This is a genomic window from Stenotrophomonas sp. YJH_SMC_6, from assembly GCF_059371335.1.
This window is the reverse complement of record NZ_JCAFUM010000013.1, coordinates 1-54,986: the sequence shown is the minus strand read 5'-3', so window position 1 is coordinate 54,986 and position 54,986 is coordinate 1. Positions and strand designations below refer to the sequence as shown.

Sequence of the window (54,986 nt, the reverse complement as noted above, 5' to 3'; positions counted from 1 at the left end):
GGTCCACATCTACACGATCGGCTACATGCAGGACGACCCGGGCTACCAGCGGTTCTTCAGCTACATCTCGCTGTTCACCTTCTCGATGCTCACCCTGGTGATGAGCAACAACTTCCTGCAGCTGTTCTTCGGCTGGGAAGCGGTGGGCCTGGTGTCGTACCTGCTGATCGGCTTCTGGTTCAAGCGCCCGACCGCGATCTTCGCCAACATGAAGGCGTTCCTGGTCAACCGCGTCGGTGACTTCGGCTTCCTGCTGGGCATCGCCGGCGTGCTGTGGGTGTTCGGCACCCTGGACTATTCGCAGGTGTTCTCGCAGGCCGGCATGCTGGCTGACCCGCGCGCCCAGCTGCAGATCTGGGACGGCACGATCCTGGGCATGCAGCTGCTGAACGAGCCGGTGATCTGGTCGATCGCCACCGTCATCTGCATCTGCCTGTTCATCGGCGCCATGGGCAAGTCGGCCCAGGTCCCGCTGCACGTGTGGCTGCCGGACTCGATGGAAGGCCCGACCCCGATCTCGGCACTGATCCACGCCGCGACGATGGTGACCGCCGGCATCTTCATGGTCACCCGCATGTCGCCGCTGTTCGAGCTGTCGCAGACGGCGCTGAACTTCGTGCTGTTCATCGGTGCCACCACCGCGTTCTTCACCGGCCTGATCGGCATCGTGCAGAACGACATCAAGCGCGTCGTCGCGTACTCCACGCTGTCGCAGCTGGGCTACATGACCGTCGCCCTGGGCGTGTCGGCCTACTCGGCCGCCGTGTTCCACCTGATGACCCACGCCTTCTTCAAGGCCCTGCTGTTCCTGGGCGCCGGCTCGGTCATCATCGCGATGCACCACGAGCAGGACATGCGCAAGATGGGCGGCCTGCGCAAGTACATGCCGATCACCTTCATCACCATGTGGATCGGTACGCTGGCCCTGGTTGGTACGCCGTTCTTCTCCGGCTTCTACTCGAAGGACACGATCATCGAGGCGGCCGAGATCCACGCCCATATGCAGAACAGCTGGGTGGCCACCTATGGCTACTGGGCGGTGCTGGGTGGCGTGCTGGTGACCAGCTTCTACAGCTTCCGACTGCTGTTCATGACCTTCCACGGCAAGGAGCGTTTCCGCGACGCGCACGACGATCATGGCCACGGCCATGACGATCACCACGCCGCCGATGCCCACCATGGCGATGCCCATGACGACCACGGCCACGGCCACGGTCCGCACGAACCGCATGAAACCCCGTGGGTGGTGACCCTGCCGCTGATCCTGCTGGCCATCCCGTCGATCGCCATCGGTTTCTTCAGCATCGGTCCGATGCTGCACGGCACCGACTGGGCCGGCCACCATGCGCACGAGGCGATCAAGGGCCAGGCACAGACGTTCTTCACCGGCATCGTCGACTTCTACGATCCGGCCAAGAACACCGTCGCGTTCCTGGGTGAAGAGTTCCATGGCCCGGTCGCGTTCGCGCTGCACGGCATGATGCTGCCGCCGTTCTGGCTGACCCTGGCGGGCTTCCTGCTGGCTGCGCTGTTCTACCTGTGGAAGCCGGACCTCTCGGGCAAGGCACGCAAGACCTTCGCCCCGATCGTTTCGGTGCTGGAAAACAAGTACGGCTTCGACAAGCTGTGGATCGATGGCTTTGCCGGTGGCAGCGTCAAGCTGGGCAAGGTCTCGCGCTGGATCGACAGCAACATCGTCGACGGCGTGGTCAATCTCTCGGCACGTGTTGTGGACGTTGCAGCCGGCGTGCTGCGTCGTACCCAATCCGGTTTCCTCTATCACTACGCCTTCGCGATGATCATCGGCCTGATTGCCCTGCTGGGCGTGCTGATGCATTACCTGCGTTGATGACCTGTACGGAATAAGAAGACGTGTCGAACTGGCCTCTACTCAGTGTCCTCATCTGGCTGCCGATCATCGGTGGCGCCCTGATCCTTGCGATCCGTGATGCACAGACTGCCCGCTGGGCGTCGCTGGGCGTCGCGGTGCTCACCTTCGTTGCAAGCCTCTCGCTGCTGAGCGGCTACAACGCGGGCATCGACGGCCTGCAGTTCGTCGAGACCCATGCCTGGATCCCGGCGTACAAGATCGGCTACAACCTGGGCGTGGACGGCATTGCCGTGGCGCTGATCCTGCTGACCACCCTGGTCAGCGTGCTTGCCCTGATCGGCGCCTGGAGCGCCATCGACAAGCGCGTCAACCAGTACGTGGCGGCCTTCCTGATCCTGGAAGGCGTCACCGTCGGCATCTTCGCCGCGACGGATGCGATGCTGTTCTACGTGTTCTTCGAAGCCATGCTGATCCCGATGTTCCTGATCATCGGTGTCTGGGGTGGCCCGCGCCGCATCTACGCAGCACTGAAGTTCTTCCTGTACACCTTCCTCGGCTCGGTGCTGATGCTGGTGGCGCTGATCTACCTGTACATGAAGGGCGGCAGCTTCCAGCTGGCCGACCTGTACGCGCTGCCGCTGTCGGCCAAGGAACAGACCTGGATCTTCTTCGCCTTCCTGATCGCCTTCGCGGTCAAGGTGCCGATGTTCCCGGTCCACACCTGGCTGCCGGACGCCCACGTGGAAGCGCCGACCGCCGGTTCGGTGATCCTGGCCGCCATCGCCCTGAAGATCGGTGGCTACGGCTTCCTGCGCTTCAACCTGCCGATCGTCCCGGACGCGTCGCAGGAATGGGCCTGGCTGGTGATCGCGCTGTCGTTGATCGCGGTGATCTACGTCGGCCTGGTCGCCCTGGTGCAGGACGACATGAAGAAGCTGATCGCCTATTCGTCGATCGCGCACATGGGCTTCGTCACCCTGGGCACCTTCATCGCCCTGTGGCTGGTGCGTGAAGCCGGCAACGCCGATGCTGCCCGCCTGGGTCTGCAGGGCGCCATGGTGCAGATGATCTCGCACGGCTTCGTGTCCGGTGCGATGTTCTCCTGTGTCGGCGTGCTGTACGACCGCATGCACAGCCGCCGCATCGCCGATTACGGCGGCGTGGTCAACGTGATGCCGTGGTTCGCCACCTTCGCCATGCTGTTCTTCATGGCCAATGCGGGCCTGCCGGGCACCAGCGGTTTCGTCGGCGAGTTCATGGTCATCCTGTCGGCCTTCCAGCGTAATCCGTGGATCGCACTGGGCGCGGCCACCACCCTGATCATCGGCGCCGCCTACACCCTGTGGCTGTACAAGCGCATCTTCTTCGGCGAAGTGGCCAACAGCCACGTGGCCGAACTGAAGGACATCAACGGCCGCGAATGGCTGGTGCTGGGCGTGTTCGCCATCGGCGTGCTGGCCCTGGGCATCTACCCCAAGCCGCTGACCGACCTGATGGAGCCCTCGATCGCGAAGCTGGCGATGCAGATCGCATCCAGCAAGCTGCTGTAATTCCAGGATTTGATGATGACCACCTCGCCGCTGCTGCCATTGACCGCCGCTGACCTGCCACCGCTCGCTCCCGAGCTGGTGCTGATCGGCAGCGCCTTCGCCCTGATGATCCTCGACCTGTTCGTCAGCAACCGGAACAAGATCGTCACCCACCTGTTCTCGCTCGCTGCGCTGGCCGTGGTGCTGTTCATGCTGGCCACCGGCGTGGGCGGGCAGGGCGAGGTCTTCCATGGCATGTTCGTGCGCGATACCGCCGCGGACGTGATGAAGACCGGGATCGTGCTGCTCAGCGGCCTGACCCTGGTCTACGGCTGGCGCTACCTGCGTGACCGCAACCTGTTCCAGGGCGAGATCCCGGTGCTGATCCTGTTCGGCACCGCCGGCATGATGATTCTGGTCTCGGCCGGCAGCCTGCTGATGGTCTACCTGGGCCTGGAACTGCTGGCGCTGTGCTCCTACGCACTGGTTGCCAGCAACCGTGAGAACGGTCTGGCCTCGGAAGCGGCGATGAAGTACATCGTGCTGGGTTCGCTGGCCTCGGGCCTGCTGCTGTACGGCATGTCGCTGATCTACGGCGCCACCGGCAGCCTGCACCTGGACGTCATCCGTGACGCCATCCCGCACTCGGAAGAGCGCGTGCTGCTGATCACCGGTGCGGTGTTCATGATCGCCGGCGTCGCCTTCAAGCTGGGTGCCGCACCGTTCCACATGTGGCTGCCGGACGTGTACCAGGGTGCCCCGGCACCGATCGCGCTGTTCATCAGCTCGGCGCCGAAGCTGGCCGCCTTCGGCATGGCCTACCGCCTGCTGGAAATGGGCGTGGGTCCGCTGTCGACTGAACTGCAGCTGCTGATCGCCGGCCTGGCCGCGGTCTCGCTGGTCATCGGCAACCTGATGGCCATCGCGCAGAGCAACCTCAAGCGCATGCTGGCATTCTCCACCGTCTCGCACATCGGCTTCCTGCTGATGGGCATCGCCGGTGGTGGCGCGCAGGGCTATGCCGCCGCGCTGTTCTACGCACTGGCCTACGCCATCATGTCCACCGCCGCCTTCGGCGCGATCATCGCGCTGTCGCGTGCCGGTTTCGAAGCCGAGAACATCGAGGACTTCAAGGGCCTCAATGCCCGCAACCCGTGGATGGCCGGCCTGGTGCTGTGCATCATGGCGTCGCTGGCCGGCATTCCGCCGTTCCTGGGCTTCTGGACCAAGCTGGCGGTGCTGGGCGCGGCCGTCAACGGGGGCCTGCTGTGGCTGGCCATCCTCGGCGTGCTGTGTGCCGTGGTCGGCTGCTTCTACTACCTGCGCGTCATCAAGGTCATGTACTTCGATGAGCCGGTGGGCGAGGCCATGCCGCGCAGCAACGACCGCGTGCTGGGCCTGGTGCTGGGCGTGAACGCGCTGGCGCTGCTGGCGCTGGGCCTGGCCTGGAACCCGATCATGGTCTGGTGCCAGCAGGCATTTGCGCATCTTGCATAAAAGTTGACACAAAGCTGCGCGATTCGTGTAATATGCGCAGCCTGAGTTGTCACTGCAGCGGTTCAGCCAGAACATCGTTGCGGTAGCCCTCCTCGAAAGAGAGCAGGGCAGCAGTTCAAACACTTCCGGTGCGGGGTGGAGCAGTCTGGCAGCTCGTCGGGCTCATAACCCGAAGGTCGCAGGTTCAAATCCTGCCCCCGCTACCAACTTCAGATCGGCGCCAACCGGTTTGATGAATGAGGGAAAGCTTGCATTTTTTGGAGCCAACGCTCATAATTCCGCTTCTGATGCGGGGTGGAGCAGTCTGGCAGCTCGTCGGGCTCATAACCCGAAGGTCGCAGGTTCAAATCCTGCCCCCGCTACCAAGTAAAGAGATCGCCTTCGAAGTCCTGCTTCGAAGGCGTTTTTCTTTGGGCGGCTGCGTCGTTTCTGCGTGATCGGGGTCAGCTCCCTTTTCCGCAGGAAAGGGATCTGACCCCAGGTCCGCACCTTGCACCAGCGCGGTGCAGCCGCTATCATCAGTGGCCTAGCAGTACCCCTGAAGGCGGCCTCCCAGCGGGAGTCCGGACCCGGAAGGAGGGCCGCAACCGGCAGGCACTGCAGGTTGCAACCGGAATCCAGTCACCGGAGTCTTTCCGGAAAAGGGGCCCAGCGGGCCCTTTGTCGTTTCCGGGGCGTCATGTTTTCACGCCGGCCAAGGCCGGCACCCAACCAAGAGATCAAGGCAGGCTGTGAGCGACAAGGCAACCGACATCGCGAATCTGCTCGCCCCGACCGTTGTGTCGCTGGGCCTGGAGCTGCTGGGCGTTGAGTATCTGCCGGCCCCCGGCGGTGCGACCCTGCGCCTTTACATCGACGTGCCGCTGGCTGAACAGCCCGAGCGCATCATCAATGTCGACGACTGTGAGCGGGTCAGCCGCGAAGTGTCGGCGCAGCTGGACGTCGAAGACCCCATCAGCGGCAATTACACGCTGGAAGTGTCCTCGCCGGGCGTGGATCGCCCGCTGTTCAACCTGGAGCAGTTCGCTCGCCACCAGGGCGAATCGGCCAAGGTCACGCTGAAGCTGCCGCAGGACAACCGTCGTCGCCTGCAGGGCCGTATCGAGGCAACCGACGAGGCCGCAGGCACCATCACCTTCATCGTCGACAAGACCGAAGTGGTGGTGTCGGCCGACAACATCGACAAGGCACGGATCATGCCCGACTGGGTGGCGCTGGGGCTGGCCCCGAGCAAGCCGACCGGTCCGGCGCCGAAGCGTCCGAAGCCGAACACGAATTCTTCTTCCAACGAGCCGGCGGCAAAGAAGCCGCGCGCGGAGTGAGCCAATGAGCAAGGAACTGTTGCTGGTAGTCGACGCGGTCGCCAACGAGAAGGGCGTGCCGCGTGAAGTGATCTTCGATGCCATCGAGGCCGCCCTGGCCTCGGCAGCGAAGAAGCGCTATCCCGACGAGGAAGTGCTGACCCGCGTGGTCATCGACCACAAGGATGGCAGCTACGAAACCTTCCGCCGCTGGGAAGTGGTGGCCGACGACGTGGTCATGGAATCGCCGGACCGCCAGATCCGCCTGATGGACGCCGTCGACGAAGCCGAAGGCGTGGACGTCGGCGACTACATCGAAGAGCAGATCGAGAACCCGGACTTCGGCCGCATCGCCGCCCAGGCCGCCAAGCAGGTCATCGTCCAGCGCGTGCGTGAAGCCGAGCGCCAGCAGGTCGTGGATGCGTGGAAGGATCGCGTCGGCGAACTGATCACCGGTGTGGTCAAGCGCGCTGAGCGCGGCAACATCTATGTCGACCTCGGTGGCAATGCCGAAGGCTTCATTCCGAAGGACAAGGGCATTCCGCGCGACGTGCTGCGCGCTGGTGACCGCGTGCGCGGCTACCTGGCCGAAGTCCGTTCGGAACCCCGTGGCCCGCAGCTGTTCATCAGCCGCGCCGCCCCGGAATTCATGATCGAGCTGTTCAAGCTGGAAGTGCCGGAAGTCGGCCAGGGCCTGGTGGAAATCAAGGCCTGCGCCCGTGATCCGGGCGACCGCGCCAAGATCGCCGTGCTCGCCCACGACCAGCGCACCGATCCGATCGGTGCCTGCATCGGCATGCGCGGTTCGCGGGTGCAGGCCGTGTCCAACGAGCTCAATGGCGAGCGCGTGGACATCGTGCTGTGGAACGACAACCCGGCCAACTTCGTCATCAACGCGATGGCGCCGGCCGAAGTGCAGTCGATCATCGTCGATGAAGACAAGCACTCGATGGACCTGGCCGTTGCCGAAGACCGCCTGGCCCAGGCGATCGGCAAGGGCGGCCAGAACGTGCGCCTGGCCAGCCGCCTGACCGGCTGGCAGCTCAACGTGATGACCCAGGACCAGGTCACCGCCAAGTCGGAGGCCGAGCAGGCTTCGGCCCGCCAGCTGTTCATGGACAAGCTGGAAGTGGACGAGGAAATCGCCGGCATCCTGGTCAGCGAAGGCTTCGGCACCGTCGAGGAAATCGCATATGTCCCGGTCGGCGAACTGCTGGCCGTGGAAGGTTTCGACGAAGACATCGTCGAAGAGCTGCGCGCTCGTGCCCGCGATGCGCTGCTCAATGAGGCCCTGGCAGTCGAAGAAGGCCTTGAAGACGGCCAGCCGGCGCAGGACCTGCTGTCCCTGAAGGGCATGGACGAAGCCACCGCATATGCGCTGGCCGGCCACGGCGTGCGTACCAGCGAGGACCTGTCCGACCTGGCCGCCGACGAGGTCATGGACTTCGGCATCGAAGGACTGGATCAGGCGCGCGCCGCTGCGCTGATCCTGGCCGCCCGTGCCGAAGAGATCGCCCGACTGGAACGCGGCGAATGAGCCGGCAATGAACAGGGCCCTGAGCCGCTCAGGGCGTAGAATCCGCGCCACCTCCAGATGCGGGGGGGCGCCCACAAGATCATAGGATCCGAATGTCGCAGCAAACCACCATCCGCAAGCTTGCCGAACTGGTCAACACGCCGGTCGAAAAACTGCTGGAACAGCTGGCCGGTGCCGGCATGAAGTTCAGCGGTCCCGACCAGGTCGTGACCAGCTCCGAGAAGGTGAAGCTCCTGGGCTTCCTTCGTCGTTCGCACGGCAAGCCCGAGCAGGCCCCGGAAGAGAGCGATCAGTCTGCAAAGAAGATCACGCTCAACCGCCGGAAGCAGCAGGAAGTGACGGTCAATTCCGGTCGCAGCAAGACGACCGTGAATGTCGAGGTGCGCCAGAAGCGCACCTACGTCAAGGATGGTGCGCGCGCCATGACGCCGGACGAAGAGCGCGCCGACATCCTGCGCAAGCTGGAAGAGTCGCGCGCCCGCAACCTCGCCGAACAGCAGGCCCTGGCCGAGAAGGATCGTCTGCGCGACGAAGCCATCGTCCGTGCCCGTGAGGAAGAGATTGCGGCCAAGGAACGCGCAGAGGCCGAGAAGAAGGCTGCCGAGGAAGCTGCGGCCGCCGCCAAGGCTGCCGAGGCACTGGCGGCCGCCAAGCCCAAGCGCGCTCCGATCGATGAAACCGCGCCGCGTCCGCCGCGCACGCCGGCCGCCGCTCCGGCTGCTCCGCGCAGTGCGCCGCCGCCGCCGCGCAACGACGACCGCAACAACCGCAGCGCGCCGCGCAACGAGCGTGGCCCGGGCGACCGTTTCGCCGGCCAGATGCACCTGTCGGCTGCCGACCGTGCGCGTCGTGGCAACAGCAACAACAGCAACACCCGTGGTCGGCCGGGCGGCCGTAACCAGGCCGGTGGCCGTCGCGACATGTCGCGCGGTGGCAACAATGCCGGCCCGCACGCCTTCGAGCGTCCGACCGCACCGGTGGTGCGTGAAGTGGCGATCGGCGACACGATCACCGTGGCCGACCTGGCGCAGAAGCTCGCGCTGAAGGGCGGCGAGGTGGTCAAGGCGCTGTTCAAGATGGGCGTGATGGCCACCATCACCCAGTCCATCGACCACGACACCGCCGCGCTGGTGACCGAAGAACTCGGCCACAAGGCGATCCGTGCCAACGACAACGACGCCGAGGACGCACTGCTGGCCTCGACCGGTGAAAACCAGGGCGAAGCCACCCAGCGTCCGCCGGTGGTCACCATCATGGGCCACGTCGACCACGGCAAGACCTCGCTGCTGGATTACATCCGCCGCACCAAGGTCGCCACCGGCGAAGCCGGCGGCATCACCCAGCACATCGGTGCTTACCACGTTGATACGCCGAAGGGCGTGATCAGCTTCCTGGATACCCCGGGCCATGCTGCCTTCACCTCGATGCGTGCCCGCGGCGCCAAGCTGACCGATATCGTGGTGCTGGTCGTGGCCGCCGATGACGGCGTCATGCCGCAGACCAAGGAAGCGATCCAGCACGCCCGTTCGGCGGGTGTGCCGCTGATCGTGGCGATCAACAAGATCGACAAGTCCGACGCCGACCCGATGCGGGTCAAGAACGAACTGCTGTCCGAGCAGGTCGTGGCCGAAGATTTCGGTGGTGACACCCAGATGGTGGAGATCTCGGCCAAGACCGGCCTGGGCATCGACGACCTGCTGGACGCCATCTCGATCCAGGCCGAACTGCTGGAACTGAAGGCCGTCGACGAAGGCCGCGCCTCGGGCGTGGTGATCGAATCGTCGCTGGACAAGGGCCGCGGCCCGGTCGCTACCGTGCTGGTGCAGCAGGGCCGCCTGAAGAAGGGCGACTACCTGGTGTGCGGCATCCAGTACGGCCGCGTGCGTGCACTGTTCGACGAAACCGGCAAGCAGCCGGAATTCGCCGGCCCGTCCATCCCGGTGCAGGTCCTGGGCCTGTCCGGCGTGCCGGAAGCCGGTGACGACTTCGTGGTGGTCGAGGACGAGCGCCTGGCCAAGGACGTTGCCCAGCAGCGTGAGACCAAGCGCCGTGAATCGCGCCTGGTCGCCACCGCCGGCAGCCGCATGGAAGACATCATGGCGACCCTGGGCAAGGGCGAGGGCCAGCAGGTCCTCAACCTGGTCATCAAGGCCGACGTGCAGGGTTCGGTGCAGGCCCTCAGCCAGGCGCTGGTGGCGCTGTCCAACGAAGACATCCGCATCAACGTGATCCACTCCGGCGTGGGCGGCATCACCGAATCGGACGCCAACTCGGCGGCCGCTTCGAAGGCCACCGTCATCGGCTTCAACGTGCGTGCGGATGCTTCGGCCCGTCGCATCATCGAATCCAACGGCGTGGACCTGCGCTACTTCTCGATCATCTATGACGTGATCGATCAGGTGAAGCAGGTGGCCTCCGGTCTGCTGGGCGTGGAGATCCGCGAAGAGATCATCGGTATCGCCGAGGTCCGCGACGTGTTCCGCAGCTCCAAGCTGGGCGCCGTTGCCGGCTCGATGGTCATCGAGGGCGTGGTCAGGCGCAACAAGCCGATCCGCGTGCTGCGCGACAGCGTGGTGATCTTCGAAGGCGAGCTGGAATCGCTGCGTCGCTTCAAGGAGAACGTCGAGGAAGTCCGCAACGGTACCGAGTGCGGTATCGCGGTGAAGGCCTACAACGACGTCAAGCCGGGTGACCAGATCGAGTGCTTCGAGCGTATCGAAGTGCCGCGCACCCTGTAATGCTGCAAGGTGGCCCGACCAACGGTCGGGCCCCACCATGGACCTGTAGCGCCCGACCGTTGGTCGGGCGACAATCGAATCAAAGGTAGCGCCCGACCCTTGGTCGGGCGACAACTGAACCAAGAGCTCCTCGTGCCCAAGACTTTCCATCGAACCGACCGTGTCTCCGCCCAGCTGCGCCGTGAACTCGGCACCCTGGTGCACAACGCCGTGCGCGAGCATGGGTTGCCCTCGGTGAGCGTGTCCGACGTGGAAATCACCCGCGACATGGCCCATGCCAAGGTGTTCGTCACCGCGCTGATGCCGGAACGTTCGGCCGAAGCCGTGGCCGGCCTGAAGGAGCTGGGCTACCGCCTGCGCATGGACCTGGCCCGCGCGATGAAGCTGCGCCACGTGCCGGAGCTGCATTTCCACTACGACGACTCGGTCGACCGTGGTGAGCACATCGACAACCTCCTGCGCGACCTGCCCGATACGCTGGCCGCGGAGAAGCGTCGCGAGAGCGACGAAGAATAACCGCGTGGCGCCGGGCATGCCCGGCGTTGTTGCATTCCGGCTGCGCGATGTCTGATGCAGACCGCGCTGCGGCAGTCGAGCATGGCTCGACTCTACAAAATTCTGCCATGACCCGAATTCAGTTCCGCCGCCTGGATGGCATCCTGCTGCTCGACAAGTCGACCGGCATGAGTTCCAACGCCGCCCTGCAGGTAGCCCGCCGCCTGTTCCGCGCAGAGAAAGGGGGGCACACCGGCAGCCTTGACCCGCTGGCCACCGGCCTGCTGCCGCTGTGCTTCGGCGAGGCAACCAAGATCGCCGGCCTGCTGCTCGGCTCGGCCAAGGCCTACGATGCCGAGATCGTGCTGGGCCAGACCACCGATACCGACGATGCCGAAGGCCAGGTGCTGCTCCAGCGCCCGGTGCCGGCCATCAGTGCCGAAGCGCTGCAGGCCGCACTGGCGGCGCTGACCGGCAACATCCGCCAGCGTGCCCCGATCTATTCGGCGCTGAAGCAGGGCGGTGAGCCGCTGTATGTGAAGGCCCGCCGCGGCGATGTCATCGAAGCGCCCGAACGCGAGGTGCAGGTACATGCCATCGAGGTGCTGGAGCAGCAGCCGGAACGGTTGCGGCTGCGCGTGACCTGCGGCTCCGGCACCTACATCCGCAGCCTGGCCCGCGACCTGGGCGAGGCGCTGGGCTGTGGTGCCCACATCAGCGCACTGCGTCGGCTCTGGGTCGAGCCGTTCCGTGAGCCGGTGATGGTCACCCTGGACCAGCTGCGGGCGATGGTCGAGGCGGGTGACGAGGCGGGCATGGACGCGCTGCTGCTGCCGCTGGCGGCCGGCCTGGCCGAGTACCCGCGGGTCGACCTGGATGCCGACCAGGCCCACCGCTTCTGCGTCGGCCAGCGCCAGCGCGATCTGTCCTGGCCGCGTGGCCTGGTGGCGGTGTTTGGTCCGGACGACGCTGTCCAGGGCCTGGGCCAGGTCGACGAAAGCGGCCTGCTGGCCCCGCAGCGTCGTTTCAACCTCTGACCGGGCCCGGGCGGTTCAGCCCCGGTCCTTGTCCCGGAAGCCCCCGACCGTTACAATTTCGCGGCCGTTTTCCGGCAGCCTGCTTGGCGCAGGTTTCATCCTCGTAGTCCACGGCGAGCCTGGCGGTGCGCGAAGCGCGTTCCTGCCGGCCACGCATCACAGAGAAAAAGAAATGTCGATCGACACCCAGAAGGTCATTGAAGACAACAAGCGCAGCTCGGCTGACACCGGCTCCCCGGAAGTCCAGGTTGCGCTGCTGACCGCCCGCATCGAACTGCTGACCGGCCACTTCAAGACCCACAAGAAGGACCACCACAGCCGCCGCGGCCTGCTGCAGATGGTCAACCGCCGTCGCAGCCTGCTCGACTACCTGAAGAAGAAGGACGTCGAGCGCTACAAGGCCCTGATCGAGAAGCTTGGCCTGCGTCGCTAAGCAACGAATCCCCCGCGGCGCAGCGATGCGCCGCGGTTTTGTTTTGTAGTACCGCAATCCCCGATTCAGGCCGGAACGATCCGGCCACCCGCTGGCGGCAAGGGTCGCCGACGGTCCAAATTCGCAGACAGCATCCCCAAGGACACCCTCCGTGGCAAAAATCACCAAAACCTTCCAGTACGGCAAGCACACCGTCACGCTTGAGACCGGCGAAGTTGCCCGTCAGGCCAGCGGCGCCGTCATCGTCAAGATGGACGACACCGTACTGCTGGTCACCGCCGTCGCCGCCAAGAGCGCGCGCGAAGGCCAGGACTTCTTCCCGCTGACCGTCGATTATCAGGAAAAGTTCTACGCCGGCGGCCGTATCCCGGGTGGTTTCTTCAAGCGTGAAGGCCGTGCGACCGAGAAGGAAACCCTGATCTCGCGTCTGATCGACCGTCCGATCCGTCCGCTGTTCCCGGAAGACTACAAGAACGAAGTGCAGATCATCGCCACGGTCATGTCGTTGAACCCGGACGTGGACGGCGACATCCCGGCCCTGATCGGTGCCTCGGCTGCCCTGGCCCTGGCCGGCACCCCGTTCATGGGTCCGATCGGCGCTGCCAAGGTCGGTTACAAGAACGGCGAGTACATCCTGAACCCGACCGTCAGCGAACTGGCTGACTCGCAGCTGGAACTGGTCGTCGCCGGTACCTCCAACGCCGTGCTGATGGTTGAATCCGAAGCCGCGCTGCTGTCCGAAGAAGTGATGCTGGGCGCCGTGACCTTCGGTCACCGCGAGATGCAGAAGGTCATCAACGCGATCAACGAGCTGACCGTCGAAGCCGGCACCAAGCCGTCGACCTGGGAAGCCCCGGCCAAGAACGACGCGCTGATCTCCGCCCTGAAGGAAGCCATCGGCCCGCGCCTGGGCGAAGCCTTCCAGGTGCGTGACAAGCTGCAGCGCCGCGACGCCATCTCGGCAATCAAGAAGGACGTGTTCGAAACCCTGGCTGGCCGCGTGGCCGCTGAAGGCTGGAACCCGGCCGAGCTGTCGAAGGAATTCGGCGAGCTGGAATACCGCACCATGCGTGACTCGGTGCTGGACACCAAGGTCCGTATCGACGGCCGTGCGCTGGACACCGTCCGCCCGATCGCCGTGAAGACCGGCGTGCTGCCGCGTACCCACGGTTCCTCGCTGTTCACCCGTGGCGAAACCCAGGCCATCGTGACCATCACCCTGGGCACCGCCCGTGACGGCCAGGTCATCGACGCCGTTGCCGGTGAGTACAAGGAAAACTTCCTGTTCCACTACAACTTCCCCCCGTTCTCGGTGGGTGAGTGCGGCCGCATGATGGGCCCGAAGCGCCGCGAAATCGGCCACGGTCGCCTGGCCAAGCGCGGCGTGCTGGCTGTCATGCCGTCGCTGGAAGCCTTCCCGTACACCATCCGCGTCGTCTCGGAAATCACCGAGTCGAACGGTTCCTCGTCGATGGCCTCGGTCTGCGGCTCGTCGCTGGCCCTGATGGACGCCGGCGTGCCGGTGAAGGCTCCGGTGGCCGGTATCGCCATGGGCCTGGTCAAGGAAGGCGAGCGCTTCGTCGTCCTGTCCGACATCCTGGGTGACGAAGATCACCTGGGCGACATGGACTTCAAGGTCGCCGGTACCGCTGAGGGCATTTCCGCCCTGCAGATGGACATCAAGATCGAAGGCATCACCGAAGAGATCATGAAGCAGGCCCTGCAGCAGGCCAAGGCTGGCCGTCTGCACATCCTGGGCGAAATGGCCCACGGCCTGACCGCTCCGCGTGAAGAGCTGTCGGACTACGCGCCGCGCCTGCTGACCATCAAGATCCACCCGGACAAGATCCGCGAAGTGATCGGCAAGGGTGGTTCGACCATCCAGGCCATCACCAAGGAAACCGGCACCCAGATCGACATCCAGGACGACGGCACCATCGTCATCGCTTCGGTCAACGCCATCGCTGCGCAGGCCGCCAAGGCCCGCATCGAGCAGATCACCTCGGACGTCGAACCGGGCCGCATCTATGAAGGCAAGGTCGCCAAGATCATGGACTTCGGTGCGTTCGTCACCATCCTGCCGGGCAAGGACGGTCTGGTCCACGTGTCGCAGATCTCCAGCGATCGCGTCGAGAAGGTCGGCGACGTGCTGAAGGAAGGCGATGTGGTCAAGGTCAAGGTGCTGGAAGTCGACAAGCAGGGCCGTATCCGCCTGTCGATGAAGGCCGTGGAAGAAGGCGACGCCGCCAGCGCCGAGTAATCGACCTCCGGTCGATTACGGTAGGTGTCAACCTTGGTTGACACGCTTCTGGAATCGCTGAATTGAAAAAGCGGGCTTCGGCCCGCTTTTTCTTTGCCTCGCTGTTATGAAGAACCGCGCATCCAGGTCGTTGCATGTCCTGCTGCAGTGCATGAGAGGCGCTACGCAGCCATCGTTCTGTCGCGGTTGCGCGGATCGCACCTGTCCACTGGACGACATGCCGCGACAACCATCCCGCAGCCCCATCCGTTTGCTAACGTGGCTGCGCCTTCGAACCGGGAGATCCCATGTTCCGCCAGACCGTGGCCGTCCTTGCCGTGCTGATTGCCGGCGCCCTGCCCATTGCCTTGCATGCCGCGCCCGCACAGCCGCCGATCTTCGGTGCCTACTACCCCGGCGGCTCGGCCGCGCGCTACCCGGTGTCGAGCATTCCGGCCGAGCGCCTCACCCACCTGTTCTACGCGTTCTCCACCATCGAGGACGGCCGCTGCACGGTCGGCGCCGAAGCGCCGAAGAATTTTGCTGCGCTGGCCGAGCTGAAGAAGGCGCACCCGCATCTGCGCACGCTGATCTCAATTGGTGGATGGGGCGCAGGTGGATTCTCCGATGCAGCGCTGACCGAGGCCAGCCGCAAGCGCCTGGTCGACTCGTGCATGGCGCTGTTCTTCGACCGCCATGCCGGCAGCTTCGATGGCGTGGACATCGACTGGGAGTTCCCGGTCAGTGGCGGACCGAAGGAGCTGGCGCACCGCCCGCAGGATCGCGCCAACCTGACCCGGCTCGCGCAGGCGTTCCGCGTGGCACTCGACGCGCACGGGCGCAAGGAGCGACAGCCGATGCTGCTGACCGCCGCGCTGGCCGCCGGTCGCCTGCAGACCGATGGCCCCTACGATCCAGCAGCGAGCTACGACCTGCCGGCGTTGGCCAAGGTGTTCGATTTCATCAACCTGATGAGCTACGACATGGGCACCGGTTTCTCGGCGGTGTCGACCTTCAACGCGCCGCTGCATGAAGTGCCGGCCGATCCGCTGGCCCCGGAGCTGCGGCGCTGGAACAACGTGGCCGGCGCGGTGCAGTACTACCGCGAGCACGGCGTGCCGGCCGAGAAGCTGGTGCTGGGCGTACCGTTCTACGGGCGCGGCTTCAAGGTCACCGGCGATGCAGCGGATGGTCTGTACCAGTCCTACAGTGCGCCGGCCGATGCCGGCGACTGGCGGGTGATCAAGGCGCGCTATCTCGATCAGCCGGGTTGGACGAAACACTGGCAGCCGCAGGCGCAGAGCCCGTGGCTGTACAACGCCGGGCAGAAGATCTTCATCAGCTATGAAGACCCGCGCTCGATCGGCCTGCGTGCGCAGTTCGCCCGCGAGCAGGGCCTGGCCGGGGTGTTCATGTGGGAGCTGACCGGCGACGACGAACAGGCCAGCCTGCTCAACGCCATGCTGGGCCCGTGGCAGAAGGCGCGCATCGGCGATTGAGCTGCATCAGGCGATGCCCGGCGCAATGCCGCAACGCCATTGGCCCAACCCCGCACAGCATGGCCACGCCCGCAGCGTTACGCTGCGGGCATGATCCATCTTGAACGCTTGGACCACCTGGTCCTCACCGTCGCCGACATCGACCGCAGCTGTGATTTCTACCAGCGCGTGCTCGGCATGCAGGTCGTGCGCTTCGGCGCGGGTCGTACCGCGCTGCAGTTCGGCCAGCAGAAGATCAATCTGCATGCGGCCAGTGCCCCGCTGCAGCCGCATGCGCTGCGGCCCACGCCGGGCAGTGCCGACCTGTGCCTGGTCACGCGCATGGCGACCGTCGATGTGCTGGCCCACCTGCAGGCGCAGTCCGTTGCAGTGGAGGAGGGGCCGGTTGCGCGCACCGGTGCGCTGGGGCCGATCGAATCGGTGTATTTCCGCGACCCGGATGGCAACCTGATCGAAGTGAGTCGTTACCCCGGCGAGGCATGATCCTGCTTGGGTAGCGTCGAGCTTGCTCGACGGTGCTTGGCGCGAAATCAACAGCTGTCGAGCAAGCTCGACGCTACAGGGGGCGTTGCGCGCAATGGCAGGTAGCGCCGGGGCATGCCCGGCGAAGGTTCAGTTGGCCCAGACGCTGTTGGGATCGCCGTTGCGGGCGCGGCGCTGGCTGGCCACTGCCAGGCGGGCAAAGCCGAAGGCCATGGCCAGCGCGATGGCGTCGACCCAGAACAGCGGCCAGTGGCCACGCGCGGCGGCGCGCCACAGCCAGTCACCATTGAGTGCGCCGTGCAGCACCGGTACCAGCGCGGTACTGATCGCCGCCGCCCACAGCAACTCGCGTGCGGCCTGCGCCGGGCGTCGCAGCGCGGCCCACAGCGCACAGGCCGCCCAACTGCCGAAGCAGGCCCAGCGGATGCCGCGATCGACCGCCGTCGGCGCCAGCCGCTCCAGCACCAGCGCGGTGACGAACGCGACCGAGATCGCCACGCACAGGCCGATGCACACGCCGACCGTCGCCCGCGCCATGTTCACCCCGGCGCGCGGCTGCTGCGGCTGGCGACGCTTGCGCCGCGACTCGATCCACAGCAGGTTGCCCGAATAGAACAGGAACGCACCGCCAAGGCCGAGCAGGAAGTACAGCCAGACCACCACGCCGTTGCCGAATTCGCCGAAGTGCAGCGCGTAGGCGGCGCTGAGCGTGGCGTGGTTGGCGTCGCGCTGGCCCGGCAGCTGCGAGGCCAGAACGTCGCCGGTGGCCACGTCCAGCGCCACCGCGCCAAGCGGGCCGAGCGTACCGGTGGATTCGCCGGTGATCTCGATGGTGGCATTGGCATCGCCGGCATTGGCCAGCTTCAGGTAGGCCGGCTCGAAGTTGGCCACGCCCTGTGCGCGGGCGACTTCAAGCGCGCGCGCATGCAGCACGCGCAGGCTGCCCGGCGGTGCCGGAATGCCGCTGGCATCGCGCACGGGCGCGGTGTCCATCGCCGTCGGCACCGCCTGCAGCGCCTTGCCGTCGTAGATCAACGGGTTGAGCAGGGCCATCTGCACGAACACCAGGCAGAGCAGGGCACCGGTCACCGCGAACATCAGGTGGAAAGGCAGGCTGAGCACGCCGATCACGTTGTGCGCGTCCTGCCACAGCTGCTTCAGGTTGCGGCCCGGACGCAGCGCGAACAGGTCGCCGAGCAGCTTCGGCAGATGGATCACCAGGCCGCTGAGCAGTGCCATGCCGTACAGCAGGCTGACAATGCCCATCACGTAGATCCCGGCTACGGGCAGGCCGAGGCTGTAATGGAGCTCGTTGACCAGTTCGGCCAGTCCGGTCTGCGGTGGTGTGGGGTTGCCGGCGATCTGGCCGGGCCAGGCATAGCGCCAGCTGCCGTCATCGGCCTGCCAGTACGCAAGCGGCTGCGGGTGTTCGGCGCCGGGGAAGGTCATGCCGACGTGGCGGCGTGCCTCCGGATGCGCAGCCAGCACGTCTTCCAGCAGGTACTGCGCATCGTCCAGCCCGGCGGGCAGTGCGGTGGCGGCTCCCGGGGTCTGCCACAGTGGCAGGTCGTGATGGAACAGGGTCAGCGCACCTGCGTAGAAGGCCACGAACAGGCCGAAGCCGGCCACCAGGCCGACCCAGGTATGCAGGGTGGTGAACGTGCGCAGGGTCTGCGAACTGAACTTCATGGGAGAGGTCTCATTGCACCGCGCCGGTCAGGCGCAGCAGCCCGAGCATGGCGAAGCCGGCGGCGGCGCTGCCACCCAGCACCAGCCAGGCGCGCAGCGCGCTGCGGAAACTGAACGCCCACAGGGCGGCCAGCATCCACAGCGGGATGAAAGCGATCAGGGTCGGCACCAGCGCCCGCTGCCAGGGGCCGGGCGGTACCCATGCCAGCAGGCCGGTCGCGGCCGCGGCCAGGAAGAAGCCGGCCACGGTGCCAGCGAAGGCGCGCGGCCACATCAGGGCGACTCCGTGCCGGGACGGTGCCAGGCGGCCAGCGCCGGCAACAGCATCGCGGCCAGCATCCAGGTGCACAACATCGCCATCAGGCCGGCGGCAAAGCCGAGCTCGGCCATCCACAGCCACAGCGCGGCGGCAGCGGCGACCAGGCCGATCTGGCGGCCCAGGCGGCCGGCGCGGCGCAGGCGCGGCCAGCGGCAATGCGGCGAAGCGGCATAGAAGGCCAGCGCCGAGAACATCGCTGCCAGCATGCCCAGGCTGCAGAAGCCGAGCGTGGAAAGGCCGACGGTGATCATTGCGGGCGGCCGGCGCGGCAGCGGGCCGGCGAACGCGGGGCACGGGCGGGGCCGGCGGAAGCCGGTCGGAGCGGGTGGCGCATCACGGGGTCCTGGGGGAAAGCGGGCAGGCTGGCACGGAGCGGCCTGCGCCGACATGGTAATCATTGCAATTTCACGCCGCCAGCGAGGCACATTCAGCCGACCGTACGGTAGCCCTTGGGCTTTCCTGTGCGCTGGTTTAAGATCATCGTAGAACCCTGACTGGAACAAGGTGGCCCGCGTCCAGCGCCGGCCGAGCGTGCGACATGAGCACTACCACCGCCCACTGTTGACCTGCCCCCGAAGGCCCTGTGTTCCAGGCGCCCTCGCGGCGCTTTTTTATTGCCCGGGCGCCGCCCCGGGAACGCTTTCCAGCCCGCCCAGCGGGCCCCGCACGAAGCCACTGCGATGATCAACATTACTCTTCCCGACGGCAGCCGCCGCGAATTTGAAAACCCCGTCAGCGTCATGGAGGTCGCCCAGTCGATTGGCGCCGGCCTGGCCAAGGCCACCATCGCCGGTGCCGTGGATGGCGTGCTGGTCGATGCCAGCGACGTCATCGACCACGATGCCAGCCTGCGCATCATCACCGCCAAGGACGAGGAGGGCGTGGAGATCATCCGCCACTCCTGCGCCCACCTGGTCGGCCACGCCGTCAAGCAGCTCTACCCGGACGTGAAGATGGTGATCGGCCCGGTGATCGCCGAAGGCTTCTATTACGACATCTACTCCGAGCGCCCGTTCACCCCGGACGACATGGCCGCGATCGAGAAGCGCATGGGCGAGCTGATCGCCCAGGACTACGACGTCATCAAGAAGATGACCCCGCGCGCCGAAGTGATCGAGATCTTCAAGGCCCGTGGCGAGGACTACAAGCTGCGCCTGATCGAGGACATGTCCGACGACATCCAGGCGATGGGCATGTACTACCACCAGGAATACGTGGACATGTGCCGTGGCCCGCACGTGCCGAACACGCGCTTCCTGAAGGCCTTCAAGCTGACCCGCATCTCCGGCGCCTACTGGCGCGGCGACGCGCAGAACGAGCAGCTGCAGCGCATCTACGGCACCGCCTGGGCCGACAAGAAGCAGCTCGAGGCGTACATCAAGCGCATCGAAGAAGCTGAAATGCGCGACCACCGCCGCATCGGCAAGCAGCAGGACCTGTTCCACCTGCAGGAAGAAGCACCGGGCCTGGTGTTCTGGCACCCGAAGGGCTGGGCGCTGTGGCAGGTGGTCGAGCAGTACATGCGCAAGGTCTACCGCAACAGCGGCTATGGCGAAGTGCGCTGCCCGCAGATCCTGGACGTGAGCCTGTGGAAGAAGTCCGGTCACTGGGACAACTACCAGGACAACATGTTCTTCACCGAATCGGAGAAGCGCACGTACGCGGTCAAGCCGATGAACTGCCCGGGCCACATCCAGGTGTTCAACCAGGGCCTGCACAGCTACCGCGACCTGCCGATCCGCTATGGTGAGTTCGGTTCCTGCCATCGCAACGAGCCGTCCGGCGCGCTGCACGGCATCCTGCGCGTGCGTGGCTTCACCCAGGACGACGGCCACGTGTTCTGCACGGAAAACCAGATCGAGTCGGAAGTGACGGCCTTCCACCAGCAGGCGCTGGCGGTCTACCAGCACTTCGGTTTCGACGAGATCCAGATCAAGATCGCACTGCGCCCGGAATCGCGCCTGGGTGACGACGCCACCTGGGACAAGGCCGAAGGCGCGCTGCGCTCGGCGCTGACCGCCTGTGGCGTGGAATGGCAGGAGCTGCCGGGCGAGGGCGCCTTCTACGGCCCGAAGATCGAGTACCACCTGAAGGATGCCATCGGCCGTACTTGGCAGCTGGGCACCATGCAGGTGGACTTCATGATGCCGGGCCGCCTGGGCGCCGAGTACGTGGACGAGAACAGCCAGAAGAAGCACCCGGTCATGCTGCACCGCGCCATCGTCGGCTCGATGGAGCGCTTCCTGGGCATCCTGATCGAGCACCATGCCGGCCAGTTCCCGGCCTGGCTGGCGCCGACCCAGGTGGTGGTGGCCAACATCACCGACGCCCAGGCCGACTACGTCTCGGGCGTGACCAAAACCCTTGCGGAGCAAGGCTTCCGCGTCAGCTCGGATTTGCGTAACGAGAAGATCGGCTATAAAATCCGCGAGCATACGTTGCAGCGCGTGCCCTACCTGCTGGTCATCGGTGACCGCGAGAAGGAAAATGGGGCTGTGGCGGTGCGTACGCGTTCTGGCGAAGACCTGGGCAGCATGAGCCTGCAGGCCTTCATCGAGCGGCTCCACGCCGAGGGCGCGTAAGCAAAGGTCCGGTCCGGGCGCACAGGCACCCGGACCGGTTCGATACCCTTGGGAGAACGTAATATCAGCACCCCTGACAACAAACAGAACCGCAAGAATCAGGAAATCCGTGTGCCGCGCGTCCGCGTGATCGGCAGTGACGGAGAAATGATCGGCGTGTTGTCGCGCGACGAAGCGCTGTCCATGGCCGAAGATGAAGGCCTGGACCTGGTCGAGATCCAGCCGCAGGCCGATCCGCCGGTCTGCAAGATCATGGACTTCGGCAAGTTCAAGTTCGAAGCGCAGAAGAAGGCCAGCGAGGCCAAGAAGAAGACCAAGCAGGTCGAGATCAAGGAAGTGAAGTTCCGTCCGGTCACGGACGAGGGCGACTACCAGATCAAGCTGCGCAAGATGCGCGGGTTCCTCGAAGATGGTGACAAGATCAAGGTCAACATCCGTTTCCGTGGCCGTGAAATGAGCCACCAGGAACTGGGCCGCGAAATGGCCAACCGGATCGAGACCGATCTGGGCGAGGACATCGTCATTGAATCCCGTCCGCGCCTGGAAGGGCGTCAGATGGTCATGATGATCGCGCCGAAGAAGAAGACCTGAGGCCTGACGGGCCGCCTTCCGGGGCGCCTGGCTGAAGGGTTCAGGGTAAGGGGACGCCGCTGGCGTCCCTTTGCTTTTGCAGGACGCCGGTGAATCGCCGGTAAAGGGTTGCAGGGGCTGGTGGCAGGGCGGTTTTGCCTGTATCATGCCCGGCTCGACCCACCCAGGACGGGTCGTACGCCGATCATGGCAGGACGGAAAGAGCGGCCCAGGCCGCCGCCAGATCAGTCAGAAACCAGGGTCATATCCCATCAAGGACATTGCAATGCCCAAGATCAAGACCAACCGGGCAGCGGCCAAGCGTTTCCGCAAGACCGCCTCGGGCAAGTACAAGTGCGGCCACGCCAACCGTAGCCACATCCTCACGAAGAAAGCGACCAAGCGTAAGCGTAATCTGCGTCAGACGGGCCATGTCCGTGCAGAAGACGCAGGCCGTCTGGACCGCATGCTCCCTTACCTCTGAGGAACTGAAAAATGGCACGAGTTAAGCGTGGCGTACAGGCGCGTCGCCGCCACAAGAAAATCCTGGATCTCGCCAAGGGCTATTACAACGCCCGCCGCAAGGTCTTCCGCGTCGCCAAGCAGGCGGTCATCAAGGCACAGCAGTACGCCTACATCGGCCGTAAGCAGAAGAAGCGCAACTTCCGTTCGCTGTGGATCACCCGTATCAATGCGGCTGCCCGCATCAACGGCCTGAGCTACAGCCGCTTCATGAACGGTCTGCTGAAGGCCGGCATCACCCTGGATCGCAAGGTCCTGGCTGACATCGCCGTGCACGACGCAGCCGGTTTTGCTGCGCTGGCCGAAAAGGCCAAGGGCGCGCTGGCGGCATAAGTCCTTCCCGATGCCGTAACCGTTCACTCGGACGGTGTCAGGTCAAGGCAATGCATGGGGAAGGGCGCAAGTCCTTCCCCATTCTTTTTTGGGTCCCGGCGAGGCCACGACGGCAGCGCGGGGACGGCGGTGGCGACAGGGGTCGGCCCTTCGCGCATCGCGATGGCAGATCGACTGGAGTTCCAGCCCCCCATGAGCGACATCCAATCCCTCACCACCCAGGCGCTGGCCGATGTGGCCGCCGCACAGAGCCCCGACGTGCTGGAGCAGCTGCGCGTGGCCCTGCTTGGCAAGAGCGGCAGCATCACCTCGCAGCTCAAGCAGCTCGGTGCCCTGCCGGCCGACGAGCGCAAGGCCGCCGGTGAAGCGATCAACCAGGCCCGCGACGTGCTGACCCGCGCGCTGGGCGAGCGCAAGGCGCTGCTGGAAGACGCGGCACTGGATGCGCGCCTGGCCGCCGAAGCCATCGACATCACCCTGCCGGGCCGGAATGGCGACCGTGCCGGCCTGCACCCGATCACCCGCACCCTGGAGCGCATCACCGGCATCTTCGGCCGGCTGGGCTACGAGCTGTCGGAAGGGCCGGAGATCGAGGACGACTGGCACAACTTCGAGGCGCTGAACTTCCCGCCGCACCACCCGGCGCGCGCCATGCATGACACCTTCTACTTCGGCGACGGCCGCCTGCTGCGTACGCATACCTCCGGTGTGCAGGTGCGCTACATGGGCGACCACGCGCCGCCGCTGCGCATGATCGCCGCCGGCAAGGTGTACCGCAGCGACAGCGACCAGACCCACTCGCCGATGTTCCACCAGGTGGAAGGCCTGCTGGTCGACGAGCATTCGACCTTCGCCGACCTGAAGGGCACGCTGGCCGAGTTCGTGCGCGCGTTCTTCGAGCGCGACTTCGAGATGCGCTTCCGCCCCAGCTACTTCCCGTTCGTTGAACCGGGCGCGGAAGTGGACATCGCCTGGCAGCAGCCCGATGGCAGCACCCGCTGGCTGGAAGTGCTCGGCTGCGGCATGGTCCATCCGAACGTGCTGCGCAATGTCGGCATCGATCCGGAGCGCTACACCGGCTTCGCCTTCGGCATGGGCGTGGAGCGTTTCGCGATGCTGCGCTACGGCGTCAACGACCTGCGCGCGTTCTTCGAGAACGATGTGCGGTTCCTGAAGCAGTTCGCGTAAGCCGCAACCGTGTAGAGCCGAGCCATGCTCGGCTGCTTTCTGGATGGACGCCTGCTTGCGCATGCGCTGGGCGACCCCAAAAACCGCAACGGGAGGCACGCCTCCCACCAGGGTGACACCATGAAATTCTCCGAAAACTGGCTGCGCAGCCACGTCCCGACCTCCGCCTCGCGCGATGAGCTGAGCGCGGTGCTGACCGCCATCGGCCTGGAAGTGGAAGAAGTAACCGCGCTTGGCGAAGGCCTCGATCACGTGGTCGTGGCACGCATCGTTGAAGCCGTGCGCCATCCGGAAGCCGACCGCCTGCAGGTGTGCAGGGTCGATGCCGGGCAGGGCGAACTGCTGCAGATCGTGTGCGGCGCACCGAACGCACGCCCGGGCCTGGTCGCGCCGCTGGCGATGGTTGGCGCGCAGATCGGCGAGCTGAAGATCAAGCCGGCCAAGCTGCGTGGCGTCGAGTCCAACGGCATGCTCTGCTCGGCCAAGGAGCTGGGCTTGGACAGCGATGCGTCCGGTCTGCTGGAACTGCCGGACGATGCCCCGATCGGCCAGACCCTGGTCGAGTACCTGGGCCTGCCGGACGCCAGCATCGAGATCAAGCTGACCCCGAACCGCGCCGACTGCTTCAGCCTGCGCGGCATCGCCTACGACGTCGCCGCCGCCACCCGCAGTGAAGTGCTGGACTTCGCGGCCGACGCCATTGCGGCTGTCGGCAGCCGTGAGCTGGCCATCCAGCTCGACGCCGGCGCCGAAGCGCCGCGTTACCTGGGCCGTGTCATCGAAGGCGTCAATGCTGCCGCCAGGACCCCGCTGTGGATGGCCGAGCGCCTGCGCCGCAGTGGTGTGCGTCCGGTCTCGCTGCTGGTCGACATCACCCAGTACGTGATGCTGGAGCTGGGCCAGCCGATGCACGCGTACGACCTGGGCACCCTGCAGGGCAGCATCGCCGTGCGCCGTTCGCGCGCGGGCGAGACGCTGAAGCTGCTGGACGGCCGCGATGCTGCGCTGGACGACAGCTTCCTGGTGGTCACCGATGCTGACCGTGCGGTCGGCCTGGCCGGCCTGATGGGCGGCTTCGACACCCGCGTCACCGACGCGACCACCGCCGTGTTCCTGGAAGCCGCGCACTTCGCGCCGGCCGCGATCATGGGCCGTGGCCGCAAGCTGGGCCTGCACACCGATGCCGGCCATCGCTTCGAGCGCGGCGTCGATCCGGCGCTGCCGCGCACCGCGATCGAGTACGCCACCCGCCTGGTGCTGGACCTGGCCGGCGGTACCCCGGCACCGGTCACCGAGGCCGTGCGTGAAGCCGATCTGCCGCAGCCGGCGACCATCGTGCTGCGCCGCGCCCGCATCACCCGCGTGCTCGGCATCAGCATCGACGATGCCGAAGTCGAGCGCATCCTGCGCGCGCTTGGCATGGACGTGGTTGCCACCGCCGAGGGCTGGCAGGTCACGGCGCCGAGCCGCCGCTTCGACATCGCCATCGAAGAAGACCTGATCGAAGAGCTGGCCCGCATCCACGGTTACGAGCAGATCCCGACCACGCTGCCGGGCGGTGCCTCGCGCGTGGCGATGCCGAGCGAGACGCAGCTGGACGCGCTGAGCGTGCGCCGCCAGCTGATCGCCCGTGACCAGCAGGAAACCGTCAACTTCGCCTTCGTCGACGACGCGCTGCTGACCCAGTGGCAGCTGCGCGACGGTCTGGTGCCGCTGGCCAACCCGCTGTCGGCGGAACTGGCGGTGATGCGTCCGTCGCTGTTGCCGGGCCTGGTCGCCACGCTTGGCCGCAATGCCGCGCGCCAGCTGGGCCGCGTGCGCCTGTTCGAGATCGGCCGTGTGTTTGCCCAGCAGGGCGGAGACGGCCAACCGGCGCCGCTGGAAACCCCGCGCGTGGCCGCTGCGGTCTGCGGTGAGGCGCAGGCGGTGCAGTGGGGCCTGCCGACCCGCAAGGTCGATTTCCATGACCTGAAGGGCGACCTGGAATCGCTGGCGGCTGCCAGTGGCGCGCAGCTGGAGTTCCGTCCGTCGGCCCGCGCCTACGGCCACCCGGCGCGTTCGGCCGAGGTGTTCCGCGATGGCGTGGCCATCGGCTGGATCGGCCAGATCCATCCGCGCCTGGCGCGGGCGATCGAGATCGAGGCCGACGTGTACGCCTTCGAGCTGGACCTGGAGCCGCTGACCGCCCGTCGCCTGCCGCGTGCCGGCGAGCTGTCGCGCTTCCCGGCGGTGCGCCGCGACCTGGCGTTCCTGGTGCCTGAGCAGGTGGCCTGGGCCGACCTGGCGGCGACCGTCCGCCAGGCCGCCGGCCCGCTGCTGCGCGACCTGAACCTGTTCGACCGCTATGTTGGCCAGGGCGTCGAGCCGGGCTTCAAGAGTCTCGCTATGGGCTTGATTTTGCAGGACAAGTCGCGCACTCTGACGGACCGCGACGTGGATGCGGTGGTGGCCGAGGCGGTCACTGCCATCGAGCGTGAACACCACGCCCGGATCCGCGGCTGAGCGGGCAGCACTCGGGGGTAGCAGGCAATGGCATTGACCAAGGCGGAGATGGCGGAAAAGCTGTTCGACGAAGTCGGTCTGAACAAGCGTGAAGCCAAGGAATTCGTCGACGCGTTTTTCGATGTGCTGCGTGAAGCATTGGAACAGGGACGTCAGGTGAAGCTGTCGGGCTTCGGTAATTTCGATCTGCGGCGCAAGAACCAGCGCCCGGGTCGCAACCCCAAGACCGGCGAGGAAATTCCGATTTCCGCCCGTACGGTGGTCACCTTCCGTCCGGGCCAGAAGCTCAAGGAGAGGGTGGAGGCTTATGCTGGATCCGGGCAGTAACCGCGAACTACCGCCGATCCCGGCCAAGCGCTACTTCACCATTGGTGAGGTCAGCGAGCTGTGCGACGTCAAGCCGCACGTCCTGCGCTACTGGGAAACCGAGTTTCCCAGCCTTGAGCCGGCCAAGCGCCGAGGCAACCGCCGCTACTACCAGCGCCATGACGTGCTGATGGTGCGGCAGATCCGCAGCCTGCTGTACGAACAGGGCTACACCATCGGTGGTGCCCGCCTGCGCCTAGATGGCCCCGATGCCCGCGAGGAATCGGCGCTGAGCAACCAGATCATCAAGCAGGTGCGCATGGAGCTGGAAGAAGTGCTGCAGTTGTTGCGCCGCTGATCCCATTTCCATCGTAATCCGCTATACTTCACGGCCCGCCGCACTGGCGGGCACATCGCAGCATCAGTCGGGGCGTAGCGCAGCCTGGTAGCGCATCTGCCTGGGGGGCAGAGGGTCGTCGGTTCGAATCCGGCCGTCCCGACCACTGTGATGAATCAAGGAGCCTGCGCAGCAATGCGCGGGCTTTTTTGTGCGTTCTGTAGATCTGATCAGTTTTCCGCGAAGCGGTAGATGAGTTCCGGATCGCCTTCATCCAGGCCATGCACGATGCCGCTGCCCACGAAGCCGGCGGCAGCGAGCAGGCGTTGCATGCCCGTGTTGGAGGCATTGGTCGAAGTGAACAGCTTGCCGCCACCGCGCCACCTGATCGCGTGCCGCAGCAGGATGGCGCCGATGCCCTGGCTGCGCTGTTCGCGCGCCACCATCAACATTTCAATGAAGGCTTCGCCAAAGAAGTGGTGATGGATGACCAGGTAGCCGACGATCTTGCCGTCCTGCTCGGCGACCTGCACGACGCCGTGCGCCAGCCAGTCGGCAATCTGCATGATCCGCCGTGGATCAGTGGCTGCCACGCTGTCGAGCGCGATCAAGGCATCTGCGTCCTGCGGAATGCCGTCGCGCAGGTGCGGAGAAGAGGACGCCCGGTTCATCGCGGGCGCAGCTTCAGCAACAGGCCGCCACCCGACACAAAGCAGGCGAGCAGGACGGCAATCGACAGCGGCAGGTGGAATTCACTGCGACCGAACAGGGCAAAGGCCAGATGGATCAGTGCCGTGCCAATGCCGAGTCCCCCGCAAGCCAGTGCATAGCTGCGCGCCGTGGATGTGCCCAGCACGATCTGGCGATAACCCCAAAGCACGGCGCCGACTGCGAACAGGTTGAACAGCAGGAAGCCCTGGATGCCACCGGGGACATGGAACATGGCCCATTCCTGCCAGAACGCAGCGTCGATCTGATGCAGGATCAACGCCAGCAGCGTCGCCAGATACCATCGTTCCATGTCGTGCTCCCTGCCGTGCAGGCCATAGTCTATCGACTCCGCCTGGCGCGCACGCCTGCTCGATGCAGCCAGCGCGCGGCCGGCAGTCAATACACACGAAACTCGGCACGGCAGCCGTCGCTGACCCACACCCCACGGCGGTCCCAGCCCCAGTTGCGGTCCTCGATGCAGGCTGTCACCGATTTCTGCCTGACCAGCCGTACCTCATGGCGCACGCGAATCCGGCACTCCTTGTCCTTGTTCTCGTAGGACTCGCAGACCAGGCGTTCGCCCTCGTTGTCGCGATCACGGCTGCGGCCACGTCCCGGCCAGCGGCCGTGTTCGTCGGCGACGAACTCGGCGCGGCAGCCGTCGGTCACCCACAGCATGCGCCGGCTCTGGCCCCAGTTCTGGTCTTCCACGCAACGGGTCACCGACAGCTGCCTGGCCAGGCGCATCGGTCCCTCGATGGGGCATTGCTCGGTCTTGTTGAACTGGGATTCGCAGCGCAGCGCTGGAATGTGATCAGTGTCGTAGTCCTGGGCGGCCACGGCGGTGGCGGTCAGCAGCAGGGCAAGGGCGGCGCCGGTGATCGGCAGCAGCGGGCGAAGGGTCATGGGGGAGCCTCGGGCGGGGATTCGGGCGGCAAGAATGACCCAGCACGGGGCCGTCGGAACGCATCGTTCCGGAAGCGGCTCAGGAGGGATTTAGTAGTGCGCACCAGCCCATGCAGAGGCTTACATCCCGTATCATCGCTGCACATCCGATCGCATCGGTTTACACCTTCTTACATGTCTTCCACGCCTGTCGGCGCAGCCTGTGGCTGCCGTCACTGGTGTGCGGGCGGCCTGCGGGGGAGGATGCGCGGACCACGACGACCACAGGGGGTTGCGTTGATCAGCAGTACCGTCATTCATCGCTCGGCCGACGCAGGTGGCGCCGAGGTGCGGGTCCTGGACACTACGTTCAAGGGCAAGCATGTGTTCGTTGCCTGGGGGCTGCGCGGGCCGGAACTGACCCGCAGCGCGGACCCGGCTGCCACTGTGGCTGCGCGCAAGGCATTGCATGCTGTTGCCGGGCATAGTGAAGGGCCGCGCAGCCCGGAAGTGTTCATCGCCAACCAGTCGGCGGTGGCGATCACGATCTATCGGCTGCTTACCGAAGCACGCTCCGGTGACGCCATCTTCTTCCTGTGCGATTCACCGGCGGTGGTCGAGTGGCTGATCACCGCGCTGGAGGTGCAGGGCGCGGACTGATTCCGCGCTCCTGCGCGCATTGATTCAAGCCAGGGCCGTGTCCACGGCGGCCCGCGCATGCAGGGCGGTGGTATCGAACAGCGGCACTGCACTGTCCTCCGGGCGTACCAGCAGCATGATCTCGGTGCAGCCAAGAATGATTGCTTCGGCACCGCGCGCCACCAGTCGCGCGATCACGCCGGCATAGACCTGCCGTGAGTGCTCGCTGACCACACCAGCGATCAACTCCTGGTAGATGATGTCGTGCACGCTGCGACGATCATCGGCTTCGGGTACCAGCACCTCCAGCCCGAAGCGATCCTGCAGCCGGCCGCGGTAGAAGTCCTGTTCCATGGTGAAGGCGGTGCCGAGCAGGCCCACCTTGCGTGCGCCTGCCTGCACGATGGCCTGGGCGGTGGGGTCGGCGATATGCAGCAGCGGTAGCGTGCAGGCCGCCTCGATGCGATCGGTCAGCTTGTGCATGGTATTGGTGCAGATCAGCAGCAGGTCGGCGCCGCCCGCCTGCAGGCGCCGCGCGCCATCGACCATGTGGTCACCCAGGGTGTCCCAGTCGCCCTCGTGCTGCAGCTGCTTGATGCCGGCGAAATCCACCGACCACAGCAGCAGCTGTGCCGAGTGCGCACCGCCGAGCCGCCGCCGTACCTCCTCGTTGATGAGCCGGTAGTACTGGGCCGAGCTTTCCCAGCTCATGCCACCGATCAGGCCAAGGGTCTTCATGCGCCGCTCCGTGCCAGGAGCCCTCATTGCAGCACAGATGGTGCCCGGTTGCCGATGGCGGCGATCTGTAACCACCACATCCGTGCTGCGCTGTGTGTGCCGCGCCAGGCCCGGCGCACTCTATGCTGGTTGGATCTTCTGAAGTGGATGTGCGCTATGGCCCTGCATACCTGGTGGTGGTTCCTCGCCACGGTGTTCGTTCTGTGTGGTACGCCGGGGCCGAACATGCTGCATATCCTCGGTCGCAGCGTCGGACTGGGGTTCCGTGGCAGTGTGCCGGCGATGGCCGGCTGCCTGCTGGCGATGCTGCTGGTGCTGGCGGCCTCCGCAGCAGGCCTGAGTGCGCTGCTGCATTCCTCGCCGATGCTGTTCGAGGTGCTGCGCTATCTGGGCGTGGCCTATCTGGCCTGGCTGGGCCTGAAGGCATGGCGTGACAGTTGCCGGCCGGCACCGCCGGTGACGGTCGATGCTACGCCGCCGGTTGCGGCCTCGCTGGGCGCGTGGAAGGTGTTCCGTGGTGGCCTTCTGGTGGGCCTGAGCAATCCCAAGCTGCTGCTGTTCGCGGCGGCGTTCCTGCCGCAGTTCGTCGACCCATCACGCGGCCAGGCGCTGCAGTACAGCGTGCTGGTGGCCACCTTCGCCGCGTGCGAACTGTTCTGGTACGTGATGTATGCGGCCGGTGGCCATGGCCTTCGCCGCTGGTTGGCCAAGCCGTTTGCGCGACGCTGGTTCGAGCGCCTGGTGGGCAGCGTGTTCCTGGCGTTTGCCGTCGCGCTGCTGCGCTTCCGTCCGCGCTGATTCACGCCGCGCACGCGGCCTGTTCACGATTGCCGCATCGGCCACGGCCTAGCCTGATCATCCAGTACGCAGTCCCCGCAGGGAAAGGTTTGACATGATCAAGTGGGCCATCATCTTCGCCGTCATCGGTGTGATCGCAGGCGTGCTCGGCTTCGGTGGCATTGCCGGTGCCGCGGTCGGTATCGCCAAGTTCCTGTTCTGGGCCGGCATCATCATCGCCGTGGTGCTGTTCCTGCTCGGCATGACCGTAGCGAAGAAGGTCAGCTAGCGTTGATCGCGCAGCAGCGTGCTCAGTGCGCGCTGCTGCGCGAGAACAGGTTGATCACCAGTACGCCGGCGCAGATCAGGCCGATGCCGATCAACGCCGGTGCATCCAGGCGCTGCTTGAACACCACCAGCCCGATCAGTGAGATCAGCACGATGCCGACGCCGGACCAGATTGCGTAGGCGATGCCGGTCGGGATCGACTTCATGGTCATCGACAGCAGGTAGAAGCACAGCCCGTAGCCGACCAGTGCGCCCAGTGTCGGCGCCAGCCGGCTCATGCCGTCGGATGCCTTCAGCAGTGATGTGGCAATCACTTCCAGCACGATGGCAGCGGCAAGGTAGAGGTAGGGATTCATCGAGCGCTCCAGCTCACTGCGGGTCGCACAGTTTCAGGGCCTGTTCGGCCATGGCCAATGCATTGGCACGTTCTTCCTCGTCCAGCGGACGCCCATAGGCCGTGGCCCAGTAGCCATCGGCAGCGCAGCGCGCCGCGTACAGCCGTGGGTCGCCGGCTTCGCCAGGGAACTCGGCCAGCATCGCGCGCTTCCAGTTGCGCCAGTGCGCAAGCAGGCCCGGTTCCATCAGGTTGCCCAAGGTCAGGCCGATGTCGTTGTCCTGCTCCTGCTGCAGCAGATGCTCGAAGTTGGCCTGCACATAGGCGCGGCTGAAACGGCCATGGCCTTCGGGGTTTTCCTGCAGCAGGGCGCGCACGCGCGCTTCGAATTCTCCAATCAGCGCTCCGATGGCTTCATCCACCAGCACCTGCTTGCTGCTGAAATGATGGAACAACGCACCCTTGCTGACACCGGCGGCCTGCGCGACGTCCTGCACGGTCAGCGCGGCCAGGCCGTTACGGCCGATCACTTCAATGGTGGCCTGCAGCAGTGACTGGCGCACGCTGTCGGGCGCCTTGCGGCGCGAACGGGAGGGGGATGCGGACATGGCGGGAAGAAACCGACTGGACGGTACGATTGTAACGCAGGCCCGCCGCGTTACCGCGCGCTGCCGGCCATGGCCGGCAGCGGAACCCTCATGCGTCGACGCGGGCGAAACGCGGTTGCGGTCCGTGCTCGCCGGGCACCTGCTCGACGAACATGGCGTACGGGCGTACCCACAGGCCACCTTCGCCATACAGCGCGCGGTACAGCACCATCGGCTGCAGGGTCTCGCTGCTGCGGACGATGTCGAGCACTTCGTACTCGCCACCCTTGAAGTGGCGGTAGCGGCCTGTGGCCAGGGTGGGGAGCGGACTCAGCTCAGCCATGGGCGGCGCGACTCACTTGCGCGCCGGGCTGGCCGGCTTCGCGCAGTAGGCATCGATGGCTTCGGCGGTGTTGGCCAGGCCCTGTGCCTGCGCCAGTTCCCACGGACGTTCGCAACGCTGGCTGTGCTCGCACCACTGGTAGCCGGCCGAACCGATGCAACCGTGGGCATCGCGGTCGCCACCGACCTTCGGCGTGGCGGGTGAAGTGGCCGCCGTATCGGCACGCGCAGCGGCCTGATGCTGGTTGGCACAGGCGGACAGCACCAGCAGGGCTGGAATCAGAAGAAGCGCTTTCATCGGCCGGGCTCCGTGCCTAAAGCGACAGTGTCTGTCGCAAATAGCCCTGCAGCAAGCGCTCAGTGCATGGCGGCGCGGATCAGTTCCTCGATCAGCACGAGGTAGCTGGCCACGAAATAGAACTTCAGCAGCGTCCAACGCTGCTGCGAGAAGAAGGTGCGCATGTGGAAGGGGCCCCTGTTGATGACGGTAGTGTGAAGCCCAGCTGACTCCGTGACAAGAATCACGGAATGAACAGGCTAAATGGACTCAGGGATGTGAGGGCAGGCAAGGGCTGACCGGAGGGCGCGGCATTTTCGTACAAATCTGATGGGCCACCCCTGAGGTGATCGCTAGCCTGAAGGTGTACCGGCACGTGGACCGTCCGCCTGCCGTCGCATCCTTCCATCCGCAGGAGCCCCTCATGGTCATTACCGTTCAACGCAACGCCCGGCACTGGTCCGTGCTGGATCCGCAGGTGCATGACGCAACCCGATATGCGCGGGGCGCCGAGGCTTTCGATGTCGCCGCGGCGCGGGCCCTCGAGCACCACCGTCGCACCGGCCAGCGCAGCACGGTGCGGGTCGAGGCGCTCGGCAGCGCGGTGGATGCCCTGCACGTAGGAGACTGACGCCGGTCGTTGCGTGCAGTCAGCTACGGTTGCGTTGTTTGAATGGGGAAAAACCGGCGTCACGCGCCCCCCTGTGCGCCGTGCCGGGAATCCCGGATGCTTGCGCCATCGTATTCATCTGGAGATCTCGATGGGCAAGGCACTCACCTAGCGTACCCTGGCCTGCACCCTGCTGCCGATGCTGGCGGCGGCGGGTGGCGCCCAGGCGCAGAGCTATGGCTACGGCTATGAAGATGACCGCTACGGTGGCCGCGAAGGCAGCGGCATCGTGCGCTGCGAGTCGATCAAGAACCGTAGCAACGAGTGCCGTCTGGAGGGCCGCGCGCGGATGATCCGCCAGTTGTCCGGCTCGCCGTGCGTGGAAGGTGAGACCTGGGGCCAGTCGCGCTATGGCGTCTGGGTGACCCAGGGCTGCCGCGCCGAGTTCGTCGGCGAGTACCGTCGTGGCGGTGGCTGGGGCAATGGGGGTGGCTGGGGCAACGGCAACGGTTGGGGCGGCGGTGAGGTGATCACCTGTCATTCCAATGGGCATCGCCAGGAGTACTGCGACGCCCGCATCCGCCGCGGCGTGCGCCTGGTTCGCCAGGATTCGCGCAGTGCCTGCATCGAGGGCCAGACCTGGGGCTGGGATCGTCGTGGCATCTGGGTCAGCGACGGCTGCCGGGCACAGTTCCAGGTGAACTGAGCGTGCCCCTCTAAAATCAGAAAAATCTGATACAGCTCACATTTTGAATTGCCGTATCTTCTGCGATCAGGGCATCTCTGTGTGTCCCTGATCTGTTGCGACGATGCCTGCCGTGATCGGCAGGAATGTCCCGCTACCGTCGATACGCTGCCTCAAGGAGTGAGCCGCATGTTGATCCGCCTGCAATGCGAACAGCGCCAATGGCGCGTGCTGCATCCGGACCGGCCGGAGCCGATCGATTTCCGCGACGGTGCCCGCGCGTTCGACTTCGCTGAAACCCTGGCGCGCCTGCACTTTGTCGATACCGGGCAGCGCGCTGCCGTGCGCGTGGAAGCCAGCGGCGCCTTCGTGGAAGCGGTCAGCTACGGCTGAGGGCGGGGGTTTCCGGCCAGATCCTGTTTCCGGGCCCCGCTATCCACGCAAGGTAGATCCACGCCATGCGCGGATCCACTGGGTGGCAATCGGCCTCAGCCCGCCGCGCTCAGCGGCGGGGTACCTGTGACAAGCTGCGGCCAACGCTTGAGCACGGCCGCACGGATGCCCGCGGCGTCGATGCCTGCTTCGGCCAGCAGGTCCTCGCGGCTGGCATGGTGCTGGTAGCTGTCGGGCAGGCCCAGGTGCAGGATCGGGCGCAGCACGCCTTCGGCATTGAGCAGCTCGCCGACGCCTGAACCGGCGCCACCGGCCACCACGTTGTCTTCGATCGTCACCAGGCCCTCGTGCTGGGCGGCGACCGCCAGCACCAGCTCGCGGTCCAGCGGCTTGATGAAACGCATGTTGACCACGCTCAGGCCGAGTTCGCGGCCGACCTGCTCGGCGGCGGCCACGGTGCTGCCGAAGGCGAGCAGGGCAATGCGGCTGCCCTGCAGGCGCAGTTCGCCCTTGCCGATCGGCAGGGTGGACAGGTCGGTGCCGGCTGCAACGCCGGTGCCGGTGCCGCGCGGGTAGCGCACGGCGGCCGGGCCCGGGTGCTGCAGGCCGGTACTGAGCATCTGCCGGCACTCGGCTTCGTTGGACGGTGCCATCACCACCAGGTTGGGCACGCAGCGCAGGAAGCTCAGGTCGAGGTTGCCGGCATGGGTCGCACCGTCCGGGCCGACCACGCCGGCGCGATCGATCGCGAACAGCACGTCCAGGTCCTGGATCGCCACGTCATGTACCAGCTGGTCGTACGCGCGCTGCAGGAAGGTCGAGTAGATCGCCACCACCGGCTTGCCACCCTGGGTGGCCATGCCGGCGGCGAGGGTGACCGCATGCTGTTCGGCAATCGCCACGTCGAAATAGCGCTGCGGGTATTCCTTGCTGAAACGCACCAGGCCGGAGCCTTCGCGCATCGCCGGGGTGATGCCGTACAGGCGGGGCTCGGCGGCGGCGGCATCGCACAGCCAGTCGCTGAACACATCGGTATAGGTCGGCTTCTTGGCACCGGCCTTGGCCACCAGGCCCTTGTCCGGATCGAACGGGCCCACGGCGTGGTAACCGATCTGGTCGCCTTCGGCCGGCTCGTAGCCCTTGCCCTTGGTGGTCATCACGTGCAGCAGCTTCGGGCCCTTGGAGGCGCGCAGCGTCTTCAGCGTGGACAGCAGGGCGGGCATGTCGTGGCCGTCGATCGGGCCGGTGTAGTGGAAGCCCATCTCCTCGAACATCGTGGACGGCACGAACATGCCCTTCCAGTGTTCTTCCCAGCGCTTCACGAAACGCGCCGGGTTGTTCTTCTTGTCACCGAGGATCTTCTTGCCGCCTTCGCGCAGCGCATTGAGCGTGCGGCTGCCGGTGGCACGGCCTAGCATCTTGGTCAGGCCGCCGACCGCCTCGGAGATCGACATGTTGTTGTCGTTGAGGATCACCAGCAGGTTCGGTTCCGGGTCCATGCCGCCGGCGTGCATCAGCGCTTCGAAGGCCATGCCGGCGGTCATCGCACCGTCACCGATCACCGCCACGATCTTGCGGTCGTCGCCTTCGGATTGGCGGGCAATGGCCATGCCGAGTGCCGCCGAGATCGAGGTGGAGGAGTGGCCGACGCCAAAGGTGTCGTATTCGCTCTCCTCGCGCTTCGGGAATGGCGCGACGCCGTCCTTCTGCTTGACGGTGTGGATCTGGTCGCGGCGCCCGGTCAGGATCTTGTGCGGGTAGGTCTGGTGACCGACGTCCCAGACCAGCTGGTCGACCGGAGTCTGGTACAGGTAGTGCAGGGCCACGGTGAGTTCGATCACGCCCAGGCCGGCGGCGAAGTGGCCACCGCTCTTGCCCACCGATTCGATGAGGTAGGCGCGCAGTTCGTCGGCAACCGCCCTCAGTTCGGATTCGTCGAACGTGCGCAGGTCATCCGGCGTCTGGATGCGCGCGAGGCGGGGATAGCGGGCAGAGTCGATCATCATGTTCGCACTTTTTCTGAATGCCCATTTTCGCCCTCAAACGGGGGTGGGGCAAGCAAACGCCGCCGTCCGTGACAGGACGGTGAGGGTTGCAATTTCAGGCGTTCAGGTGCTCAGTTTCGATCGCTTGGGCAATTGCGCCTTCAGGAAGGCCATCTGGTCGGCCAGGATGTTGCGGTTGGACAGGATCAGGTGCTCGATCCAGCTGGGCCGGTAGGGCACGGCCAGCAGCGGCATTCCGGCCTGCTGCGGGGTGCGGTCGCTCTTGCGCGAGTTGCAGTGGAAACAGGCGGTGACCACGTTTTCCCAGCAGTCCAGGCCGCCCTTGGACAGTGGCACGACGTGGTCGCGGGTGAGCGTGGGGCGGTTGAACTGCTGGCCGCAGTACATGCACAGGTGGGCGTCGCGGGCGAACAGGGCCGGGTTGGTCAGGTTCGGCGTGGGGTCGATCGCGCGGGAGCGGGCATGGCCGCGCGCGGCGATGATCGGGTGCAGGTCCATGCCGCTCTGCAGGCCGCTGAAGCGATTGGTGCCGCCGTGGATGTGCAGGCAGGGATCGCCCAGCGTCCAGGCCACCGCTTCGCGGGCGTAGAGGCACGCCGCATCCTGCCAGGTGATCCAGTCCAGTACGCGTCCGTGGGCATCAAGCGAGAGCAGCCGGACCGAACCGGGGCGATGCAGCGTCGTGGCGTTGGGCGATGCTTCGGCGCCCGGAGCAGAAAACGGAGCTCCGGCTTCGATCAGACCCAAGCGTGTAGTGTCTGTCTCCATCGGGAGAACAGCTTATACCTGAATGTTGACGATTTGTGTATCGCCTGTCGGCGATACGCAAATCGCAACGATTCAGGTCCGCGCATTCCTCCTAATCCCCGCGCGTGTCGGCGCGCCCCCTTTAGCAACCCAGCCCGCCGTTGGCGCGCTGGGTTGCCCGCGCATTCTTCCTAATCCCCGCGCCTGTCGGCGCGCCCCCTTTAACAAAAGGGGGCTCTTCTCCAGAGGGATTTAGGGGGTTCTCATCCACGCGTGGCATGGATCTGCAGCAGCGGAAATCTGTCGAAGGCGGGGTGGGTCCGGTTGCGGGGGCGTGAGCGCCATGGATGGCGCGATCAAGGCTACATGGGTGAGGGCGCTTTGATTGCGAAGCACTGCTTCGCAAGCGCCCGAACGCACAGCCGCCAGCGGCTGGGCCGGGCCCCGGAGGGGGACTTGCGCCGTCCCCCGCAATTGGACCCACCTCGCCATCCCGCAGGAAGCCAGCTGTTGCGGTTGCCGGCCAGCGGCCGGCGCTACCGCGGGTGCCGGGCGGCAGCCCGGCTCAGGCGCCGAAGCGCTCGTCGTCCATCGCCATCAGCGGGGCGGCGCCGGCCTGGATCGCGGCGGCGTGGCTGAGGGTGCGCGGCAGCACACGGGCGAAGTAGAAGCGAGCGGTTTCGCGCTTGCCCTGGGCGAAGGCGGCGCCGTGCGCGCTGGCGTCGGCGGCGGCCACGCTGCGGGCCCACCAGTAGGCCAGTACCACGTAGCCCGAATAGAACAGGTAGTCGTAGCTGGCCGCACCCAGTTCGTCTGGATTGCCGGCCGCGCGCTGCAGCACGTCCAGGGTCAGCTTGCCCCATTCGGCGGCCTTGGCGCGCAGCGGGCCGATGAACTCGGCCAGCGCTTCGTCGCCTTCATGCTCCTTGGCGAAGGCTTCGATCTCGGCCAGCATCAGCTTCAGGCCGGCGCCCTGGCTGGAGGCGGTCTTGCGGCCGATCAGGTCCAGCGCCTGGATGCCGGTGGTGCCTTCATACAGCGTGGTGATGCGCGCATCGCGGGCCAGCTGCTCCATGCCGTGTTCGCGGATATAGCCGTGGCCACCGAAGCACTGCAGGGCGTTGTAGGTGTTCTCGATGCCCCATTCGGTCTGGCAGGCCTTGGAGATCGGGGTCAGGAAGCTCACCAGGGTATCGGCGCGCTCGCGCTCGGCGGCGTCCTCGGCGTGATGGGCAACGTCGATCAGGGTGGCGGCGTGCAGGGCCAGCAGGCGGCTGCCCTCGACCAGCGACTTCACCGTCAGCAGCATGCGGCGCACATCCGGGTGCACCAGGATCGGGTCGGCTGGCTTGTCCGGGAACTTGGCACCACTCAGGGCGCGCGACTGCAGGCGCTCACGGCTGTACTTCAGTGCGTTCTGGTAGGCGCGCTCGGACAAGCCGATGCCCTGAAGGCCGACGCCCAGGCGCGCGGTGTTCATCATGGTGAACATGGCCTGCAGGCCCTTGTGCGGCTGGCCGACCAGGTAACCCTGCGCACCGTCGAAGTTCATCACGCAGGTGACCGAACCCTTGATACCCATCTTGTGCTCGATCGAGCCGCAGCGCAGTGCGTTGCGCTCGCCGACATTGCCATCGCGGTCGACCTTGAACTTGGGCGTGACGAACAGCGAGATGCCCTTGGCGCCCGGAGGGGCGTCGGGCAGCTTGGCCAGCACCAGGTGCACGATGTTTTCGGTCAGGTCGTGCTCGCCGGCGGTGATGAAGATCTTGGTGCCGGTGATCGAGTAGCTGCCATCGGCGTTCGGCTCGGCCTTGGTCTTCAGCAGGCCCAGGTCGGTACCGCAGTGCGGCTCGGTCAGGCACATGGTGCCGGTCCAGCGGCCCTCGATCAGCGGCTTGAGGAAGGCCTCGTGCTGCCAGGCCTCGCCGTGCTGCTTCAGCGCTTCGATGGCGCCGTGCGAGAGCAGCGGGAAGTTGCCCCAGGCCAGGTTGGCGGCGTTGATCATTTCGTTGAGCGGCACGCCAAGGGTGTGCGGCAGGCCCTGGCCACCCAGTTCCGGCGAGGCGGTCAGGCCGGTCCAGCCGCCATCGACGAACTGGTCGTAGGCCTGCTTGAAGCCGGGCGGGGTGGTCACTTCACCGGTGGCCTGGTCGAGCACGCAGCCGATCTCATCGCCAACGCTGTTGAGCGGGGCCAGCACGGTGGCGCTGAAGCGGCCAGCTTCTTCCAGCACGGCATCGACCACGTCGGCGGTGGCGTCGGTGAAGCCCAGGCGGGCGAACAGGGGTTCGACCTTGAGCACGTCGTGCAGGGCGAAACGGAGGTCGGAAAGCGGGGCGGTGTAGCTGCTCATCGGTACGTCTCGATTTGATCAGGGCAGGGGAGAGCGGCGCCAGGCGCCGCGACGGAAGGTGGAAATCAGCGCAGCACGCCCGGCAGGCCCGGGGCCTGGTTGAGGGTGCTGCGGCTGCTGATGTCGAAGCTGCGCTGCTTCTTTTCCTGCGGCGTGGCCGCGACCGTTCCCTTCAGGCCATAGGCCAGGGTGCGGTTGCCGGCCAGTGCATCGGCCACCACCAGGCGTGCGGCCGAACTGGGCACCAGGTCGACATTGATGACATCCGCGGAGGTGCCGCCGATGGAGATACCGGGCTTGGCCTGCAGGGTGCCGGCCTCGGCATCGCCCACGGTCAGCGCCAGCGACACATCATCGAAAGTCATCGGCATCGAGCTGTAGTTCTGCAGGCGCAGGGCCACGGTCCAGTTGCCGTCGGCGCGCACGGTCAGCTGCTGCAGGCTGGCCGCCGGTTCCGAAACACGCTTGACGATGCCGTTGCCACAGGCGGCAAGGGCGAAGGTGCTCAGGACGATCAAGGCGATACGGAAACGGTGGAGCATGGGCGCAGGTCCTCTGGAGGCGGTGCGTTGGAATAAGCATACTACGGCGTATGGTCGTTTGGATCGCCTGTGGCGAGCCGTCGCAGAGGGTAGCGCGTGAAGATGGCGGCGGGGCGTGCGCAGCGCTGGATCTTCGGGCGCACGGTGCGCGTACGGATTGAACTGCGGCTCAATCGGCGGGCGTATCGCGAAGCGGGGCCATCAGGCGCAGCGGGCGCAGGTCGTAGCCCATGGCTTCGGCTTTTTCCTTCAACTGCTCGAACCGGGCGCGATCCATTTCCGGCAGGCGCGAGAGGATCCACAGGTATTTCCGGTCCGGTTCACCAACCAGGGCCCACTGGTAGTCCGGGTCCAGCGCCAGCACCCAGTAGTCGGCCCAGACCAGTGGCACCCAGCTCAGCCAGTCCGGAACGAAGCGCACCTGCAGTTGGCCGGGATGGCCAGCCACCGGGCGTGCAACGCCTTCGGCGATCACGCGTTCTCCGTCGGCTTTGCGGCAGGCATTGGTGACACTGATGCGGCCATCGCGGCGCAGCCCGTAGTTGGCGGTGATCTCGCTGACGCACTGCTTCTGGAATGACACCGGCAGGTGAGCGATCTCGTGCCATTGGCCTGCATAGCGGTCGATGTCCAGCGTGTCGACTGCACGCACCGGTTCGGCGGCGATCACCGGGGCGGCGGCCAGCAGCAGGCAGGCGAGCAGGGTGGGGCGCAATTGCATCGGCAGGCTCCGGCAGGAATCTGCAGCGTAGGTGCCGCGGCGGGTACCGGTGTAAATGTTTCGTCAACCAGACGGCGGTGGCCCGGCATGGATCGAGGCCATGGAAGGGGCCAGCGCCAGGTAGATCCACGCCATGCGTGGATGGCAGGCCGCACGCAAAAAAAAGACCTGCATTTCTGCAGGTCTCTGAAGATGGTGGCCGAAGACGGAATCGAACCGCCGACACGGGGATTTTCAATCCCCTGCTCTACCAACTGAGCTACTCGGCCGAATTGTGTGGCAACCGTGATCAAACCCGGTTTCCGGAAAAAAAGACCCGCATTTCTGCAGGCCTTCGAAAGTGGTGGCCGAAGACGGAATCGAACCGCCGACACGGGGATTTTCAATCCCCTGCTCTACCAACTGAGCTACTCGGCCACATGTTTCGTTGCAGCGAGGTCGCTGCCAAGGACGCGTATATTACGGAGGTCGGCTGCCTTCGGCAAGCGTTTTGCCAAGATTTCTTCACATTGCCGTCTGCGGGCTCGCAAGTGCTTGATCCTCCGTTGTGGGACGGGGGCGTGGTCAGTCGATCATCGTCTGCGGTGGAAATCAGCAGATCGCCGCGATCGCCAAAGCTGCAAGGGCAAGGGCTGCGCCGGACCCGCGCCGCGCCGGTCGATGGAACGCTGTTTTCGTGGCCCACATCGGGGATGGCTGCGGCGTAGTGTCGGCACTTCTTTCCTGATGCTGGCAACAGCAGAGACCTGGCCATGTCCGATTCCTCGACCACCTCCCGCATCGTGCTTGCGTCGCGTCCGCAGGGGGCGCCCAGTGCAGCCAATTTCCGCCTGGAACAGGCCGCGTTGCCGTCATTGGCCGCTGGCGAGGTGCTGCTGCGCAACCGTTATCTGTCGCTGGACCCGTACATGCGCGGACGCATGGACGAGGGCCCGTCGTACGCCGCGCCGGTGGCGGTGGGCGCGGTGATGGAAGGGCAGACCGTGGCCGAGGTGCTGCAGTCGAACGCCGAGGGCGTAACCACAGGTGAGCTGGTGCTGGCGCCGGGTGGCTGGCAGACCCACGCGGTGCTGCCGGCCAAGGCACTGGGGCGCCGCCTGGACCCGGCCGGACTGCCGCTGAGTACCGCGCTGGGCGTGTATGGCATGCCCGGCTTCACCGCCTATTCCAGCCTGCATGAAATCGCCCGTTTGAAGCCGGGCGAGACGCTGGTGGTGGCTGCCGCGACCGGGCCGGTGGGCGCGACCGTCGCCCAGCTGGCCAAGCTGCAGGGCGCGCGCGTGGTCGCCATCGCCGGTGGCGAAGCCAAGCGTGCCTACCTGCAGACGCTGGGCGTGGACGTGGCGCTGGATCATCGCGCGGCTGATTTTGCCGATCAACTGCGCGCGGCAGTGCCCGCCGGCATCGACGTGTACTTCGAGAATGTCGGTGGCCATGTGCTGGATGCAGTGCTGCCGCTGCTCAACGACTTCGCCCGCATTCCAGTGTGCGGCACCATCGCCACCTACAACGAGCGGGGCATCGAGCAGCCCGGCCCGGACCGGTTGCCCGCACTGTTCAGCCAGATCCTGCGCCAGCGCCTGACCGTGCGTGGTTTCATCGTGCACGACTTCAACCACCTGTGGCCGGACTTCGAACGCGAGATGCGGCAGTGGCTGCGCGAAGGTCGCATCCAGTACCGCGAGGATGTGGTGGAAGGGCTGAAGAATGCGCCGGAGGCGTTCTTCGGGCTGCTGCAGGGGCGCAACTTCGGCAAGTTGGTGGTGAAGCTGGATTGAGGGCTTGGCAGCGTGCCGACCAAGGTCGGCAGCTACCGGAAGCTGAGCGTGCCGACCAAGGTTGGCACCGATTTCAGGCAGTCGAGGCCTTTTCCCGGCGCAGCAGTTCGCGCTTGCGCGCTACGCCCCACGCATAGCCGGACAGGTCCCCATCGCGGCGCACCACGCGGTGGCAGGGCACCGCCACCGCCAGCGGGTTGCTCGCGCATGCGCGGGCCACCGCACGGCTCGAGCGCGGGGAGCCGATGCGCGCGGCGACATCCGCATACGACGCGGTCTGCCCGCGCGGAATCTGCTGCAGTGCCTGCCACACCCGTTGCTGGAACGCGGTGCCGCGGATATCCAGCGGTAGCGTGGCGCCGCGCGAAGGATCCTCGACCAGGCCCACCACCTGTGCCACCAGTTGCTCATAGCCCTGGTCGGCACCGACCAGTTCGGCCTGGCGGAAGCGTTGCTGCAATGACTGCAGCAGCGTCTCCGGATCGTCGCCGAGCAGGATCGCAACCACGCCGGTGGCACTGCTGGCCACGAGCACGCTGCCCAGTGAGCTTTCGGCAAGCGCGAAGTGGATGACTTCGCCGCGACCACCTGCGCGCCATTGCTTGGGCGTCATGCCCAGCAACTTCGGTGCGTTCTCGTAGAAGCGCCCACTGGAACCGAAGCCGGCATCGTGGAAGGCATCGGTGATGCGCTCCTGTTGTTCCAGTCCGGTGCGCAGGCGGTCGGCGCGCAGCGCGGCGGCGTACTGCTTGGGGGTCAGCCCGGTGGCCTGCTTGAACAGACGATGCAGGCGCGTCGGGCTGCAGCCGGCGATGTCGGCCAGCTCCTGCAGCGAAGGCTCGTCGAGGCTCGCCTGAAGGTGGCGGCAGACCCGTTCGACGCGGGCATCGAAGGCGGTGGTGGCGGTACTGTCCATGGCCGGATTCTGGCACGTGCCGGTGCTGTGGAAACTCCGTTTCCTGCACCGACGGGCCAGGCCCGGAAACGGAGTGTCGGCAGGGGAGATGCGCGGCATCGTGGCGGCCACTTCACAACCGGTACTGCCACCATGCGCCTGAACAACAAGATCGCCCTCATCACCGGAGCCAGCGCCGGCATCGGCCGCGCCAGCGCGCTGCGCTTCGCCGCCGAAGGGGCGAAGCTGGTGCTCAACGCTCGGCGGCCGGAGCCGCTGCAGGCGCTGGCCGAGCAGATTCGCGCCGCCGGTGGCGAAGCCGTGGCGCATGCCGCTGACGTGGCTGACCCGGGCACGGCACAAGCGCTGGTCGATCTGGCCCAGCAGTCCTTCGGCGGCCTGGACATTGCCCTCAACAATGCCGGCATGCTCGGCCCGGGCGTGCCGGCGGCGGAGTTCCCGGTGGACGCCTGGCGCGAGGTGATGGCGACCAATCTGGATGCGGCCTTCCATGCGGCACGCGCGCAGTTGCCGGCACTGTTGGCGCGCGGCGGCGGCTCGCTGGTGTTCGTTGGCACTTTTGTCGGCCACACGGTGGGCTTCCCCGGCATGGCGGCCTATGCGTCGAGCAAGGCCGGGTTGATCGGCCTGAGCCAGGTGATCGCCGCCGAATACGGTGCGCGCGGCGTGCGCAGCAACGTGCTGCTGCCCGGTGGCACCGATACCGAGATGGGCCGGCAGGCGGCACCGACCGGCGATGCGCGCGACTTCGTGCGCTCGCTGCACGCACTGAAGCGCATGGCCGAGCCGGAGGAGATCGCCAACGCGGCGCTGTTCCTGGCCAGCGATGAAAGCAGTTTCGTTACCGGAACCGCGATGCGTGTGGAGGGCGGGGTATCGATCACCCGCACCTGAGCACGGTCACCGACGTGGCCGGTAGCGGATACCGCTGCTGGCCATGAAGCCCTTCGGATCGAAGCGGGCCCATGCCTCGCCCCAGTCGAAGCGGGCGTGGCCGCCGGCCAGCTTGCGCCCCAGCGCCGCACCCAGCGTGCGGCGCATGAAGGTGACTTCGGCATCGATCGCGGCCTGGGTCGGCCAGCCGTCTTCCAACGTTGCACCGGGTAGATCGACGCCCATCGTCACCATGTCGAGCTGTTGCCCGTGGAAGCACAGGCTGATGCCAGCGGGCGCGCCGCCTAGGCTGAGCCGGTGCAGGCTGAGCCAGACGTAGCCGGTGCCGACATCGCGCTCGCCATGCATCAGCGTGACGAAGGCGACACGCGCCTCATCCCGTGCCAGGGTGGGGCCGATCAGAGTCGGCAGATTGCCGAGCTGGATGCTGCCGTCGGTCGCATCAATGATCATCGGCACGGCGTGTGCTGCGCGCTGGGCAGAAGAGGGCATGGCGTACCGGTGGGCGTTGTTCCTCGGACTCTGGCTGCGCGGGGGCAGTGGCGGCAAGCCAGTGCCTGCACATGACGTTGGCGCAGGACTGACCTGTGGATTACCCGCCAGCCTCTAGCGTGGTGCACAGCGTTGGCCTGCCGCCGACGAGGGAGTTTTCGATGAACGAGCGAGACAAGGATCAGGACCCGAAGCAGGGCGTCCAGGAAAGCCGCCAGGACAGGAAGCAGGACGATGTGGCCAAGCAGCGGCCCGGGCAGCGCGACCAACAGGTGCGCGATGCGCACTCACGCGGCCCGCAGCGCAAGGACGGCGACCAGGAGCCGGCCTGAGTTGCCGGCGCTGAAAAGAAAAACCCGCAGATCACGGAGATCTACGGGTTCTTCTGCATAGTGGTGGAGCCAAGGAGGATCGAACTCCTGACCTCGTCATTGCGAACGACGCGCTCTCCCAGCTGAGCTATGGCCCCACGGCAGGGCTTCAGTCTAGCCAAGCGCCTGCCGCTTGCCAAGCCGATCAAAGGAATTTCGTGTCGAGACGCGAGGCACATCAGCGGGTGACTGTGCCGAAACCGCTTGTTTCGCCGGGTTTGGGCGCCGCGCAACGAAATCGTAACAATTTGGGGGATAATGGCGGCTTGCGCAGTTCTCCTCCTTTTTGCCGCCCGGCCCGCGCAGGCCGCACGGACGCCTCCTCAGAGCATTTCATGCCCTCCCATTCCGATTCCCGCCGCCTGTCGGGTCTGTCGTCTTCCTTTGTTTCCTTCCGCCGCCACCCGCTGGCTCTGGCCTGTGCCGGCCTGGCCCTGGTCGGCAGCTTCGGTGCCGCCGCGCAGGACAGCGCGCCGACCCCGACCGGGCTGGACACCATCACCGTGACCGCCGAACACCGCGAGCAGAACCTGCAGGAAGTGCCGGTCTCGGTGGGCGTGGTGCAGGGCGAGCGCATGCGCGACTTCACCGCAGGCGGCGACGACACCCTGCTGGCGCTGTCCGGCCGCGTGCCGAGCCTGTATGCGGAAACCACCACCGGCCGCATCTTCCCGCGCTTCTACATCCGCGGCCTGGGCAACATCGACTTCTACCTGGGTGCCTCGCAGCCGGTGTCGATCATCCAGGACGACGTGGTGCTGGAGCACGTGGTGCTGAAGTCCAACCCGGTCTATGACGTCGATCAGGTGGAAGTGCTGCGCGGCCCGCAGGGTTCGCTGTTCGGCCGCAACACCACCGCCGGCATCGTCAAGTTCGACACCCTGAAGCCGACCCAGGATTACACCGGCCGCGTCAGTGCCAGTTATGCGACCTATAACAGCGTGTCGATCGACGGCGGCTTCGGCGGCCCGATCAACGACATCGTCTCGTTCCGCGTGTCGGCCCTGTACCAGCACCGCGACGACTACGTCGACAACACCTACAAGGGCCCGAGCGCCGACGGCACGGTCAGCCCGAAGAAGAACGCCATGGGCGGCTTCGATGACCGCAACGTACGCGCGCAGCTGCTGCTGACCCCGAGCGACCAGTTCTCGATCCTGGCCTCGGCCCACGCCCGTGATTACGAGGGGACCTCGACCCTGTTCCTGCGCGGTGCGCTGACCAAGGGCTCGAACAAGACCGACGTGCCGCGCGACAAGGTCGCCTACGACGAAGCCGACAACAACCCGCAGGCGTACAAGACCTACGGCGGCTCGGTGAAGGCGCGTTATGACTTCGGCGCGATCGACTTCACTTCGATCACCGCCTACGAGACCACCTCCGGCTACAGCCGTGGCGACACCGACGGCGGCGCCGCGGTGAACTTCCCGGTGAACGGCGTGCCGAACGGTTACGGCCAGTCGATGGGTCGCATCCGTGACCTGGACCAGTGGACCCAGGAATTCCGCCTGGCCAGCCATGATGACAGCGCCCTGCAGTGGCAGGCCGGTGCGTTCTACTTCAACGGCAGCGACACCACCGACTTCTACCAGCGCGCGTGGTTCCTGCAGGGCGCGGCCCGCAACCCGAACAACTGGGTGCGCCTGCGCAACAAGAACACCTCGTGGGCCGGTTTCGGCCAGATCAGCTACGCCTTCACCGACAAGTTCACCGTCACCGCCGGCCTGCGCCAGACCAAGGACGAGAAGCACACCCGCCTGCTGAAGACCGCTGACACTGCCGCCGGCGTGGTCACCTACAAGGGCCGCACCGACGTCAGGATGTCCGACACCACCCCGAGCTGGGATCTGAGCGCGATGTATCAGATCACGCCGGACGTGAGCGTCTACGCCAAGGTCGCGCGTGGCTTCCGCGGCCCGACCATCCAGGGGCGTTCGGCGGTGTTCAACGCCGATTTCACCACCGCCGATTCCGAGACCATCCTGTCCTGGGAAGCGGGCGTGAAGAGCAGCCTGTGGGACAACCGCCTGCGCCTGAACGCCACCGCGTTCACCTACACCGTCAACGACATCCAGCTCAACGGCAACGATTCGGACGGCAATGGCGTGCTGTTCAATGCCGACAAGGCCAAGGCCTACGGTTTCGAAGCGGACATGGAGCTGCGCCCGATCCCGAACCTGACCCTGAGCGCCGGCCTGAGCCTGTTGCACAGCGAGATCAAGGACAAGCGTGTGTACGCGCAGGTCTGCGGCCTCAACGGCCAGGTGGTGTGCACGGTGAATGACCCGACCATCAAGGTCGGTGCCAACACCTTCGCCCAGATCGACGGCAACCCGCTGCCGAACGCGCCGAAGTACAACGTCAACCTGGCCGCCCGCTACGACTTCCCGGTCAGCGACGCGGGCACCATGTTCGTGTCCACCGACTGGAACAAGCAGGGTTACACCAGCTTCGTGCTGTACGACAGCAAGGAGTTCAACTCCAAGGGCGACTTCGAGGGTGGCCTGAAGATCGGCTACTCGGGCAACTACGGTGCCTACGAAGTGGCGCTGTTCGCGCGCAACATCACCAACGAGAAGAACCTCAAGGGTGTGATCGAGAACTACATGGCCGCGGTCTACAACGAACCGCGTACCGTCGGTGTCTCGCTGAACATGAACTGGTAATGCGCTGTCGCGATGGCGGGGCATCCCGCCATCGCACTGTTGGAATGCAAAGGGCGGCCCGGTGATCCGGGCCGCCCTTTTCGTTGCTTCAGACTGCAGTGAGGTTGCTGTCCTGGCTGCGCTGGCCGAAGGTCAGGGCCCAAGTGGCGCTGTCCACCTGGTGCCGGTCCTGTTCCTGCTGCTTACGTGCGCGGCTGGCACCGAACCAGCGGCCTTCGCCGTTGATCAGCGGTGCCATGCGTACCACGTCCACATACTCCGGATCGATCTCGCTGGCACGCTGCAGCCAGCTCAGGGCGAGGAATGCATTGGCCGGGACGCCGTTACCGAAGTGGTAGATGTCGGCCAGATAGCCGGCAGCCCACAGCTTGTCGTCGTCGTCGCCGCGCCACCACAGCGGAATCAAGGCGCGTTCGACCGCTTCGCGCTTGTGCGCGTCGTTCCGGCCATCGAATGCCAGGCAGGCCAGGTTGCGGCAGGTTGGGCCCCACACGCGCTCGCCGGCCTCGGCCTCATCCAGGCAGCGCAGGTACAGCTCGCGCGCACGCGCTTCATTCTCCGCGCCGCCTGCGGCGACGAGACGGACGGCCAGGTTGTAGGTGGCGATCAGGTCGCCGCCTTCCACCGCACGCTCCTGCCAGTAGGCGGCCTTTTCCGCATCGGCGAACTGTGGTTGGTCGCGGCCACCGAGGCGGCCCTTGTACAGGTCGCACAGCGCCGACATCGCGCCGGCGTCGCCATCGTCCGCCATGCGCTGCAGCAGCGACAGGCCGGCGGCCTGTGAGACATCGCAGAACAGATTGGCGGCGAACGTCACCGCCGAGGTGTCGTCCTGCTGCGCAAGCTTCGACGCGCGCTGCAGCAGGACACTGGCGCGTGTCGGGTCGCTGGCCTGGCCGAGCAGGCCATGCTCGATGGCGGTGGCGGCCCAGAGCAGGCCGATCGCCGAATCGCCTTCGCGCGCGGCATAGTCCACCACCTGTGCGAACAGTGCTTCGGCACCGTCGACATGGGCGAACCAGGTGCAGGCCTCCAGGTTGCTGAGCCCCTCATGCAGGACCACATCGCGGTCCAATGTCCATGCCTGCTGCAGATCTTCAAGCACCGCCTGCATGTGGTCCGGATCCCACTGCACGACGCCTTCGCTGTTTTCAACGCGGCCAAGACGGTAGCGCAGCCCGGCGCGCTGGGCCAGCACCTGCGCGCGCAGGTGGCGGTCCAGGTGCCAGTCGAGGATCTGCGTGTAGGCGCGCTCGTGCGCGGCCACGGCCTCGGCATCCTCACGGTGGGGCAGATCGCCCATCCAGTCCTGCTCCTTGTGCCACCGCAGCGCGTTGCTCTGCGCCAGTTCCAGGCCACGGCACCAGCTACCCTCGATGAAGTTCTCCATCGCCTCATGGCTGCCGCCCCAGCGCGGGTACAGGAAGTACAGGGTGTCTTCCAGCGTGGCCAGATCGTCCGGGCGCTGCTCCAGTACCAGGCGCATCCAGTACGCCAGCGGTGCGTCGAAATCGTCCTGGCTGCGCTCGCGCAGCAACGGGGGCAGCGTATCCGGCAGCGTCTGCAACGGCGTGCCGAAGCGCGACAGCAGCTGCAATGCCTTTGGCCAGGCTTGAGGGTAGTGCTCGGCCAGCGTGGCGTCATCGGATGCGGCGGGTTCCCCGGCCTGCAGCGCACGCAGCCAGTTCGGTTCGCGCAGGTAGCTGGTGATGCGCTTGATGCCATCCAGCGCCAACGCAGGTCGTGGCGACAGCGGTATCGCCTGCAGGTAGGCGTGCACGGCATGGTCGCGGGCCAGCTGCGCCGCCAGCCACTGGCTGTCTTCGACCAGTGCGGCCACGTCGGCGCTGCGCAGTTCGCCGGCAGCGTCCTGCCAGCAGGCGCCCAGGCAAAGCCAGGCGTAGTAGCTGCCGGGGGCGGCCGAGGCCCACTGCTGGGCCTGTTGCAGGCGGGCTTCCAGCGTCAGCGTGGCGTCGTGCAGGTTGCGCAGCCGCCAGCGGATGCCGGGCAGCGCATTCTCTCCCTGCAGCCAGGCCAGATCATGTGGAGCAAGCAACGCATCCAGTTCGGCATAGCGCCGTTCCTGCAGCGCAGTGCGCGCCTGCACGCGCCAGGCAAGGTCTTCGGGGGAAAGCCCGTCTTTTGCAAATCCGTTTGTCATTGCTGCAATCCAGCGAGTACGAGGCTGGACATTAGAAGCGCGGTCGTTAACGGCGGCAAGCAGGACATGCGGCTGCCATGTCGGTGGCATTCAGCAGGAGGCTTGAAGGTGAATCCCGTCACCCGGAACAGGCGTTCGCGTTGCGGATCGTCCATGTGCAGCGGAAAGGCAAGCAGCAGCTCGGGCCGGTAGGCGAGTGTGCCCTGGCCCTGTCTCTACGCCTCGATTCCGGGAAATAGCCGTGCATCAGGGCGTGCGGATGCAGCCAGGGTTCGAGCTTGTCCTGCGCCGGCAGCGGGGGGCTGTTCGATCAGGCGTGCCGAAAGCGCGAGGTAGTGAACCGAACGGGCCAGGTCCAGCCCGCCCGTCAGTGCCGCGTAGGCGTTGAGCTGGCTGCTGCGATCCATGCAGGAGTGCCGCCGGCCAGCAGCGTGACGATCGTCCATCGCAATATGCCGGAAGAGGGCCATGCAGGCATGCAGCAATGTCCTTGTCGAGCATTGGCAGGGCCGCCCCGTAAGGCGGCCGATGCGGGTTGCTAGTTCGCCGACAGCAGCGCCTGCAGGCGCGACTCCAGTTCCTGCTGGCGCCAGCCGGCCAGTGCGGCGGGCCATTGGCGACGTTCCAGATAGCTTTCCAGGTGCTTGCGCGAGGCAAGGATGCCATCTGGCAGTCCCAGCTCGCGGCTGCGTTCGGCCACGGCATCCTGCAGCTTCTTCAGCGCCTGCTTGTTGCTGTCGTTGGCCGGCAGCGCCAGCGGCGCGTCGGCTTCGTCGGCCAGCGGCGTGGACAGCGCCTGCCACACGGCGCCGGCCAGTTTGCGCGGTGCCTTTGGGAACTGCTCGAACAGCTTGCCCAGCGCTGCCTCGTCGGCCGGAGGCGTGCGCGCCAGAGTGGCGGCCAGTTCGTTGTCCAGGATCCAGCTTCGCGGGCGGTCGCTGCTGCGTGCCTGCACATCACGCCAGCGCAGCAGGCGCAACAGGCGGTGCTGCGCGGAGGCATCAAGGAACTGTGCCGAGCGCATCGCCAGGTGCGGCCAGCGGTCTTCATCGTTGGCGACGCTGGCCAGCAGGCGCTCGCCATCGTCGTGCAACCACTGCTGGCGGCCCAGCGCCTGCAGCCTGGCATCAATGGCGTCGTGCAGTGCGAACAGGTGCTCGACATCGTCGGCGGCGTACTGCAGCTGCGACTCGGACAGCGGGCGGCGCATCCAGTCCGAGCGGGTCTCGCCCTTGGCCAGCGCCACTCCGGTGATCTCCGCCACCAGCTTCTGGTAGCCCATGCCGCCGCCGATGCCGGCCAGCGACGCCCCGATCTGGGTGTCGAACAGCGGTCGCGGCAGCACGCCGCAGGCCCACTTGAAGGCAACCAGGTCTTCGCTGGCGCTGTGCATTACCTTGGTGATGGATTCATCGGCCAGCCAATGCGCAAGCGCCTCGGTCATGCCGGGAATCAGCGGGTCGATGAGCAGGATGTCCTGCCCGACCGCCATCTGCACCAGGGCCAGCTGCGGCCAGAAGGTGCGTTCACGGATGAATTCGGTGTCCAGGCCGATGCGCGTCGGGCGCTGCTGGAAGTACGCATCCAGCTCGGCGGGGGTGGTGATCCAGGTTGCCACGGGTCAGGGCCTACTACTCGGGTTTGCTCAGGCAGGGGAGAATAGCCTAACGTCGGTCCGCGTCTGTGCCGAAGGAGGCTCTGCTTGCGTTTTCCGTTGTCGCCCGTGCTGTGCACCGCCCTGGCCGTGGCCCTGGCCGGCTGCACGCCGTCGCCGTCCGCGCCGGCGGAACGGGCCGCCAGCGAAGAGGCGCGCGCGGCCGAGGGCGCCGACACCGGCGCCAATGCCAGTTCGCAGGCCGGGCAGGGCAGCGTGACCATCGCCGGTGAAGATGCCGCCGAGGACGTACAGCAGTGGACGCCGCCACGGGTGGACCGCCAGGGCCGCAGCCTGGCCCAGTTGCGGCGCGCCGCCGAGCAGGCGTTCGCTGAAGGTCGGCTCTATGAAGATGCGGATGCCGCCATTCCGCTGTGGCTGGCGGTGCAGGAAGAAGACCCGGATGACCGGCAGGCCCGGCTGGGCCTGCAGCGTGCCCGCCAGCGACTGCAGCAGCTGGCCGATGCCCTGCTGGTGCGGCCGCTGAAGCAGCGCGAGGCGCTGGCCGAGGCCAGCCGCCAGGCACTGGTGTTGCTGACCCTGTCGCCGAAGGACGAGCAGGTGCGTGCGCTGCAGGCGCGGGTGGAGCTGGCGCAACGGGTGGTGGCCTACAACCGTGCTGGCGAGGAGGACCTGCGCTCGGACCGTATCGGTGAGGATGGCGACGGTGCCATCGGCAACTTCCGTGAGGCGCTGGCGCTGGATGAAGACAACATCCGCGCACGGCAGGGCCTGGCCGCAGCCGAGAGCGGGTTGATCCGCCGTGCCGAACAGGCTGCTCGGGCGCGCGATTTCGCCAGTGCGGGTACCTGGCTGGCCGAAGCCAGCAAAGTGCGCGATTCGTCGCCGACGATCGCCGACGCCTTCGAACGCATCGAGCAGATCCGCGCCGCCACGCTGCTGCAGCTGCGTGATGACGGACTGCGTGACCTTGCCACGCCACAAGGCCTGAAGCCGGCGCGCGAGAAGCTGGCCGAGGCGCTTCGCATCGCTCTGCCGGGTGATGCAGTGGTGGGACAGCTTCGCGAGCGCATCGACCTGGCCACCCATTACGGGAGCTTCCGGCCGGGACAGGTGTTCAGTGATGCGATGCGCGATGGGGGGCGCGGGCCGCAGATGGTGGTGGTGCCGCACGGTGGCTTCCAGATGGGTGCAGGCGATGCCGAGCCGGGCTCGAGTGATGCCGAGCGTCCGTCGCACTACGTGCGCTTCGATCGCGGCTTTGCCATGGCGATCACCGAGATCACTGTCAGCGATTTCGAGCGCTACGTGAAAGCCTCCAATGCGCGCCCGCGCGCGACCCGGCGTGGCCATTCGGTGGTCTACGACGAACGCAGCGGCAATTTCATCCGCCGCAGCGGCGTGGACTGGCGTTCCGACTACGACGGCGGTCGCGCGCTGGGCAACTCGCCGGTGATGCACGTCAGTGTGCGTGATGCCGAGAATTATGCGGCATGGCTGTCCGAGCAGACTGGCCGCAGCTACCGGCTGCCCAGCGAAGCCGAGTTCGAGTACGCGCTGCGCGCTGGCAGCAGTGGCCGCTATCCGTGGGGCGATGCCGGCGTGCCGCCGCCAGGCAGCGGCAACTTCACCGGCAGCAAGGACGTTTCGCCTTCGGGACGGCACTGGCACAACGCGTTTATCGGGTACGGCGATGGCTGGTGGGGGCCGGCGCCGGTGGCCAGCTTCCAGGCCAATGCCTTCGGTCTGCACGATATGGGCGGCAACCTCAGCGAATGGGTGGCCGACTGCTGGCATGCCAGCTACCGCCGCGCACCGTCCGATGGCGTCGCCTGGTTCAACCCGGGCTGCCGGTCGCGGGTGATCCGCGGTGGCAACTGGGCCAATGCCCCCGAGCAGACCCGCGCGGCCTGGCGGCAATCCCAGGATTCGGATACCACCAACGCCCGCATCGGCTTCCGCCTGGTGCGCGGCATCTGAGCGGTACCCGGCTTCACCCGCTGCGGGCAGCGGCGCACTAAGATTGCGCCGTGCCCGCCAGCCGGCGGGGCCAGCAGGAAGTCCCCCGATGCGCAACGATCCCTTCTCCCGCTCGTCGCAAGGCCCACAGCGGCGTGGCCTGTTCGGCAACATCCGCTGGTGGGTGCTGCTGCTGGCCGCCGCCTATGCGCTGTTCTACTGGTTCTCCAACCGCACGGTCGATCCGTACACCGGCGAGAAGGTGATGATCGACAGCAGCCTGGACGCGCGCCAGGAAACCGCGCTGGGGCTGCAGGCCTACCAGCAGATCCTGTCGCAGGAACGGCCGATGGACCCCAATGCACCGATCGCGCGCGATGTGCGCGATATCGCCCAGCGCCTGATTGCCAAGGTGGACGTGGTGGAGACCGCGCTGGCCCAGGAGCACGGCGTGCAGCCGGCGCATTTCGCGCGGGATTTCCAGTGGGAAGTGAATGTGATCCCGTCCGACCAGGCCAATGCGTTCTGCCTGCCGGGCGGCAAGATGGCGGTCTATACCGGGCTGGTGCCGGTAGCACGCACCCGCGATGCGATGGCGGTGGTGATGGGGCATGAGATCGCCCATGCGCTGCTGCGCCATGGTGCACAGCGCATGGCCCAGCAGAAGCTGACCCAGATCGGGCAGGTGGCCGGCGCCGCCAGCGGCATGGATGCGCAGCAGCAACAGATGATGATGTCGGCGATGGGCTACGGCTACCTGCTGCCCTATGCGCGCAGCCACGAGACGCAGGCCGACGAAGTGGGGCTGATGCTGGCCGCAGCGGCGTGCTTCGATCCCCGCGAGGCGGTGCCGCTGTGGCAGCGCATGGGCCAGGCCAGTGGCGGCCAGTCGCCGCCGGAGTTCGCCTCCACCCATCCCAATCCGGGCACCCGCATCCAGAACCTGCAGGCGCTGATGCCGAAGGCGCTCGAGTACCGGCAGAAGTTCTGCGAGCAGGCGAAGTAGGGTGGTGTTCGGCAGGGCTGCGCCCTGCACCTGCCGAAGCAACAGCAACAGCGTGCATTCAGTGGGATGGCGGGGTGGGTCCGGTTGCGGGGGGCGCTGCAAGTACGTCCATGTAAGCTCGGTCGCCGCATCCATGCGGCTCACGCCCCCGCAACCGGACCCACCCCGCCTTCGACAGATTCTCGCGATCTGTCGGAATGGCGTGGGGTCAGATCCGTTTTCCGTAGGAAAACGGATCTGACCCCGAATTGATTCGATATCTGACAGAGATTCATCCACGCATGGCGTGGATCTACCGACCGTCATCGGGAAACTGTCGAGGGTGGGGCGGTGTGGCTGTGCAGGACCGTTGGCGCCATGGATGGCGCCATCGAGCCCCCAGGGTGAAGTGACCCCCGAGACTTGGACGGGGTCAGGCGGCCGATTGGGCCCGCTCCCGGTACTCTACCGGGCTCAGACCTTTCAGTTTCAGTTTGATGCGCTCCTGGTTGTAGTACTGGATGTATTCCACCAGCCCAGCCTC

The 54,986-nt window shown here is 66.2% G+C and carries 54 protein-coding genes and 6 tRNA genes (1 of these 60 running past the window's edge); 35 read left to right on the top strand and 25 right to left on the bottom strand.

The annotated features are described in order from the left end of the window. The 14 genes from nuoL to AC5P9N_RS15540 all read left to right on the top strand — a co-directional run. Positions 1-1,849, top strand: the 3' portion of a protein-coding gene (nuoL, locus tag AC5P9N_RS15605) for an NADH-quinone oxidoreductase subunit L (protein WP_076739788.1). 311 nt of this gene lie to the left of the window's left edge; 1,849 of the gene's 2,160 nt are visible here — the last part of the coding sequence; its start codon lies off the left edge, out of view; its stop codon occupies positions 1,847-1,849. Positions 1,850-1,872: 23 nt separating this feature from the next. Next, a complete protein-coding gene (locus AC5P9N_RS15600) occupies positions 1,873-3,381 on the top strand; it encodes an NADH-quinone oxidoreductase subunit M (protein ID WP_005410452.1) in 1,509 nt (502 codons plus the stop codon). Positions 3,382-3,396: 15 nt separating this feature from the next. Further along, positions 3,397-4,857 (top strand): NADH-quinone oxidoreductase subunit NuoN, encoded by a 1,461-nt coding sequence (gene nuoN / locus AC5P9N_RS15595; RefSeq protein WP_005410451.1) that lies wholly within the window; start codon positions 3,397-3,399, stop codon positions 4,855-4,857. Between the two features lie 129 nt (positions 4,858-4,986). After that, a tRNA-Met gene (locus AC5P9N_RS15590) sits at positions 4,987-5,063 on the top strand. A gap of 82 nt (positions 5,064-5,145) precedes the next feature. After that, positions 5,146-5,222 (top strand) — tRNA-Met (locus tag AC5P9N_RS15585). A gap of 366 nt (positions 5,223-5,588) precedes the next feature. Continuing rightward, positions 5,589-6,179, top strand: a complete 591-nt coding sequence (gene rimP / locus AC5P9N_RS15580) for a ribosome maturation factor RimP (RefSeq protein ID WP_005410450.1) — start codon at positions 5,589-5,591, stop codon at positions 6,177-6,179. A gap of 4 nt (positions 6,180-6,183) precedes the next feature. Continuing rightward, on the top strand, positions 6,184-7,695 hold the full coding sequence (nusA, locus tag AC5P9N_RS15575) for a transcription termination factor NusA (RefSeq protein WP_005410449.1): 1,512 nt from the start codon (positions 6,184-6,186) through the stop codon (positions 7,693-7,695). Positions 7,696-7,787: 92 nt separating this feature from the next. Next, positions 7,788-10,433 carry a translation initiation factor IF-2 gene (gene infB / locus AC5P9N_RS15570; RefSeq protein ID WP_012480878.1) on the top strand — a complete coding sequence of 882 codons (2,646 nt, stop codon included), beginning with the start codon at positions 7,788-7,790 and terminating at the stop codon, positions 10,431-10,433. A 132-nt stretch (positions 10,434-10,565) separates the two neighbouring features. Next, entirely contained in the window at positions 10,566-10,949 is a 384-nt protein-coding gene (gene rbfA / locus AC5P9N_RS15565; protein WP_019660575.1) for a 30S ribosome-binding factor RbfA, read from the top strand. Positions 10,950-11,056: 107 nt separating this feature from the next. Continuing rightward, positions 11,057-11,965, top strand: a complete 909-nt coding sequence (gene truB / locus AC5P9N_RS15560; protein WP_005410446.1) for a tRNA pseudouridine(55) synthase TruB — start codon at positions 11,057-11,059, stop codon at positions 11,963-11,965. A 172-nt stretch (positions 11,966-12,137) separates the two neighbouring features. Next, positions 12,138-12,398 carry a 30S ribosomal protein S15 gene (gene rpsO, locus AC5P9N_RS15555; protein WP_005410445.1) on the top strand — a complete coding sequence of 87 codons (261 nt, stop codon included), beginning with the start codon at positions 12,138-12,140 and terminating at the stop codon, positions 12,396-12,398. A 151-nt stretch (positions 12,399-12,549) separates the two neighbouring features. Then, positions 12,550-14,658, top strand: a complete 2,109-nt coding sequence (gene pnp, locus AC5P9N_RS15550; protein ID WP_005410444.1) for a polyribonucleotide nucleotidyltransferase — start codon at positions 12,550-12,552, stop codon at positions 14,656-14,658. A gap of 287 nt (positions 14,659-14,945) precedes the next feature. Next, the gene (locus AC5P9N_RS15545) at positions 14,946-16,136 is read left to right on the top strand and encodes a glycoside hydrolase family 18 protein (protein WP_005410443.1); all 1,191 of its coding nucleotides are present in this window, start codon (positions 14,946-14,948) and stop codon (positions 16,134-16,136) included. A gap of 90 nt (positions 16,137-16,226) precedes the next feature. After that, a complete protein-coding gene (locus AC5P9N_RS15540) occupies positions 16,227-16,619 on the top strand; it encodes a VOC family protein (protein WP_099484385.1) in 393 nt (130 codons plus the stop codon). 129 nt (positions 16,620-16,748) lie between these two features. On the opposite strand, the gene AC5P9N_RS15535 is transcribed toward AC5P9N_RS15540, so the two are convergent. Genes AC5P9N_RS15535 through AC5P9N_RS15525 form a run of 3 tightly spaced genes read right to left on the bottom strand, consistent with a single transcriptional unit; the run spans position 16,749 to position 18,878 of the window. After that, positions 16,749-18,308 (bottom strand): PepSY-associated TM helix domain-containing protein, encoded by a 1,560-nt coding sequence (locus AC5P9N_RS15535; protein ID WP_099484384.1) that lies wholly within the window; start codon positions 18,306-18,308, stop codon positions 16,749-16,751. A gap of 10 nt (positions 18,309-18,318) precedes the next feature. Further along, on the bottom strand, positions 18,319-18,582 hold the full coding sequence (locus tag AC5P9N_RS15530; protein WP_038645404.1) for a hypothetical protein: 264 nt from the start codon (positions 18,580-18,582) through the stop codon (positions 18,319-18,321). Continuing rightward, complete coding sequence (locus AC5P9N_RS15525; protein WP_099484383.1) at positions 18,582-18,878, bottom strand: hypothetical protein; 297 nt, start codon at positions 18,876-18,878, stop codon at positions 18,582-18,584. Before AC5P9N_RS15525 ends, AC5P9N_RS15530 begins: the two co-directional genes overlap by 1 nt. A 429-nt stretch (positions 18,879-19,307) precedes the next feature. Between AC5P9N_RS15525 and thrS the strand changes: the two genes are divergently transcribed. The 9 genes from thrS to AC5P9N_RS15480 all read left to right on the top strand — a co-directional run bounded on the left by thrS (position 19,308) and on the right by AC5P9N_RS15480 (position 27,133). Next, a complete protein-coding gene (gene thrS, locus AC5P9N_RS15520) occupies positions 19,308-21,209 on the top strand; it encodes a threonine--tRNA ligase (protein WP_005410438.1) in 1,902 nt (633 codons plus the stop codon). A 48-nt stretch (positions 21,210-21,257) separates the two neighbouring features. Then, on the top strand, positions 21,258-21,800 hold the full coding sequence (gene infC, locus AC5P9N_RS15515) for a translation initiation factor IF-3 (RefSeq protein WP_005410437.1): 543 nt from the start codon (positions 21,258-21,260) through the stop codon (positions 21,798-21,800). 265 nt (positions 21,801-22,065) lie between these two features. Further along, the gene (gene rpmI, locus AC5P9N_RS15510) at positions 22,066-22,263 is read left to right on the top strand and encodes a 50S ribosomal protein L35 (RefSeq protein ID WP_005410436.1); all 198 of its coding nucleotides are present in this window, start codon (positions 22,066-22,068) and stop codon (positions 22,261-22,263) included. An 11-nt stretch (positions 22,264-22,274) separates the two neighbouring features. Further along, entirely contained in the window at positions 22,275-22,634 is a 360-nt protein-coding gene (rplT, locus tag AC5P9N_RS15505) for a 50S ribosomal protein L20 (RefSeq protein WP_005410435.1), read from the top strand. A 192-nt stretch (positions 22,635-22,826) separates the two neighbouring features. Then, on the top strand, positions 22,827-23,822 hold the full coding sequence (locus tag AC5P9N_RS15500) for a phenylalanine--tRNA ligase subunit alpha (protein ID WP_005410434.1): 996 nt from the start codon (positions 22,827-22,829) through the stop codon (positions 23,820-23,822). A 120-nt stretch (positions 23,823-23,942) separates the two neighbouring features. Then, entirely contained in the window at positions 23,943-26,324 is a 2,382-nt protein-coding gene (gene pheT / locus AC5P9N_RS15495) for a phenylalanine--tRNA ligase subunit beta (RefSeq protein ID WP_099484388.1), read from the top strand. A gap of 27 nt (positions 26,325-26,351) precedes the next feature. Further along, on the top strand, positions 26,352-26,651 hold the full coding sequence (locus tag AC5P9N_RS15490) for an integration host factor subunit alpha (protein ID WP_005410432.1): 300 nt from the start codon (positions 26,352-26,354) through the stop codon (positions 26,649-26,651). Next, complete coding sequence (locus tag AC5P9N_RS15485; protein WP_005410431.1) at positions 26,632-26,988, top strand: MerR family transcriptional regulator; 357 nt, start codon at positions 26,632-26,634, stop codon at positions 26,986-26,988. The genes AC5P9N_RS15490 and AC5P9N_RS15485 overlap by 20 nt, the downstream gene beginning before the upstream one ends. 68 nt (positions 26,989-27,056) lie before the next feature. Continuing rightward, positions 27,057-27,133: transfer RNA gene (locus tag AC5P9N_RS15480), tRNA-Pro, on the top strand. Positions 27,134-27,197: 64 nt separating this feature from the next. Here the strand turns inward: AC5P9N_RS15480 and AC5P9N_RS15475 are convergent. The 3 genes from AC5P9N_RS15475 to AC5P9N_RS15465 are packed head-to-tail and all read right to left on the bottom strand — an operon-like array spanning position 27,198 to position 28,584. Next, positions 27,198-27,638: a GNAT family N-acetyltransferase gene (locus AC5P9N_RS15475; RefSeq protein WP_012480872.1), complete on the bottom strand. Its 441-nt coding sequence runs from the start codon at positions 27,636-27,638 to the stop codon at positions 27,198-27,200. Further along, positions 27,635-28,078: a DUF6713 family protein gene (locus tag AC5P9N_RS15470; protein ID WP_229298681.1), complete on the bottom strand. Its 444-nt coding sequence runs from the start codon at positions 28,076-28,078 to the stop codon at positions 27,635-27,637. Before AC5P9N_RS15470 ends, AC5P9N_RS15475 begins: the two co-directional genes overlap by 4 nt. Next, on the bottom strand, positions 28,075-28,584 hold the full coding sequence (locus AC5P9N_RS15465; protein ID WP_065183991.1) for a DUF3011 domain-containing protein: 510 nt from the start codon (positions 28,582-28,584) through the stop codon (positions 28,075-28,077). Before AC5P9N_RS15465 ends, AC5P9N_RS15470 begins: the two co-directional genes overlap by 4 nt. 243 nt (positions 28,585-28,827) lie before the next feature. Here AC5P9N_RS15465 and AC5P9N_RS15460 point away from each other — a divergent pair, with 243 nt between their 5' ends. Beyond that, the gene (locus AC5P9N_RS15460) at positions 28,828-29,223 is read left to right on the top strand and encodes a hypothetical protein (RefSeq protein WP_033833235.1); all 396 of its coding nucleotides are present in this window, start codon (positions 28,828-28,830) and stop codon (positions 29,221-29,223) included. A 24-nt stretch (positions 29,224-29,247) separates the two neighbouring features. On the opposite strand, the gene AC5P9N_RS15455 is transcribed toward AC5P9N_RS15460, so the two are convergent. Then, positions 29,248-29,940 (bottom strand): aspartate/glutamate racemase family protein, encoded by a 693-nt coding sequence (locus tag AC5P9N_RS15455; RefSeq protein WP_005410426.1) that lies wholly within the window; start codon positions 29,938-29,940, stop codon positions 29,248-29,250. A gap of 156 nt (positions 29,941-30,096) precedes the next feature. Between AC5P9N_RS15455 and AC5P9N_RS15450 the strand changes: the two genes are divergently transcribed. Together AC5P9N_RS15450 and AC5P9N_RS15445 are read left to right on the top strand one after the other, a co-directional pair. Beyond that, positions 30,097-30,738, top strand: a complete 642-nt coding sequence (locus AC5P9N_RS15450; RefSeq protein ID WP_005410425.1) for a LysE family translocator — start codon at positions 30,097-30,099, stop codon at positions 30,736-30,738. 94 nt (positions 30,739-30,832) lie between these two features. Then, complete coding sequence (locus tag AC5P9N_RS15445; protein ID WP_005410424.1) at positions 30,833-31,006, top strand: DUF1328 domain-containing protein; 174 nt, start codon at positions 30,833-30,835, stop codon at positions 31,004-31,006. Between the two features lie 22 nt (positions 31,007-31,028). Here AC5P9N_RS15445 and AC5P9N_RS15440 read toward each other — a convergent pair whose 3' ends face one another. From AC5P9N_RS15440 to AC5P9N_RS15425, 4 genes are all read right to left on the bottom strand, one after another. After that, entirely contained in the window at positions 31,029-31,361 is a 333-nt protein-coding gene (locus AC5P9N_RS15440; protein ID WP_005410423.1) for an SMR family transporter, read from the bottom strand. A gap of 13 nt (positions 31,362-31,374) precedes the next feature. Next, positions 31,375-31,947, bottom strand: a complete 573-nt coding sequence (locus tag AC5P9N_RS15435; RefSeq protein ID WP_012480869.1) for a TetR/AcrR family transcriptional regulator — start codon at positions 31,945-31,947, stop codon at positions 31,375-31,377. A gap of 88 nt (positions 31,948-32,035) precedes the next feature. Then, positions 32,036-32,269, bottom strand: coding sequence for a DUF1653 domain-containing protein (locus tag AC5P9N_RS15430; protein WP_059034964.1), 234 nt, complete (start codon positions 32,267-32,269; stop codon positions 32,036-32,038). Positions 32,270-32,281: 12 nt separating this feature from the next. Beyond that, positions 32,282-32,566, bottom strand: a complete 285-nt coding sequence (locus tag AC5P9N_RS15425) for a hypothetical protein (protein WP_005410420.1) — start codon at positions 32,564-32,566, stop codon at positions 32,282-32,284. Positions 32,567-32,969: 403 nt separating this feature from the next. Between AC5P9N_RS15425 and AC5P9N_RS15420 the strand changes: the two genes are divergently transcribed. From AC5P9N_RS15420 to AC5P9N_RS15410, 3 genes are all read left to right on the top strand, one after another. Then, positions 32,970-33,176, top strand: coding sequence for a hypothetical protein (locus AC5P9N_RS15420; protein WP_005410418.1), 207 nt, complete (start codon positions 32,970-32,972; stop codon positions 33,174-33,176). Positions 33,177-33,354: 178 nt separating this feature from the next. Next, entirely contained in the window at positions 33,355-33,861 is a 507-nt protein-coding gene (locus AC5P9N_RS15415) for a DUF3011 domain-containing protein (RefSeq protein WP_243898032.1), read from the top strand. Positions 33,862-34,029: 168 nt separating this feature from the next. Beyond that, a complete protein-coding gene (locus AC5P9N_RS15410) occupies positions 34,030-34,233 on the top strand; it encodes a hypothetical protein (protein WP_005410416.1) in 204 nt (67 codons plus the stop codon). Positions 34,234-34,328: 95 nt separating this feature from the next. On the opposite strand, the gene dxs is transcribed toward AC5P9N_RS15410, so the two are convergent. From dxs to AC5P9N_RS15375, 7 genes are all read right to left on the bottom strand, one after another. Next, positions 34,329-36,236, bottom strand: coding sequence for a 1-deoxy-D-xylulose-5-phosphate synthase (gene dxs, locus AC5P9N_RS15405; protein ID WP_012480865.1), 1,908 nt, complete (start codon positions 36,234-36,236; stop codon positions 34,329-34,331). A 105-nt stretch (positions 36,237-36,341) separates the two neighbouring features. Further along, positions 36,342-37,007 carry an HNH endonuclease gene (locus AC5P9N_RS15400; RefSeq protein WP_005410414.1) on the bottom strand — a complete coding sequence of 222 codons (666 nt, stop codon included), beginning with the start codon at positions 37,005-37,007 and terminating at the stop codon, positions 36,342-36,344. 544 nt (positions 37,008-37,551) lie between these two features. Next, positions 37,552-39,342, bottom strand: coding sequence for an acyl-CoA dehydrogenase C-terminal domain-containing protein (locus tag AC5P9N_RS15395; protein WP_099485094.1), 1,791 nt, complete (start codon positions 39,340-39,342; stop codon positions 37,552-37,554). 65 nt (positions 39,343-39,407) lie between these two features. Further along, positions 39,408-39,884: an LEA/WHy family protein gene (locus AC5P9N_RS15390; RefSeq protein WP_099485093.1), complete on the bottom strand. Its 477-nt coding sequence runs from the start codon at positions 39,882-39,884 to the stop codon at positions 39,408-39,410. A 169-nt stretch (positions 39,885-40,053) separates the two neighbouring features. Then, on the bottom strand, positions 40,054-40,605 hold the full coding sequence (locus AC5P9N_RS15385; RefSeq protein WP_099480775.1) for a lipocalin family protein: 552 nt from the start codon (positions 40,603-40,605) through the stop codon (positions 40,054-40,056). Between the two features lie 193 nt (positions 40,606-40,798). After that, positions 40,799-40,874, bottom strand: a tRNA-Phe gene (locus tag AC5P9N_RS15380). A gap of 72 nt (positions 40,875-40,946) precedes the next feature. Next, positions 40,947-41,022: transfer RNA gene (locus tag AC5P9N_RS15375), tRNA-Phe, on the bottom strand. Between the two features lie 335 nt (positions 41,023-41,357). On the opposite strand from AC5P9N_RS15375, the gene curA reads away from it, so the two are divergent. Further along, positions 41,358-42,383, top strand: a complete 1,026-nt coding sequence (gene curA / locus AC5P9N_RS15370) for an NADPH-dependent curcumin/dihydrocurcumin reductase (RefSeq protein WP_099485092.1) — start codon at positions 41,358-41,360, stop codon at positions 42,381-42,383. 73 nt (positions 42,384-42,456) lie between these two features. Here curA and AC5P9N_RS15365 read toward each other — a convergent pair whose 3' ends face one another. Next, positions 42,457-43,299, bottom strand: a complete 843-nt coding sequence (locus AC5P9N_RS15365; RefSeq protein ID WP_148239694.1) for a bifunctional transcriptional activator/DNA repair enzyme AdaA — start codon at positions 43,297-43,299, stop codon at positions 42,457-42,459. A 132-nt stretch (positions 43,300-43,431) separates the two neighbouring features. Between AC5P9N_RS15365 and AC5P9N_RS15360 the strand changes: the two genes are divergently transcribed. Next, on the top strand, positions 43,432-44,193 hold the full coding sequence (locus AC5P9N_RS15360) for an SDR family oxidoreductase (protein WP_099485090.1): 762 nt from the start codon (positions 43,432-43,434) through the stop codon (positions 44,191-44,193). 6 nt (positions 44,194-44,199) lie between these two features. On the opposite strand, the gene AC5P9N_RS15355 is transcribed toward AC5P9N_RS15360, so the two are convergent. Continuing rightward, the gene (locus AC5P9N_RS15355) at positions 44,200-44,685 is read right to left on the bottom strand and encodes a hypothetical protein (protein ID WP_024958085.1); all 486 of its coding nucleotides are present in this window, start codon (positions 44,683-44,685) and stop codon (positions 44,200-44,202) included. Between the two features lie 161 nt (positions 44,686-44,846). On the opposite strand from AC5P9N_RS15355, the gene AC5P9N_RS15350 reads away from it, so the two are divergent. Next, positions 44,847-45,017 carry a hypothetical protein gene (locus AC5P9N_RS15350; RefSeq protein WP_005410406.1) on the top strand — a complete coding sequence of 57 codons (171 nt, stop codon included), beginning with the start codon at positions 44,847-44,849 and terminating at the stop codon, positions 45,015-45,017. A gap of 61 nt (positions 45,018-45,078) precedes the next feature. Here AC5P9N_RS15350 and AC5P9N_RS15345 read toward each other — a convergent pair. Further along, positions 45,079-45,154 (bottom strand) — tRNA-Ala (locus tag AC5P9N_RS15345). A gap of 237 nt (positions 45,155-45,391) precedes the next feature. On the opposite strand from AC5P9N_RS15345, the gene AC5P9N_RS15340 reads away from it, so the two are divergent. Beyond that, positions 45,392-47,722, top strand: a complete 2,331-nt coding sequence (locus tag AC5P9N_RS15340) for a TonB-dependent receptor (RefSeq protein ID WP_099485089.1) — start codon at positions 45,392-45,394, stop codon at positions 47,720-47,722. A gap of 88 nt (positions 47,723-47,810) precedes the next feature. On the opposite strand, the gene AC5P9N_RS15335 is transcribed toward AC5P9N_RS15340, so the two are convergent. The 3 genes from AC5P9N_RS15335 to rnd all read right to left on the bottom strand — a co-directional run bounded on the left by AC5P9N_RS15335 (position 47,811) and on the right by rnd (position 51,501). Then, complete coding sequence (locus AC5P9N_RS15335; protein ID WP_099485088.1) at positions 47,811-49,883, bottom strand: DUF4034 domain-containing protein; 2,073 nt, start codon at positions 49,881-49,883, stop codon at positions 47,811-47,813. Positions 49,884-50,098: 215 nt separating this feature from the next. Then, complete coding sequence (locus AC5P9N_RS15330; protein WP_229298680.1) at positions 50,099-50,353, bottom strand: hypothetical protein; 255 nt, start codon at positions 50,351-50,353, stop codon at positions 50,099-50,101. A gap of 68 nt (positions 50,354-50,421) precedes the next feature. Beyond that, positions 50,422-51,501 carry a ribonuclease D gene (gene rnd, locus AC5P9N_RS15325; RefSeq protein WP_060380901.1) on the bottom strand — a complete coding sequence of 360 codons (1,080 nt, stop codon included), beginning with the start codon at positions 51,499-51,501 and terminating at the stop codon, positions 50,422-50,424. 84 nt (positions 51,502-51,585) lie between these two features. On the opposite strand from rnd, the gene AC5P9N_RS15320 reads away from it, so the two are divergent. Together AC5P9N_RS15320 and AC5P9N_RS15315 are read left to right on the top strand one after the other, a co-directional pair. Continuing rightward, complete coding sequence (locus tag AC5P9N_RS15320) at positions 51,586-53,478, top strand: formylglycine-generating enzyme family protein (protein ID WP_099485087.1); 1,893 nt, start codon at positions 51,586-51,588, stop codon at positions 53,476-53,478. 88 nt (positions 53,479-53,566) lie between these two features. Further along, positions 53,567-54,463: a M48 family metallopeptidase gene (locus tag AC5P9N_RS15315; RefSeq protein ID WP_005410400.1), complete on the top strand. Its 897-nt coding sequence runs from the start codon at positions 53,567-53,569 to the stop codon at positions 54,461-54,463. 412 nt (positions 54,464-54,875) lie between these two features. Here AC5P9N_RS15315 and AC5P9N_RS15310 read toward each other — a convergent pair. After that, positions 54,876-54,986: IS3 family transposase (locus AC5P9N_RS15310; protein ID WP_495201421.1), on the bottom strand; the 111-nt coding region annotated here is incomplete at its 5' end.

What these genes read in the sequence shown, in the direction of transcription:
- nuoN (WP_005410451.1), top strand. Translation starts at nt 3,397, where the DNA reads ATGACCACCTCGCCGCTGCTGCCATTGACCGCCGCTGACCTGCCACCG.
- nusA (WP_005410449.1), top strand. Translation starts at nt 6,184, where the DNA reads ATGAGCAAGGAACTGTTGCTGGTAGTCGACGCGGTCGCCAACGAGAAG.
- infB (WP_012480878.1), top strand. Translation starts at nt 7,788, where the DNA reads ATGTCGCAGCAAACCACCATCCGCAAGCTTGCCGAACTGGTCAACACG.
- truB (WP_005410446.1), top strand. Translation starts at nt 11,057, where the DNA reads ATGACCCGAATTCAGTTCCGCCGCCTGGATGGCATCCTGCTGCTCGAC.
- rpsO (WP_005410445.1), top strand. Translation starts at nt 12,138, where the DNA reads ATGTCGATCGACACCCAGAAGGTCATTGAAGACAACAAGCGCAGCTCG.
- AC5P9N_RS15545 (WP_005410443.1), top strand. Translation starts at nt 14,946, where the DNA reads ATGTTCCGCCAGACCGTGGCCGTCCTTGCCGTGCTGATTGCCGGCGCC.
- AC5P9N_RS15540 (WP_099484385.1), top strand. Translation starts at nt 16,227, where the DNA reads ATGATCCATCTTGAACGCTTGGACCACCTGGTCCTCACCGTCGCCGAC.
- AC5P9N_RS15535 (WP_099484384.1), bottom strand. Translation starts at nt 18,308, where the DNA reads ATGAAGTTCAGTTCGCAGACCCTGCGCACGTTCACCACCCTGCATACC.
- AC5P9N_RS15530 (WP_038645404.1), bottom strand. Translation starts at nt 18,582, where the DNA reads ATGTGGCCGCGCGCCTTCGCTGGCACCGTGGCCGGCTTCTTCCTGGCC.
- AC5P9N_RS15525 (WP_099484383.1), bottom strand. Translation starts at nt 18,878, where the DNA reads ATGATCACCGTCGGCCTTTCCACGCTCGGCTTCTGCAGCCTGGGCATG.
- thrS (WP_005410438.1), top strand. Translation starts at nt 19,308, where the DNA reads ATGATCAACATTACTCTTCCCGACGGCAGCCGCCGCGAATTTGAAAAC.
- rpmI (WP_005410436.1), top strand. Translation starts at nt 22,066, where the DNA reads ATGCCCAAGATCAAGACCAACCGGGCAGCGGCCAAGCGTTTCCGCAAG.
- rplT (WP_005410435.1), top strand. Translation starts at nt 22,275, where the DNA reads ATGGCACGAGTTAAGCGTGGCGTACAGGCGCGTCGCCGCCACAAGAAA.
- AC5P9N_RS15500 (WP_005410434.1), top strand. Translation starts at nt 22,827, where the DNA reads ATGAGCGACATCCAATCCCTCACCACCCAGGCGCTGGCCGATGTGGCC.
- pheT (WP_099484388.1), top strand. Translation starts at nt 23,943, where the DNA reads ATGAAATTCTCCGAAAACTGGCTGCGCAGCCACGTCCCGACCTCCGCC.
- AC5P9N_RS15490 (WP_005410432.1), top strand. Translation starts at nt 26,352, where the DNA reads ATGGCATTGACCAAGGCGGAGATGGCGGAAAAGCTGTTCGACGAAGTC.
- AC5P9N_RS15485 (WP_005410431.1), top strand. Translation starts at nt 26,632, where the DNA reads ATGCTGGATCCGGGCAGTAACCGCGAACTACCGCCGATCCCGGCCAAG.
- AC5P9N_RS15475 (WP_012480872.1), bottom strand. Translation starts at nt 27,638, where the DNA reads ATGAACCGGGCGTCCTCTTCTCCGCACCTGCGCGACGGCATTCCGCAG.
- AC5P9N_RS15465 (WP_065183991.1), bottom strand. Translation starts at nt 28,584, where the DNA reads ATGACCCTTCGCCCGCTGCTGCCGATCACCGGCGCCGCCCTTGCCCTG.
- AC5P9N_RS15460 (WP_033833235.1), top strand. Translation starts at nt 28,828, where the DNA reads ATGCGCGGACCACGACGACCACAGGGGGTTGCGTTGATCAGCAGTACC.
- AC5P9N_RS15455 (WP_005410426.1), bottom strand. Translation starts at nt 29,940, where the DNA reads ATGAAGACCCTTGGCCTGATCGGTGGCATGAGCTGGGAAAGCTCGGCC.
- AC5P9N_RS15450 (WP_005410425.1), top strand. Translation starts at nt 30,097, where the DNA reads ATGGCCCTGCATACCTGGTGGTGGTTCCTCGCCACGGTGTTCGTTCTG.
- AC5P9N_RS15445 (WP_005410424.1), top strand. Translation starts at nt 30,833, where the DNA reads ATGATCAAGTGGGCCATCATCTTCGCCGTCATCGGTGTGATCGCAGGC.
- AC5P9N_RS15440 (WP_005410423.1), bottom strand. Translation starts at nt 31,361, where the DNA reads ATGAATCCCTACCTCTACCTTGCCGCTGCCATCGTGCTGGAAGTGATT.
- AC5P9N_RS15435 (WP_012480869.1), bottom strand. Translation starts at nt 31,947, where the DNA reads ATGTCCGCATCCCCCTCCCGTTCGCGCCGCAAGGCGCCCGACAGCGTG.
- AC5P9N_RS15430 (WP_059034964.1), bottom strand. Translation starts at nt 32,269, where the DNA reads ATGGCTGAGCTGAGTCCGCTCCCCACCCTGGCCACAGGCCGCTACCGC.
- AC5P9N_RS15425 (WP_005410420.1), bottom strand. Translation starts at nt 32,566, where the DNA reads ATGAAAGCGCTTCTTCTGATTCCAGCCCTGCTGGTGCTGTCCGCCTGT.
- AC5P9N_RS15420 (WP_005410418.1), top strand. Translation starts at nt 32,970, where the DNA reads ATGGTCATTACCGTTCAACGCAACGCCCGGCACTGGTCCGTGCTGGAT.
- AC5P9N_RS15415 (WP_243898032.1), top strand. Translation starts at nt 33,355, where the DNA reads ATGCTGGCGGCGGCGGGTGGCGCCCAGGCGCAGAGCTATGGCTACGGC.
- AC5P9N_RS15410 (WP_005410416.1), top strand. Translation starts at nt 34,030, where the DNA reads ATGTTGATCCGCCTGCAATGCGAACAGCGCCAATGGCGCGTGCTGCAT.
- dxs (WP_012480865.1), bottom strand. Translation starts at nt 36,236, where the DNA reads ATGATCGACTCTGCCCGCTATCCCCGCCTCGCGCGCATCCAGACGCCG.
- AC5P9N_RS15400 (WP_005410414.1), bottom strand. Translation starts at nt 37,007, where the DNA reads ATGGAGACAGACACTACACGCTTGGGTCTGATCGAAGCCGGAGCTCCG.
- AC5P9N_RS15395 (WP_099485094.1), bottom strand. Translation starts at nt 39,342, where the DNA reads ATGAGCAGCTACACCGCCCCGCTTTCCGACCTCCGTTTCGCCCTGCAC.
- AC5P9N_RS15390 (WP_099485093.1), bottom strand. Translation starts at nt 39,884, where the DNA reads ATGCTCCACCGTTTCCGTATCGCCTTGATCGTCCTGAGCACCTTCGCC.
- AC5P9N_RS15385 (WP_099480775.1), bottom strand. Translation starts at nt 40,605, where the DNA reads ATGCAATTGCGCCCCACCCTGCTCGCCTGCCTGCTGCTGGCCGCCGCC.
- curA (WP_099485092.1), top strand. Translation starts at nt 41,358, where the DNA reads ATGTCCGATTCCTCGACCACCTCCCGCATCGTGCTTGCGTCGCGTCCG.
- AC5P9N_RS15365 (WP_148239694.1), bottom strand. Translation starts at nt 43,299, where the DNA reads ATGGACAGTACCGCCACCACCGCCTTCGATGCCCGCGTCGAACGGGTC.
- AC5P9N_RS15360 (WP_099485090.1), top strand. Translation starts at nt 43,432, where the DNA reads ATGCGCCTGAACAACAAGATCGCCCTCATCACCGGAGCCAGCGCCGGC.
- AC5P9N_RS15355 (WP_024958085.1), bottom strand. Translation starts at nt 44,685, where the DNA reads ATGCCCTCTTCTGCCCAGCGCGCAGCACACGCCGTGCCGATGATCATT.
- AC5P9N_RS15350 (WP_005410406.1), top strand. Translation starts at nt 44,847, where the DNA reads ATGAACGAGCGAGACAAGGATCAGGACCCGAAGCAGGGCGTCCAGGAA.
- AC5P9N_RS15340 (WP_099485089.1), top strand. Translation starts at nt 45,392, where the DNA reads ATGCCCTCCCATTCCGATTCCCGCCGCCTGTCGGGTCTGTCGTCTTCC.
- AC5P9N_RS15335 (WP_099485088.1), bottom strand. Translation starts at nt 49,883, where the DNA reads ATGACAAACGGATTTGCAAAAGACGGGCTTTCCCCCGAAGACCTTGCC.
- AC5P9N_RS15330 (WP_229298680.1), bottom strand. Translation starts at nt 50,353, where the DNA reads ATGGCCCTCTTCCGGCATATTGCGATGGACGATCGTCACGCTGCTGGC.
- AC5P9N_RS15315 (WP_005410400.1), top strand. Translation starts at nt 53,567, where the DNA reads ATGCGCAACGATCCCTTCTCCCGCTCGTCGCAAGGCCCACAGCGGCGT.